Origin of the sequence: Streptomyces sp. NPDC059897 (genome assembly GCF_042730865.1) — a bacterium.
In the GTDB taxonomy this organism is placed as follows: Bacteria; Actinomycetota; Actinomycetes; order Streptomycetales; family Streptomycetaceae; genus Streptomyces.
This window is the reverse complement of the sequence record NZ_JBHWKQ010000011.1, coordinates 171,032-225,727: the sequence shown is the minus strand read 5'-3', so window position 1 is coordinate 225,727 and position 54,696 is coordinate 171,032. Positions and strand designations below refer to the sequence as shown.

The window sequence follows — 54,696 nt, the reverse complement described above, 5'->3', positions numbered from 1 at the left end:
CCCGGGCGGGCCGGGTCGCCCCCCCCCGCCGGCCCGTGGGGCCTTAGCCAAATGTGGGGGGCCCCCCCGGACGATTCCGGGCGGCCCCACTCACGTACGGGTCGAGCGGCGGCTAGCCGAGCGCCTTGCCAGGCAGCTCGACCTTCGCGCCCAGCTCGACGAGCTTCTCCATGAAGTTCTCGTAGCCGCGGTTGATCAGGTCGATGCCGTGGACCCGGGACGTCCCCTGGGCCGCCAGCGCCGCGATCAGGTACGAGAAGCCGCCACGCAGGTCGGGGATGACCAGGTCGGCGCCCTCGAGCTTCGTCGGGCCCGACACGACCGCCGAGTGCAGGAAGTTGCGCTGCCCGAAGCGGCAGTCGGAACCGCCGAGGCACTCGCGGTAGAGCTGGATGTGCGCGCCCATCTGGTTCAGCGCGGACGTGAAGCCGAGGCGGGACTCGTAGACCGTCTCGTGGACGATCGAGAGGCCCGTGGCCTGCGTCAGGGCCACGACGAGCGGCTGCTGCCAGTCCGTCTGGAAACCGGGGTGGACGTCCGTCTCCAGCGCGATCGACTTCAGCTGGCCGCCGGGGTGCCAGAAGCGGATGCCGTCGTCGTCGATCTCGAAGGCGCCGCCGACCTTCCGGTACGTGTTGAGGAACGTCATCATCGAGCGCTGCTGCGCGCCGCGGACGTAGATGTCGCCGTGCGTGGCGAGCGCCGCGGACGCCCAGGAGGCCGCCTCCAGGCGGTCCGAGAGGGCGCGGTGCGTGTAGCCGCCGAGCTTGTCGACGCCGGTGACGCGGATGGTGCGGTCGGTGTCCATCGCGATGATCGCGCCCATTTTCTGCAGGACGCAGATCAGGTCCTCGATCTCCGGCTCCACCGCCGCGTTCGAGAGCTCCGTGACGCCCTCGGCGAGGACGGCCGTGAGCAGTACCTGCTCGGTGGCGCCCACGGAGGGGTAGGGGAGGCGGATCTTCGTGCCGCGCAGGCGCTGCGGGGCCTCCAGGTACTGGCCGTCCGCGCGCTTCTCGATGGTCGCGCCGAACTGGCGGAGCACCTCGAAGTGGAAGTCGACGGGCCGGCCGCCGATGTCGCAGCCGCCGAGACCGGGGATGAAGGCGTGGCCGATGCGGTGCAGCAGCGGGCCGCACAGCAGGATCGGGATGCGGGAGGAGCCCGCGTGCGCGTCGATGTCGGCCACGTTCGCCGACTCCACGTGCGAGGGGTCCATCACCAGCTCGCCCGGCTCCTCGCCGGGGCCGACGGTCACGCCGTGCAGCTGCAGCAGGCCGCGTACGACGCGCACGTCGCGGATGTCGGGGACATTGCGCAGCCGGCTCGGCGCACTGCCGAGGATCGCGGCGACCATGGCCTTGGGCACGAGGTTCTTCGCGCCGCGGACACGGATCTCGCCCTCGAGCGGGGTTCCGCCGTGGACAAGGAGGACATCGTCGGTGACGGTCATGAATCTCGCGTTCCGAAGAGAAGGGCAGGGCCAGGCTCAAGGGTAAGGGGGGTACGGCCCTTATTCGTATGCCTGTGGGTGCCGGAGAGCGTCATGAGTTCGCTACAACACGAAGCGCGCCGGGTGGAGCACAAAGCGTGACGGTTTTGTGAAGCGCGCATCTTCCGCTTCCCCGCGTCCTGAGCTGCGTTCACGCGGTTGTTGCGCTTGGCGCCCCCGAGGGCGGCCGGATGCGGGATCATGTCATGCATGACCGAGGTGTCCTCGCTCACAGGGCGGTTGCTCGTGGCCACACCCGCCCTCGCGGACCCGAATTTCGACCGGGCGGTCGTGCTGCTCCTCGACCACGACGAGGAGGGCTCGCTCGGCGTCGTGCTGAACCGGCCGACGCCGGTGGACGTCGGGGACATCCTGGAGGGCTGGGCCGATCTGGCCGGCGAGCCCGGGGTCGTCTTCCAGGGCGGCCCGGTCTCTCTCGACTCGGCGCTCGGCGTCGCGGTCATCCCGGGGGACGACGAGCGGGAGACGCCCCTCGGCTGGCGCCGGGTGCACGGGGCGATCGGGCTCGTCGACCTGGAGGCCCCGCCTGAGCTGCTCGCGGCGGCGCTCGGCTCCCTGCGGATCTTCGCGGGCTACTCGGGCTGGGGCCCGGGCCAGCTGGAGGACGAACTGACCGACGGCGCCTGGTACGTCGTCGAGTCGGAGCCCGGCGACGTCTCCGCCACCCGCCCCGAGGGCCTGTGGCGCGCGGTCCTGCGGCGCCAGCGCGGCGAACTGGCGATGGTGGCCACATATCCGGACGACCCGTCGCTCAACTGACCTCGTTCCGGGACCGGGCGGGCTTAAGTACCCTTGGCGGTTATGAGCACTCTTGAGCCCGAGCGCGGGACAGGTACGGGGACCCTCGTAGAGCCGACGCCACAGACGTCGAGTGGCGACGGCGATCACGAGCGCTACGCCCACTATGTCCAGAAGGACAAGATCATGGCGAGCGCCCTCGACGGGACGCCCGTCGTCGCGCTCTGCGGCAAGGTGTGGGTGCCCGGCCGTGACCCGAAGAAGTACCCCGTGTGTCCCATGTGCAAGGAGATCTACGAGTCCATGGGCGCCGGCGGCGACAAGGACAAGGGCGGCAAGGACGGCGGCGGCAAGGGCAAGTAACCGGCCCCTGCCCGCCCTTCCCGGCGGCCCTTCCCGGTGAACCCCGGGTGTGCGGTGACGCATGCCCGGGGTTTCGCGTGTCCGGGGCGTCGCACCATTGCGGGAATTGGTCCAGTCCTCTTAGCCTCCCGTCATGGATCTCATCCCCGCACCCCGTCGGCAGGCGCACGCGGGCGACGGCCGCTGCGTGTTCGGCGACCGCACCGGCATCGCGGCGGGGGAGGGGACCCAGGGCACCGCGCGCTGGCTGCGCGCGACGCTCGGCGCGGCGACCGGTTGTGCCCTGCCGCCCAAGGGCGTGGACGAGGGGGATGCCGTCGTCCTGCGCATCGACCCCGCCCTCGAAACGGAGGGCTACCGGCTGCGCGCGACGGACGCGGGCGTCACGATCGAGGGCGGATCGGCGGCGGGCGTCTTCTGGGGCGCCCAGACGCTGCGTCAGCTCCTCGGCCCCGACGCGTACCGCAGGGCCCCGCTCCCCGGGCGCACCTGGAGCGTCCCGCACGTCACCGTCGACGACGCGCCCCGCTTCCGCTGGCGCGGCATGATGCTCGACGTCGCCCGGCACTTCACGCCGAAGTCCGGGGTGCTGCGCCAACTCGACCTGATGGCCGCCCACAAGCTCAACGTCCTGCACTTCCACCTCACCGACGACCAGGGCTGGCGCGTCGAGATCAAGCGGCATCCGAAGCTGACGGAGGCCGCCTCCTGGCGGTCACGGACGAAATTCGGCCACCGCGACTCGGAGTTGTGGGAGGACAGGCCGCACGGCGGCTTCTACACCCAGGACGACATCCGCGAAATCGTCGCGTACGCCGACGCGCTGCACATCGCGGTCGTCCCCGAGATCGACATCCCGGGCCACTCGCAGGCGGCCATCCACGCGTATCCGGAACTCGGCAACCGCGACGTCGTCGACACGTCCTCCCTCCCCGTCTGGGACACCTGGGGCGTCAATCCGAACGTACTCGCCCCCACTGACACCACCCTCCGCTTCTACGAGGGCGTCTTCGAGGAACTCCTCGACCTGTTCCCGTCCACCTTCATCCACGTGGGCGGCGACGAGTGCCCCAAGGACCAGTGGCGGCAGTCGCCCACGGCCCAGGCGCGCATCAAGGAACTGGGGTTGGCCGACGAGGACGAGCTCCAGTCCTGGTTCATCCGGCACTTCGACACCTGGCTCGGCGCGCGCGGCCGGCGCCTCATCGGCTGGGACGAGATCCTCGAGGGCGGCCTCGCGCCCGGCGCCACGGTCTCCTCCTGGCGGGGCTACGAGGGCGGCATCATCGCGGCGCGGGCGGGCCACGACGTCGTCATGTGCCCCGAGCAGCAGGTCTACTTGAACTACCGCCAGGCCCCCGGCGAAGAGGAGCCGGTTCCCATCGGCTACGTGCGCACCCTAGAGGACGTCTACCGCTTCGAGCCGGTCCCCCCGCAGCTGAGCGAGGAGGAGGCGCGGCACGTCCTCGGCACGCAGGCCAACATGTGGACCGAGGTGACGGAGAACGAACAGCGCCTCGACTACCAGCTGTACCCGCGGCTCTCCGCCTTCAGCGAGGTCGCGTGGAGCGAACTGCCCGCACCCGGCGCCCGCGACTTCGCGGACTTCGAGCGCCGAATGACCGCGCACTACGGGCGACTTGACGCGCTGGGGGTCGGTTACCGGCCGCCCGGCGGCCCGTTGCCCTGGCAGCGGCGCCCAGGTGTGCTCGGACGCCCCTTCGAAGGGGAACCCCCGAACGTGTGAGCTTGCGCGCGACGAGGATCACGCCTCGTCGCACACCTCACCTCATACAGAGGCGCGGAGTGCCAATTCGTGCCCACAGGTGATCTGGTGCGATATCGGTCATCTGTGAGGCGGAAGGGGCGAATGCCTCCTACCGGACCCCCTCTCCGGGCCGGACGGAAGATGTGCCAGAGTTGCCACGTCCGGCCTGTCAGCACGTACCGTACGGCGGAACAGGCGTAACGGCGGGAACGGCGGTCACGCGCGGACCACGCGGGGACCGGCGCCGTCGCCAGGCACGCGGCCGGACATCGGGAAGGGGCAGCCGGTTTGACCACGCACGCACCGCAGGCGACGACACAGGCCGCGGTACTTCCGGGTTCGCTGGACGAGGCAGTCGCGGCGCTCGCCGCCATGCCCGCCGCCGTACCGGTGGCCGGGGGCACGGACCTGATGGCCCAGGTCAACGCGGGTGGACTGCGCCCGGCCGCCCTCGTCGGGCTCGGCCGGATCAGCGAGATCCGCGGCTGGCAGTACCAGGACGGGAACGCGCTGCTCGGCGCGGGCCTCACGCACGCGCGCATCGGCCGCCCCGACTTCGCCGCGCTCATCCCCGGCCTCGCCGCCGCCGCGCGGGCCGCGGGCCCGCCCCAGATCCGCAACGCGGCGACGCTCGGCGGCAACATCGCCTCCGGCGCCCCCGCCAACGACACGCTGCCCGTACTCGCCGCGCTGGAAGCCACGTTGATCATCGCGGGGCAGGGCGGCGCGAGACGCGAAGTGCCGGTCTCGCACCTGCTGGCCGGCATGGAGATGCTCGCTCCGGGCGAGTTGATCGGGTTCGTACGGGTTCCGCTGCTGCACGCGCCGCAGGTCTTCCTGAAGGCGACCGGGCGTACGGGCCCCGGGCGCGCGATGGCGTCCGTCGCGCTCGTCCTCGACCCGGCGCGGCGCGGGGTGCGCTGCGCCGTCGGGGCCATCGCGCCGATGCCGCTGCGGCCCCTTGAGGCCGAGCAGTGGGTGGCCTCGCTCATCGACTGGGACGGCGAGCGCGGCGCGCTCGTGCCGGAAGCCGTGCACGCCTTCGGCGAATACGTCGCCGCGGCCTGCGTCCCCGACCCGGAACCGGCGCCGGACGGCACGCAGCAGCAGTTGCCGCCCGCCGTACTGCATCTGCGGCGCACCGTCGCCGTGCTGGCCCGACGTGCACTTGGGAGGGCGCTGTCGTGACGAACGAGTACCCCGGACCCGACGGCTGGGAGCCGGTGCCCCAGGGCGAGTACGACTCCGACGCCACGGCCTTCGTGCAGCTGCCCCCCGAGGGCTTCCCGGACGCGGCGCCGCTGGAGGCGCCGGGCCACGGCTATGTGCCGCCGCAGATAACGGTGAGCCCGGCCACGGGTGCGGCCGCGACGGATCCCGCGGCGACCGGGGTGTGGGTGCTGCCGGAGAACCTGGTCGGTCCCGCCGACGTGCCCGCTGCCGCGGAGCCGCCTGCCCCCGTGGAGCCCGCGCCCCACCAGGGGCAGACGGGGCAGTGGTCGATTCCGCTGGCCGAGGGGGAACTGCCGGACGAGTCCGGTGAGTTCACGGCGTCCGTGAGGGCGGCTCCGCCGTGGGGCGGGCAGGAGCCTCCGGCGACGTTGCCGGGGGGTGCGCCTGCGCCGTGGGCCCCGCAGCCGGCCCCGGAGCGGTCGGACGATCCTGCGTCACGGGGCTCTGCCCCGGACCCCGCGCCTCAATCGCCGGCGGGGCTTGATGTGCCGACCTCTGCGCCGGAGGCCCCTGAGCAGCCGACCGAGCCTGGGTTGCGGGGCTCTGCCCCGGACCCCGCGCCTCAAACGCCGGCGGGGCTTGAAATGGCCGATGTGCCCGAGGCCGTCGACGTAGCGGCTCCCGAAGCCGAGGTTGAAGCCGAAGCCGAAGCCGATGTCGAGGACGAAGCTCCCGCCCGGCCCCCGCTCCACGACGATCACCCCCTGGCCAGCTACGTTCTGCGGGTCAATGGTGCGGATCGGCCCGTTACGGACGCCTGGATCGGGGAGTCGCTGCTGTACGTGCTGCGCGAGCGCCTCGGTCTCGCGGGGGCCAAGGACGGCTGTTCGCAGGGCGAGTGCGGTGCGTGCAACGTGCAGGTGGACGGCCGCCTCGTGGCCTCCTGCCTGGTGCCCGCGGCGACCACCGCCGGCAGCGAGGTCCGTACGGTCGAGGGCCTCGCCGCCGACGGCCGGCCCTCCGACGTGCAGCGGGCGCTGGCCGCGTGCGGTTCGGTGCAGTGCGGTTTCTGCGTTCCCGGTATGGCGATGACGGCGCACGACCTCCTTGAGGGCAACCCGAACCCGACCGCTCTGGAGACCCGCCAGGCGCTGTGCGGCAACCTGTGCCGCTGCTCCGGCTACCGGGGTGTCGTGGACGCCGTGCGCCAGGTTGCCGAGGAGCGGCGGGCCGCGGCGGACGCCGCGAACGAGGAGCCGGCGGCCGAGGACGCCGCGGAAGAGCCGATGATCCCGCGCCAGGCGGGCCCGTTGGCGACCGAGGACCTCCAGGGCGACGCGCACCCGCAGGACTTCCCGAACCCGCAGCACCCGCAGGACTTCCAGGACTTCCCGGACGGAGGCCAGGCATGACGAACGAGACGGCCACGCCCTCCGCGGCCCCCACGACCCCGGAGGCGGAGAGCTTCCCGCACGGCCTCGGCACGTCGCTCCCCTCGCAGGAGGCCCCCGCCAAGGCGGACGGCACGTTCCCGTACGCCGCCGATCTGTGGGCCGAGGGCCTGCTCTGGGCGTCGATCCTGCGCTCCCCGCACGCGCACGCGCGCGTGGTGAGCATCGACACCAGCCACGCGCGCGAGATGCCCGGCGTCCTCGCGGTCGTCACGCACGAGGACGTCCCCGGCGGCTCGTTGCCCGGACACCGCGCGTCGGACCGCCCGATGTTCGCCTCCGAAATCGTGCGCCACCACGGAGAGGCGCTCGCCGCCGTGGCGGCCGACCACCCGGACACGGCGCGGATGGCCGCGGCCGCGATCATCGTCGAGTACGAGGTCCTGGACCCGGTCACGGACCCCGAGCAGTCGTTCGCGGCGGAGCCCCTGCACCCCGACGGCAACCTGATCCGCCACATCCCGCTCCAGCACGGCGACGCCGGGGCGACGGGCGAGGTCGTCGTCGAGGGCCTCTACCGCATCGGCCGCCAGGACCCGGCGCCGGTCGGCGCGGAGGCGGGCCTCGCGGTGCCGCGCCCCGACGGCGGCGTCGAGCTGTACATCGCCTCCACCGACCCGCACGGCGACCGCGACCTGGCGGCGGCCCGCTACGGCCTGGAGCGCGAGCGCGTGAAGGTCGTCGTCACCGGCGTGCCCGGCGCGACGGCCGACCGGGAGGACCCGAGCTTCCACCTCCCGCTCGGCCTGCTCGCCCTGCACACCGGCTGCCCGGTCAAGCTCGCCGCGTCCCGCGAGGAGTCCTTCCTCGGCCACCCGCACCGCCATCCGACCCTCCTGCGCTACCGCCACCACGCGGACGCGGACGGCCGGCTGGTCAAGGTGGAGGCCCAGATCCTGCTGGACGCGGGCGCGTACGCGGACACGTCGTCCGACGCGCTCGCCGCCGCGGTCTCCTTCGCCTGCGGCCCCTACGTCGTGCCGCACGCCTCCATCGAGGGCTGGGCGGTCCGCACGAACAACCCGCCGTCCGGGCACGTACGGGGCGAGGGCGCGCTCCAGGTCTGTGCCGCGTACGAGGCACAGATGGACAAGCTCGCGAAGAAGCTGGGCGTCGACCCGGCCGAAATCCGCCTGCGCAACGTCCTGGCGACCGGCGACGTCCTCCCGACGGGGCAGACGGTGACGTGCCCGGCGCCCGTGGCCGAACTGCTCACCTCCGTGCGGGACTTCCCGCTGCCGCCGCTGCCCAAGGACACCCCGGAGGAGGACTGGCTGCTCCCCGGCGGGCCCGAGGGCGTCGGGGAACCGGCCGCGATCCGCCGCGGCGTCGGCTACGGCGTCGGCATGGTGCACATGCTGGGCGCGGAGGGCGCGGACGAGGTCTCCACGGCCACGGTGAAGGTCCAGGGCGGCGTCGCGACGGTCATCTGCGCCGCCGTGGAGACCGGCCAGGGCTTCGCCACGCTCGCCCGCCAGATCGTCCAGGAGACGCTCGGCATCGAAGAGGTGCACGTCGCGCCGGTCGACACCGACCAGCCGCCGGCCGGTCCCGGCTGCCGCGGCCGCCACACGTGGGTGTCCGGCGGGGCGGTCGAGCGGGCGGCCAAGATGGTCCGCACCCAGCTCCTCCAGCCGCTGGCCCACAAGTTCGGCATGTCCACGGAGCTGCTGCAGATCGCGGACGGCAAGATCACGTCGTACGACGGCGTGCTGTCGACGACCGTCGAAGAGGCCATGGACGGCAAGGAGCTGTGGGCCACGGCGCAGTGCCGCCCGCACCCCACGGAGCCGCTCGACGCCTCGGGCCAGGGCGACGCGTTCGTCGGCATGGCCTTCTGCGCGATCCGCGCGGTGGTGGACGTCGACGTGGAGCTCGGCTCGGTGCGCGTGGTCGAACTCGCGGTCGCCCAGGACGTCGGCCGCATCCTCAACCCCGCCCAGCTCGCGGCCCGTATCGAAGCGGGCGTCACCCAGGGCGTCGGCGCGGCCCTCACGGAGAACCTCCGCACCCCGAAGGGCATCGTCCGCCGCCCCGACCTGACCGGCTACGCCCTGCCCACCTCGCTCGACGCCCCCGACATCCACATCGTCAACCTCGTCGAGGAGCGCGACGTGGTCGCCCCCTTCGGCGCGAAGTCGGCGAGCGCGGCCCCGGTGGTCGCGTCCCCTGCGGCCGTCGCCTCGGCGGTCCGCGCGGCGACGGGCCGCCCGGTCAACCGCCTGCCGATCAGGCCGCAGGCGGCGGTGGTCACGGAGACCGCGGCGCCGGGAGCGGCCGTGGCGGAGACGGCCGGCTGAGGACCGCATCCCGAGCGCGCACGACGAAGGGGCGCCCCCGCTTCTCGCGGGGGCGCCCCTTCGTGTGTGGAGGCCGTGACCGGAATCGAACCGGCGTGCTTCGCTTTGCAGGCGAATCCCTCAGCCACTCGGGCACACGGCCAAGCGCTGCCCAAGCTACGGGCCTGATCAGCCGCCCCTCAAGGGCCCCGGGCACCCCGCAACACGACTGCCATGCGCCGTTCATGAAGCGCCGGGGCCTACGACCAAGGGACCAGCTCCCGACCGCCTCAAGACAGGGGTCAGAGAGCCGTACGACCCTTACTCTGAACCGCATGGCCGCCCTCGAAGACGTCACCGACGACGCCCCAGTCCGCCCCGTCCTCACCGAGACCGAAGGTGTCCTCGGCCGCACCTATCGCGCGCTCAGCGGCGGCATCGTCACGGTCGTGCTGCTCATCGCCTTCGAGGCGACCGCCGTGGGCACCGCGATGCCGGTCGCCGCGCGGGAGTTGGACGGGGTGTCGCTGTACGCGTTCGCGTTCTCCGGCTTCTTCACGACCAGCCTGTTCGGGATGGTGCTCGCCGGGCAGTGGGCCGACCGGAGCGGTCCGCTCGGACCCGTCACGGCCGGGATCGGCTCCTTCGCCGCGGGGCTGCTGCTCGCCGGGACCGCGGGCACCATGTGGATGTTCATCGCCGGGCGTGCCGTGCAGGGGCTCGGCGGCGGCCTGGTGATCGTCGGGCTCTACGTCGTGGTCAGCCGGGCCTACCCGGAGCGGCTGCGGCCCGCGATCATGGCGGCGTTCGCGGCGAGCTGGGTCGTGCCGTCGATCGTGGGGCCGCTCGCGGCGGGCGCCGTGACGGAGCACATCGGCTGGCGGTGGGTCTTCCTCGGCATCCCGATCCTGGTCGTCCTGCCGCTCGCGCTCGCGCTTCCCGAGGTCCGGCGGCGAGCCTCCGGCGCACCCGAGGGCGCCGCCCCCGCCGCCTTCGACCGGCGCCGCATCCGCCTCGCCCTGGGCATCTCGCTCGGCGCGGGACTCATCCAGTACGCCGCCCAGGACCTGCGCCCGCTGTCCCTGCTGCCCGCCGCCGTCGGCACCGCCCTCCTCGTGCCGTCCGTGCTCGGGCTGCTGCCCCGCGGCACCTACCGGGCCGCGCGGGGGCTGCCGTCCGTGGTGCTGCTGCGCGGCATCGCGGCCGGGTCGTTCATCGCGGCCGAGTCCTTCGTGCCGCTGATGCTGGTGACGCAGCGCGGGCTCAGCCCCACGCTCGCCGGGTTCTCGCTCGCCGCGGGCGGCGGCACCTGGGCGCTCGGCTCGTGGCTCCAGTCCCGGCCGCGCGTCGAGCCGTACCGGGAGCGGCTCGTCGCCGCCGGGATGGTGCTGGTCGCGCTCGCCATCGTCGCTGCGCCGAGCGTGCTGATCCCGGCCGTGCCCGTGTGGACCGTGGCCGTCGCCTGGGCCTTCGGCTGCCTGGGCATGGGGCTCGTGATCTCCTCCACGTCGGTGCTGCTGCTCCAGCTGTCCGCGCCCGAGGAGGCCGGGTCGAACTCCGCCGCCCTGCAGATCTCCGACGGGCTCTCCAACGCGCTGCTGCTCGCCGCGGGCGGCGCCGCCTTCGCCGCGCTCGGCGGGGGAGCGGTGGGTGCGGCCGGGCACGCGGCCGCACAGGGAGCAGGGGGCTCGCACCCGGCCGCGTTCGCCGCCGTGTTCCTGCCGATGGCGGCCGTCGCGCTGGTCGGAGTGTGGGTGGCGGCGCGGCTGCGCGCTCCGGTGACCTCGCCCTGACTGCCCGTACAGGTCGGCCAGTTGATCTGTGACGCGCGTCCCAACCGGGCCCCGTCCGGCCTCGCCGGGCGCGCCCGTCAACCGCGTCACCGGTAGGGTGGCCCGGTTGTCATACGTAGCCGTGCCGTCCAGCTTTGAGTAACCGGAGACCGTGACTACTACATCCGCCACTCCTTCCGCCTCGTCCGCCCACCTGTCACCCGCCTTCCCCGGCCGCGCCCCCTGGGGCACCGCCAACAAGCTGCGTGCGTGGCAGCAGGGTGCGATGGACAGGTACATCCAGGAGCAGCCCCGCGACTTCCTCGCGGTCGCCACCCCGGGCGCCGGAAAGACCACGTTCGCGCTCACCCTCGCGTCGTGGATGCTGCACCACCACGTCGTGCAGCAGGTGACCGTGGTCGCCCCGACCGAGCACCTGAAGAAGCAGTGGGCCGAGGCCGCCGCCCGGATAGGCATCAAGCTGGACCCCGAGTACAGCGCAGGGCCGCTCAGCAAGGAGTACCAGGGCGTCGCCGTCACGTACGCGGGTGTGGGCGTGCGGCCGATGCTGCACCGCAACCGCAGCGAGCAGCGCAAGACCCTCGTGATCCTCGACGAGATCCACCACGCCGGTGACTCGAAGTCGTGGGGCGAGGCCTGCCTGGAGGCCTTCGAGCCGGCCACCCGCCGCCTCGCGCTGACCGGTACGCCGTTCCGCTCCGACACCAACCCGATCCCCTTCGTCCAGTACGAGGAGGGCCGGGACGGCATCCGGCGCTCGGCCGCCGACTACACGTACGGCTACGGCAACGCGCTCGCCGACAACGTCGTGCGCCCGGTGATCTTCCTCAGCTACAGCGGCAACATGCGCTGGCGCACGAAGGCCGGAGACGAGATCGCGGCCCGGCTCGGCGAGCCGATGACCAAGGACGCCATCAGCCAGGCCTGGCGCACCGCCCTCGACCCGCGCGGCGAGTGGATGCCGAGCGTGCTGCGCGCCGCCGACGCCCGCCTCACCGAGGTCAGGAAGGGCATCCCGGACGCGGGCGGCCTCGTCATCGCCACCGACCAGGACTCGGCCCGCGCGTACGCGAAGCTGATCCGCGAGATCACCGGTACCAAGGCCACCGTCGTGCTCTCCGACGACACCGGCGCCTCGAAGCGGATCGACGACTTCGCGGCGAGCGAGGACCGCTGGATGGTCGCGGTCCGCATGGTGTCGGAGGGCGTCGACGTCCCGCGCCTCGCGGTCGGCGTCTACGCCACGACGATCTCCACCCCGCTCTTCTTCGCGCAGGCCGTCGGCCGCTTCGTGCGTTCGCGGCGCCGCGGCGAGACGGCCTCCGTCTTCCTGCCCACCGTCCCCGACCTGCTCGGCTTCGCCAACGAGATGGAGGTCGAGCGCGACCACGTCCTCGACAAGCCGAAGAAGGACCAGGAGGAGGACCCCTACGCCGAGTCCGAGAAGGAGATGGACGAGGCGAACAAGGAGCAGGACGAGGACACCGGCGAGCAGGAGCAGTTCTCCTTCGAGGCCCTGGAGTCCGAGGCCACCTTCGACCGCGTCATGTACAACGGCGCCGAGTTCGGCATGCAGGCGCACCCCGGCAGCGAGGAGGAGCAGGACTACCTCGGCATCCCGGGCCTGCTCGAACCCGACCAGGTGCAGATGCTGCTCCAGAAGCGGCAGGCGCGGCAGATCTCGCACAGCAAGAAGAAGCCGGACAGCGAGGCCGACCTCCTGGAGCTGCCGGCCGACCGCCGCCCCGTCGTCTCCCACAAGGAGCTGATGGAGCTGCGCAAGAAGCTGAACACGATCGTCGGCGCGTACGTGCATCAGAGCGGCAAGCCGCACGGTGTCATCCACACCGAACTGCGCCGGGTGTGCGGCGGCCCGCCGAGCGCGGAGGCGACCGGCGGACAGCTGCGCCAGCGCATCGCCAAGGTGCAGGAATGGGCCACCCGCATGAAGTGACATGGGGATCAAGTGCGGGCATTCGCGCACATCTGGGGCCGTTGGCTGACCGGATTCTGGACGGAGTCTTCCGCTCAGCGGGACGACCTCGCTACATTCCGGGCAACGCACACGCCCCGTGGCAGAGCCGCCGCGGAGCGCAGCCGGTGCGTCAACTGACAGCCGTAAGCAGCCCAGCGCCTGATCACCGACCGGCGGCCTCTCACGCGCGTCGCCCACGGGACAGGTGACGCGACCCCCGCGCAGGAGGCCGTCGTCCCTCACCACTAAGGAGTGGGCGTCGTGACCGCGGAGACCTCCCAGACGCTCGACAGGGGACTGCGCGTCCTCAAACTGCTCGCCGACACCGACCACGGCCTGACCGTCACCGAGCTCTCCAACAAGCTCGGCGTCAATCGGACCGTCGTCTACCGTCTGCTCGCCACCCTGGAGCAGCACGCCCTGGTCCGCCGCGACCTGGGCGGCCGCGCCCGCGTCGGGCTCGGCGTGCTCCGGCTCGGCCGGCAGGTCCACCCCCTGGTGCGCGAGGCCGCGCTCCCGGCCCTGCGCGCACTCGCCGAGGACATCGGGGCGACGGCGCACCTGACGCTGGTGGACGGCACGGAGGCCCTCGCCGTGGCCGTCGTCGAGCCGACCTGGACCGACTACCACGTGGCGTACCGCACGGGCTTCCGCCACCCGCTCGACCGGGGCGCCGCGGGCCGCGCCATCCTCGGCGCCCGCCAGGGCGTGCTCCCCGAGACGGGCTACACCCTCACGCACGGCGAACTGGAGGCCGGGGCGAGCGGGGCGGCGGCGCCGCTGCTCGGGGTGACCGGTCTGGAGGGCAGCGTGGGAGTGGTCATGCTCTCGGACTCCGTCCCGGAACGGGTGGGCACGAGGGTCCTCGACGCGGCACGAGAGGTGGCGGACGCGCTCAGGTAGCGACCGCACCCCCGTTGCCGCCACACCCGTCACGTTAGAGTCAACCCGTGCTCAATCGCCTCAGCCGTCCCGCCGCCCTGGCCCTCTGCGCCGTCCCGGTCGTCGCCCTCCTGGCGATCGCGGGCTTCGCCCCGCTGCCGTTCTCCGTGGCCCAGCCGGGTCCCACGACGAACGTCCTCGGGAAGTCGGACGGCAAACCCGTCATCGACATCAGCGGCGCCCCCACCCGCCCCACGGAGGGCAAGCTGCGCGCGGTGACCATCGTGGCGACGGGCCCCGACGCCTCCGTGCACCTCGGTGACGTGCTCGACGGCTGGTTCGCCGAGAACCGGGCGGTCATGCCGCGCGACGCGGTGTACCCGTCGGGCGACTCGACGAAGGAGGTCGAGCAGCACAACAAGAAGGAGATGAAGGGTTCGCAGGACGCCGCCACCGAGGCCGCCCTCTCCTACCTCGGCAAGTCCTCGAAGGACATCGAGGTCGACCTCCAGCTCGGCGACGTCGGCGGACCGAGCGCGGGCCTGCTCTTCTCCCTCGGCATCGTCGACATGCTGGACGGCGACGGCAGCGGCGGCGACGTCACCGGCGGGAAGTCCATCGCGGGCACCGGCACCATCGACGCCGAGGGCAAGGTCGGCCCGGTCGGCGGTGTGTCGCTGAAGGTGCAGGCCGCGGACCGCGACGGCGCCACGGTCTTCCTCGTACCGAAGGCGGAGTGCTCGGACGCGAAGGCCTCCGCGCCGGACTCGATGAAGCTGATCTCGGTGAGCACGCTCAAGGGCACGATGACCGCGCTGACGAACCTGGAGAAGGGCTCGGGCGCGGTCCCGGAGTGCTGACCGGGGGAGTCCGGGCCCTCACTCCTTGACGAAGCCCTCCTTCACCAGCCACTCCTTCGCCACGTCGTGCGGGTCCTGCCCGTCGACGTCCACCTTCGCGTTGAGGTCCTGGGCGACCTTGTTGTTGAGCTTCTTCGTGATCGGCTCCAGGATGTCCGCCATCGCCGGGTACTTCTTGAGCGCCTTGCTGTTGATCGACGGCGCCGCGTTGTAGTTGGGGAAGAACTTCTTGTCGTCCTCCATGACGTTCAGGTTCATCGCCTTGATCCGGCCGTCGGTCGTGTAGACCTCGCCGAAGGTGCAACTGCCCTTGGACGCCTGGGTGTAGATGATGCCGCTGTCCATCTGCGTGATGTTGGCGGGCGGCACCTTCATCCCGTACGCCTTCTGCATGCCGGGCAGGCCGTCGGCCCGGTTGGCGAACTCGCTCTCCACGCAGAGCGTGACGGCCTTCGGGTCCTTCTTGGCGAGCGCGGCGACGTCGGAGAGCGTCTTGGTGCCGTACTTCTTGAAGTTGGCGTTGTTCATGGCGAGCGCGTAGGTGTTGTTGAGCTCGGCCTGCGGCAGCCATGTGATGCCGTTCTTCTTGTCGGCCTTGGCCACGGCCTCGTACTGCTTCTGCGGGTCGGTGATCGGGTCCGAGTTGCCGAGGTACGTGATCCAGGCCGTGCCCGTGTACTCGTACATGGCGTCGGCGTCACCGGACTTGATGGCCTCGCGGGCGCCGATGGAGCCCTGGATGCCGGTCCGGTCGAGGACGTCCGCGCCGGACGCCTTGAACGCGATGCCCATGATCGCGCCGAGCAGCAGCTGCTCGGTGAACTCCTTGGACGTCACGGTGATGTCCGCGCCTTCGAGCGGCTTGTCCTTGCCGATGGATCCCGGCTGTACGTCGTCGACCAGCGGGCTGCCACTGGTCAGTCCGCAGCCGCTCGCGAGGAGCGCGATCCCGCAGCTCGCCGCGACGGCCACCCGCACGCGGTGCCTGCGGCGCATGGGGTACTTCATGAGCGCACCTCCAACCCGCGCGGGCGCAGCAGCAGTTCGGCCAGCGAGGCCAGCCAGTCGACGAGCAGGGCGAGCGCGATGGTGAGGATCGAGCCGAGCATCAGGACCGGCATGCGCTGGTTGGTGATGCCGGTGGTGATGAGGACGCCGAGGCCGCCGCCACCGCCGAAGGTGGCGAGGGTCGCCGTGCCGACGTTGAGGACGAGCGCCGTGCGCACGCCCGCGAGGATCAGCGGGACGGCGAGCGGCAGTTCGACCTTGCGCAGCACCCCCATCGGCGACATCCCGATGCCCTTCGCCGCTTCGAGGAGCGTCGGATCGTTGGCCTTCAGGCCCGCGATGGTGTTGGAGAGCACCGGCAGGATCGCGTAGATGATGATGCCGATCAGGGCCGACTTCTCGCCGATGCCCAGCCAGATGACGAGCAGGGCGAGCAGGCCGATGGCCGGGGTGGCCTGGCCCATGTTGGCGATCGCCAGGGCGAACGGGGTCGCCTTGCGGAACATCTTGCGGGTCAGCACGATGCCCAGCGGGATCGCGATGATCAGCACGAAGAAGGTGGAGATCACCGTCAGGCTGATGTGCTGGCGCAGCGCCTTGCCGACCTTGCCGCCCGAGATGGCGTTCTCGGAGATCGTGTCGAGGTCGGCGTTGCGGAACCAGAGCCAGGTGATCAGCAGGACGAGGATCAGGAACACCGGAAGGAACGTCAGTTTCTTCCAGGTGATCCGGGACGGTTCCTTCTGGACCGGCGAGCGGGACTCCTGCTCGGCCTCGCCCTCGTCGCGGAACGCGAGGCCCTTGACCTCGTGCTCGCCCTCGGGGCGCGCGCCCTTCGGGGGCGCTTTGCGGGACGGTGTGCTCACGCCTTCGCCTCCCCGCCGGCGCCCTGGGAGCCCTCCTGCTCCAGGTGCGTCTGCTCGGCGCGCTTCTCCTCCAGCTCGTGCTGGTGCTCGACCGCTTCGAGCCGGTCGGCCTCCAGGAGTTCGTGCACGGAGTTCATCAGCGTCTCCATGTCGACGACGCCCTCGTACTGGCCGCGCCGCCCGGTGACCGCGACCCGGCCCGCGTTGTCGGTGAGGACCGCTTCGAGGGCGTCGCGCAGGGTGGCGTCCCAGGTGACGGTGTCGTGGACGAGGGTGCCCGCGCGGGCGAGGGAGCCCTTGGCGCGCATCATGTCGCCGCGGCGCAGCCACTTGTAGGGACGGCGGCGCTTGTCGAGGAGCAGCAGCTCGTTCGTGCCGGCCGCCCGCAGCTTGTTGAAGATGTCCTGCAGCGGGTCGTCGACGCCCACCGTCGGATAGTCGGTGACCTCCACGTCGCGTACGCGGGTGAGGTTGAGGCGCTTGAGCGCCGCGCCCGCGCCGACGAAACCGGAGACGAAGTCGTCCGCCGGGTTGGTGAGGATCGCCTCCGGGGTGTCGAACTGGGCGATGTGCGACTTCTCGCGCAGCACCGCGATCCGGTCGCCGAGCTTGATGGCCTCGTCGAAGTCGTGGGTGACGAAGACGATCGTCTTGTGCAGCTCGTGCTGGAGCCGGATCAGCTCGTCCTGGAGGTGGTCGCGGGTGATCGGGTCGACGGCGCCGAACGGCTCGTCCATCAGCAGGACGGGCGGGTCGGCCGCGAGCGCGCGGGCCACGCCGACGCGTTGCTGCTGGCCGCCGGAGAGCTGGCGCGGATAGCGGCCGTGGTACTCGCCGGGGTCGAGGCCGACGAGGTCGAGCATCTCCTCGACCCGCGACTTGATCCTGGACTTGGACCAGCCGATCATCTTCGGCACCAGCGCGATGTTCTGGGCGACCGTCATGTGCGGGAAGAGCCCGGAGGACTGGATCGCGTAGCCGACCTTGCGGCGCAGCTTCACCGGGTCCATGTCGGTGACGTCCTCGCCGCCGATCCGGATGCGCCCGGCGGTCGGCTCGATGAGGCGGTTGATCATCTTCAGCGTCGTGGACTTCCCGCAGCCGGACGGGCCGACGAAGATGATCAGCTCGCCCGCCTTGATCTCCATGTTGACGCTGTCCACGGCGGGGTCGCTGGAGCCCGGATAGCGCTTGGTGAGGTTCTCCAGCTCGATGCTGGCCCCGGACGCCTCGGGGGTCCCGGACGGCTCGGCCGGCCCGGTCGTCGCGGTCGTCGTGGTCTCAGGCACGGATCCCCCTCGGGATGGTCAGCCGTCCGATGAGGACGTACGCGGCGTCGAAGAGCAGGGCGAGGATGATGATGCCGAGCGTGCCCGCGAGCACCTGGTTGAGCGCGTTGGCGCTGCCCAGGGAGGCGATGCCGCGGAAGATCTCGTTGCCGAGCCCGGGGCCCGAGGCGAACGCGGCGATGGCGGCGATGCCCATCAGCATCTGCGTGGAGACCCGGATGCCGGTGAGGATGGGCGGCCAGGCGAGCGGCAGCTCCACCTTGAACAGGCGGGCGGCCCGGGACATCCCGATGCCCTTCGCCGCGTCGATCAGCGCGGGGTCGACGCCGCGCAGGCCCACGATCGCGTTCCGCACGATCGGCAGCAGCCCGTACAGGGTGAGCGCGATGACGGTCGGCGCGACGCCGAGGCCCACGATCGGGATCAGCAGACCGATCATGGCGAGCGAGGGGATGGTCAGAATCGTCGAGGTGGCGGTCGTCGCCAGGTTCCCGGCCCATTCGCTGCGGTACGAGACGATGCCGATGACGATGCCGATCAAGGTCGCGAGGACCATGCACTGGAAGACGGCGCTCGCGTGCTGATAGGCGTCGGCGAGCAGTTGCTGATGCCGGGTGCCCAGGTAGTCCCAGAAGTTCATCGCACCTCACTCCCGGGCGGTGCTCGGATAGCCGTCAGGAATCTCCTGACGCCTGCTCCACGAGCGGGATGATCCGCAGCGGAACAGGATTTTCCATGACGATCGCCGTGGAAGCCCGGACGATGCCATCAAAACCGACAACCCGGTCGATCACACGTTGAAGGTCCGCGTTCGAGCGGGCCACGAGGCGGCACAGCATGTCGCCGCTGCCGGTCGTCGTGTGCAGCTCCAGGACCTCGGGGACGCCGTCCAAATGGGTCCTGACGTCGGCTCCTTGACCCTGTCTGATCTGCAGCGTCGCGAACGCGGTGACCGGGTAGCCGAGCGCCGCCGGGTCCACCTGGGGGCCGAAGCCGCGGATGACTCCGTTCGAGGTAAGCCGGTCGAGGCGGGCCTGCACGGTGCCGCGCGCGACGCCGAGCCGCCGCGACATCTCGAGCACCCCGATCCGCGGTTCGCGCGCGAGCAGCACGATGAGCCGCCCGTCCAGATCGTCGATCGCCATGTACGCCTCCGTAGCCGTCCCGCCGCCGTCCCGGCCCCGGGTGGTCACCCTGTACAAGCAGCCCGCAGAAACGGGCCCCGCACTGGTCAGATTGCCCAGCAAAAACGCAAGCTATTGCGCACCTTGCGGAGCGGCGGGAACCTCACCGTATGACGCAGACCACACAGCACACCCCCGACACCGCACGGCAGGCCGACCCCTTCCCGGTCAAGGGGATGGACGCGGTCGTCTTCGCCGTGGGCAACGCCAAGCAGGCCGCGCACTACTACTCGACCGCCTTCGGCATGAAGCTCGTCGCCTACTCCGGACCGGAGAACGGCAGCCGCGAGACGGCGTCCTACGTCCTCACGAACGGCTCGGCCCGCTTCGTCTTCACCTCCGTCATCAAGGCCTCCACCGAGTGGGGCACCTTCCTCCAGGACCACGTCGCGGCGCACGGCGACGGCGTCGTCGACCTCGCCATCGAGGTCCCGGACGCCCGCGCCGCCTACGCGTACGCCGTCGAGCACGGCGCCCGCGGCCTCCAGGAGCCGTACGAGACGAAGGACGAGCACGGCACCGTCGTGCGCGCCGCCATCGCCACGTACGGCAGGACCCGCCACACGCTGGTCGAGCGCACCGGCTACGACGGCCCCTACCTGCCCGGCTTCGCCGCCGCAGAGCCGATCGTCGAGCCCCCGGCCAAGCGCACCTTCCAGGCCATCGACCACTGCGTCGGCAACGTCGAACTCGGCAAGATGAACGAGTGGGTGGCGTTCTACAACAAGGTCATGGGCTTCACGAACATGAAGGAGTTCGTGGGCGACGACATCGCGACCGAGTACAGCGCGCTGATGTCGAAGGTCGTCGCGGACGGCACCCTCAAGGTGAAGTTCCCGATCAACGAGCCGGCCGTCGCCAAGAAGAAGTCGCAGATCGACGAGTACCTGGAGTTCTACGGCGGCGCGGGCGTCCAGCACATCGCGCTCGCCACGAACGACATCGTCGCCTCGGTGAAGGCCATGCGCGCGGCGGGAGTTCAGTTCCTCGACACCCCCGACTCGTACTACGACACCCTCGGCGAGTGGGCCGGCGAGACCCGGGTACCGGTCGAGACGCTGCGCGAGCTGAAGATCCTCGTCGACCGCGACGAGGACGGCTACCTGCTGCAGATCTTCACGAAGCCGGTCCAGGACAAGCCGACCGTCTTCTTCGAGATGATCGAGCGGCACGGCTCCATGGGCTTCGGCAAGGGCAACTTCAAGGCCCTCTTCGAGGCGATCGAGCGCGAGCAGGAGAAGCGCGGAAATCTCTGACGCGGGCTCCTAAGCTGGCCGCATGGCCAGGATGAACGACGTAGGCGGAACGACGGGGTTCGGCGCCATCGACACCAGCGATGACGCCGAACCCTTCCACGCGGACTGGGAGGCGCGGGTCTTCGCGCTCCAGCGCGCGCTGCTCGTCCGACACGTCTTCAACCTCGACGAGTTCCGGGACGCCATCGAGACGATGCCGCCCCAGGAGTACCTCGCGGCCTCGTACTACGAGCGCTGGTTCCACGCGATCCGGACGCTCCTCGAACGCAAGGGCGTCATCGAGGAGGGGGCCCTCGACCATGTCTGAGCCAGGCGTCTTCTCGCCCGGCGACCGGGTCCGCACCTACCGCCACGACCCGCCGCACCACACCCGCCTGCCGCGCTACGCCCGTGGCAAGCTCGGCGTCGTCGTCGAGCCGGAGGGCCGGGCGCCGCTCGCCGACGTGCGCGCGCAGGGGCGGGACGACGCGCCCGTCGAGATGATCTACGCGGTGCGGTTCGCGGCGCGCGAGCTGTGGGGCGAGGGCGGGCACGACGTCGTCCTCGACCTGTCCGAGAGCTATCTGGAGCCCTTCGAGGAGGCCGACGCCGATGTCAGGTGACCACGACGACGCGGTGATCTCCCGCCAAGTACGGCTCCTGGAAAGCCTGTTGGAGGAGAAGGGCATCGTCGGCGGCGAGACGGTCGACGAGGTCATCGACGGCTTCCTCGCGGGCGCCTCGCCGGTCAACGGCGCGAAGGTGGCGGCCCGCGCCTGGGCCGACCCGGCGTTCAAGGAGCGGCTGCTCGCGGACGGTTCGGCGGCCGTGGCCGAACTGGGCTTCTCCAGCGGGGGAGTTCAGTTCCAGCGGCTGCGGGTCGCCGAGAACACGGAGGACGTGCACAACATGATCGTGTGCACACTCTGCTCCTGCTACCCGCTGCGGCTCCTCGGCCCCTCGCCCGGCTGGTACAAGAGCGAGGCGTACCGCTCCCGCGTGGTGCGCGAACCGCGGTCCGTACTGGGCGAGTTCGGGGTCACGCTGCCGCCCGACGTAAAGATCACCGTCTGGGACTCCAGCGCGGAGACCCGCTACATGGTCCTGCCGCGGCGCCCCGCGGGTACGGAGGGCCTCGACGAGGCGGCTCTGGCGTCCCTGATCACCCGCAACGGCCTGATCGGCACGGCTCTGGTGTAGCCATATCAAGCCCGCCTTTCGTACGAGAGGCAGCGGGGTCCGGGGCAGAGCCCCGGGGTGCAGGCAGGGGGTTCACACGGCCCCAACGGAGTGCAAAGGTGTGATCATGAGCCGCACCCTCATGGAAGAGCTCCGCACGGGCCTGCCCGCGGAAGCGATCATCGTCGACGCCGACATCACCGCCTCCTACGCCCACGACATGGCGAGCTTCTGCGACGCCGGCACCCCCGCCGTCGTCGTCCTGCCGCGCACCGTCGAAGAGGTCCAGCACGTGATGCGCACGGCGACCGCGCTGCGCGTCCCGGTCGTCCCGCAGGGCGCCCGCACGGGCCTGTCGGGCGCGGCCAACGCGAGCGAGGGCTGCATCGTCCTCTCGCTCGTCAAGATGGACCGCGTCCTGGAGATCAACCCGGTCGACCGGATCGCCGTCGTCGAACCGGGCGTCATCAACGCCACGCTCTCCCGCGCGGTCAACGAGCACGGGCTCTACTACCCGCCGGACCCTTCCAGCTGGGAGATGTGCACCATCGGCGGCAACATCGGCACGGCCTCGGGCGGCCTGTGCTGTGTGAAGTACGGAGTGACGGCGGAGTACGTGCTCGGGCTCGACGTCGTCCTCGCCGACGGCCGGCTGCTGCAGACCGGCAGGCGCACCGCGAAGGGCGTCGCGGGCTACGACCTGACGCGGCTCTTCGTCGGCTCCGAGGGCAGCCTCGGGATCGTCGTGAAGGCGACGCTCGCGCTGAAGCCGCAGCCGCCCCAACAACTGGTGCTGGCAGCCGAGTTCGCGTCGGCGGAGGCCGCCTGCGACGCGGTCTGCCGGATCATGGAGGGCGGGCACGTCCCGTCCCTGCTCGAACTCATGGACCGTACGACGGTGAAGGCCGTCAACGCCATGGCGAACATGGGCCTGCCGGAGACCACGGAGGCGCTGCTCCTCGCCGCCTTCGACACCCCGGACCCCACCGCGGACCTCGCGGCCGTCGGCGCGCTGTGCGAGGCCGCGGGCGCCACCCAGGTCGTGCCCGCCGAGGACGCCGCCGAGTCCGAGATGCTGCTCCAGGCGCGGCGCCTGTCCCTCACCGCCCTCGAAGCGGTCAAGGGCACCACGATGATCGACGACGTGTGCGTGCCCCGCTCCAAGCTGGGCGAGCTGCTCGAAGGCGTCGAGCGAATCGCGGAGAAGTACGACCTCACCATCGGGGTGTGCGCGCACGCGGGCGACGGCAACACGCACCCCACCGTCTGCTTCGACGCGCAGGACGCCGACGAGGGGCGCCGGGCCCGCGAGTCCTTCGACGAGATCATGGCGCTCGGCCTCGAACTCGGCGGCACCATCACCGGCGAACACGGCGTCGGCGTGCTCAAGAAGGAGTGGCTCGCCCGCGAGCTCGGGCCGGTCGGCGTCGAGATGCAGCAGGCGGTGAAGGCGGCCTTCGACCCGCTGGGCCTGCTCAACCCCGGCAAGCTGTTCTGACCGCGGGCGGCGCCGCCCGGGGCGTCGCAGGGCGTGCCGCCCCGGTTACGTAACGTCCATATAAAGGACGAAAGCCTCATGTGGCCGGGTGTCGTCCGGCGGCACCCTGAAGGGGTCGCACGGCCGGCCGTCAGGGCGCCGGCCGGCACCCCGCAGCCCGAAGAGGTCCCGCCGATGAGCGCCAGCACCGCAGACCGCAACCACGACAAGTCCGCCCGCCGTCGCAGGACGACCGCCGCCGTACTGGTCGGCGCCCTCGCGCTGTCCTCCGTCGGACTCGCGGTCGGCACCGCGGTCGCGGACCCGGGCCCCGCCCCCGCGGGCGCCACGCTCACCGGCACCCTGGACCCGGGCGCGCCCTCCGAGTGATCCGGCCCCCGTGCCGGTCCCCTCACAGGTCCTCGGAGGACGACTCGTCCCCCGGCCACGGGTCGCACAGGTACAGGTCGTCGGCGGCCGGGGTCGGCGTGAGCAGCTCGGCCAGGGCCTCGTCGATGCCGAGCTGATCGGCCTCCGTGCCCGGCGGGACCGCCCGCAGCGTCCGCTCCAGCCAGGCCGAGACCTGCGCGGCCGGCGCCTCCAGGAGCGCGTCCCCGTCCGGCGAGCTCAGCGCCACCAGGACCACGCTGCGCCCGTCCACCTTCGTCGGCCACACCCGCACGTCCCCGTGCCCGCACGGCCGGAACACGCCCTCCACGAGCAGCTCGCGGGCGAACGTCCAATTGACGGGGTGGTGCGAGCCGATGTGGAACGTGATGTGGACGGCGTACGGGTCGGCGGTTCGGTAGGTCAGTCGGGCCGGGACGGGGATGCTCCGCTCCGGCGAGAGCACGAGCTTCAGTTCCAGTTCGCGTTCCACCACGGTGTGCATGTCGTGCGTTTCCTCTCCGTCGTACGGGTCCGGAGCGGGCCCGTTGGAAGGTGAGAGCACGATGTGCCGGGAGCATTACGCGAGTTCGGCGAAGTATTTTTCCGGCGTCCCGGCGAGGGGCCGAGGTTCCCCGGAAAGTGGTCCGTAACGGCGGAGCGGCACGGGCGGGCGCGGCGGTCTGATAGATGTGGACCCCACAACAAGACCCCCGAGCAGATACGGGACGACGGACATGAGTGCCCCAACCCCGGCCCCCGGCGACGACAGGCCCCGCGAAGGCTACTACCCCGATCCGTCCATTCCCGGATATGTCCGGTACTGGAACGGGGCCGCGTGGGTGCCGGGCACCAGTCGCCCCGCGCCCTCCGACGGACAGTCCCTTCCGGCCCCGCCCGGAGCGGGCGCCGCCCCCGCCCCCACGTCGGCCTCCGAACCGCCTCCCGCGGAGGAGACCGGACCCGTCTTCCTCGACGAGGAGCCCTCCGTGCGTACGGAGATGGGTCCCCCGGAGCACGCCGCGCCCGCGGCGCCCGAGCCCGCGTCCGCCTGGGGGGCCAACACCGCCCGGCAGGCGGGCTTCGGCGCCGAGCAGGCCAACCGGGTGTCCTGGGGCGCGGACCCGAACGCGCAGACGCCCGAGCAGTCCGCCCCGGAGGCGTCCGCGCCGCCGGAGCGCACGGACGGCACGGTCAAGCTCCGCGCCATGCAGCAGCCGGGAGCCGGGAAGCCGGCCCCCGCCGACGGCACGATGGCGTTCAGGGCGCTGCCGAAGCAGGACGGTCAGGGCGGGCCCGCGACGCCGGGCCAGGCCCAGGCGCAGTCCCGCGCGGGCCTCAACCCGCAGCCGGCCCCGCAGGCCCAGGCCCCGCAGGCCCCGGCCGCCCCCGCCCAGCGGAACGTCCCGCAACAGCAGCCGCAGCAGCAACAGCCCCAGCAGCCGCAACAGCAGCAGCCGCCCCAGGCGCAGGCGCACCTGCAGAGCCCCATGACGCAGGGGCCCGGCGGCGGCTCCCCGTCCTGGCCGCAGCAGGTGCACCAACTGGCGGGGCAGGGGCCGGGGCAGGCCCAGGCGCCCGCACCCGCGGCGGAGCCGAACGGTCCGGTGACGCCGTTCAAGCCGGTCTCCACCGACCCGTTCCTCGCCGCGGCGCAGGCCGCCGCGGCGGCCCGCCCGGCAAGCCTCGGCAAGCGGTTCGCGGCCCGGCTCATCGACTCGGTCGTCGTCGGCGCGGTCACCGCGACCGTCGCCGTGCCGCTCGGCACGAAGGCCGTCGACCACATCAACGGCAAGATCGACGAGGCGAAGGCCTCGGGGCGCCAGGTCACGGTCTGGCTGCTCGACGGCACGACCGGCACGTACCTGGGCATCATCCTCGCGGTGCTGCTCGTGGTCGGCACGCTCTACGAGGCGCTGCCGACGTCGAAGTGGGGTCACACCCTCGGCAAGAAGCTGTTCGGCCTGACGGTCCGTGACATGGAGGAGCACGACGCCCCGACGTTCGTCTCGGCCCTCAAGCGCTGGATCGCGTACAGCGTGCCCGGCGTCCTCGTGGTGGGCGTCCTCGGCGTCCTGTGGGGCGCCTTCGACCGCCCGTGGCGCCAGTGCCTGCACGACAAGGCGGCGCGCACGTTCGTGGCGGCCGACTGACGGAAGCGTCATCCGGACGGCGGCCCGCCACGTGCAGGGCGGCGGGGTTCGCGTTCCACTCGGGCCATGAGCACCGAACCGCCGCCCGCCGGGTCCGGCCAGCCGCCGGACGACGACCCGTTCCGCAAGCCGCCGCCCAACGACCAGGGCGGCGGCTCCCCGTACGACAACCCCCAGAACCCCTATGGCTCGGCGCCTCCGCCGCCGCCACCGCCCCCGTACGGCGGTGACCCCTACGGGGGCGGCTACGGCGCGGCCGACCCGCTCGCCGGGATGCCGCCGCTGGCCGACAGCGGCAAGCGCGTCCTCGCGCGGATCATCGACATCATCCTCATCACGATCGTCGTGGGCCTGCTGTCGTGGGCCTTCGGGGTCGGCCAGTACGACATCGACACCGACGAGATGAACGCCGGCAAGCGGCTCGCGCAGTCGCTGATCGGAGCCATTCTCTACGTCGGCTACGACACGATCATGACGGCGAAGACCGGGCAGACGCTCGGCAAGAAGTGGCTGAAGCTGCGCGTCGCGAACCTGAGCGACGGCGCGACGCCCGGCATGCAGAGCAACCTGCTGCGAGCGGTCGTCCTGTGGGTGCCCGCCGTGTTCTGCTGCGCCTGCATCTGGACGGCGATCTGCGGCGGCTGGAGCTTCTTCGACAAGCCCTACAAGCAGGGTCTGCACGACAAGGCGGCGAAGACCGTGGTGGTCAGCACCGCCTGAGGAAACCGGTCAGCGAAACACCGGCGGGTCCGTGTCTCACGGGCCCGCCGGTTCGCGTGCGCGCGAGGGCGCGGACGGGGCCGAGGGGGAGGGCAGCGTGGTGCTCAGGCGCTGGGCCGGCACCCGCTCCTGCGCGGTGGCAGTGCCCGCGGCGGGCTCCCGCTTGCGGGCCGGCACCGACATCGCCACGAACAGGCCCAGGATGAGCGCCGAGACGGCGATCACCGGGACGCCGGGACCCGAACTCGTCTGGGACAGCAGAACCATGGCGATGGTGGAGCAGACGACGGTGGCCGATCCGTAGGCGAGCTGAGCGACAGTCGGGCGAGGCATGGTGAGATCCGTCCTCGTGACATCGGGGGACTATTCGGACCTGTGCCCGAGCAGGGCACCCGGTAAGCATGCCCTAAGCAATACCGCCGGAGCATGGGGGGCGCACGGAGTCACCGGGTCCACCAAGTGGACGGAATGACGCGCCCGTTGCTCGTGGGGAAGCGGCCGACGATGCGTCCGCATTCCGAACCGGGCGCTCTGCATAGTGCAATGTGAATGTCTCAGTCAAGGTCTGTTATTTCTCCTCTACTTCCGGTCAAATGACGTCACTTGTGACGCGTGGCGCTCATGCCACGGAGGAGGGGACCACTCAAGTGACCACCAAGAGACGGGCGTTGAGATCCGTCGCCGTCATCGCGACGCTCGCCGCCACCGCGGCCACGGGCTCGCTCGCGGCGACCACCGCCCAGGCCGACACCCCGGCCGCGACGAGCGCCACCGCCGACGGAAAGACGTACGGGGGCAAGGGCCACGTCTTCGACGGCCCGTTCAGCAAGCAGCAGGAGAAGCAGCGGCAGGCCGCGCTTCAGCAGGTCCTCCAGGGCACGTCGAAGGTCCAGGAGAAGCACGGCTCCAAGGTCGTGGAGCTGTCCAAGGGCAAGTACGTCGAGCTGGGCCGCGAGCGCACGGACAAGATCTTCACGATCCTGGCCGAGTTCGGCGACAAGGTCGACAACACCACCCTCGTGGACCGCGCGGACGACGACACGGACGAGCTGAAGCCCAAGTACGGCGGCACGCCCGGACCGCTGCACAACCAGATAGCCGAGCCGGACCGTGCGAAGGACAACAGCACGGCCTGGCAGAAGGACTACAACTCCCAGCACTACAAGGACCTCTACTTCGGCGACGGCAAGACCGCCTCGGGCAAGGGCTCCGAATCCCTCAAGACCTATTACGAGAAGACCTCCTCGGGCCGCTACTCGGTCGAGGGCGAGGTCTCCGACTGGGTCAAGGTCGAGTGGAACGAGGCCCGTTACGGCTCCAACTACTGCGGCGCCGACAACTGCCCGAACGTCGAGGACCTGGTCCGCGACGGCGTCAACGCCTGGGTCGCGCAGCAGAAGGCGGCCGGCAAGTCGGACGCCGACATCAAGGCCGACATGGCCCAGTACGACCAGTGGGACCGCACGGACCACGACAACGACGGCGACTTCAACGAGCCGGACGGCTACATCGACCACTTCCAGATCGTGCACGCGGGCGAGGACGGCTCGGCGGGCGGCGGCGCGCAGGGCGGCGACTCCCTGTGGGCGCACCGCGGTTACGCCTTCTCCCGCGACGACGGCGACACGGGCCCGTCCGGCTTCAAGGCGGGCGGCACCCCGATCGGCGACACCGGCATCTGGGTCGGCGACTACACGATGCAGCCGGAGAACGGCGGCCTCGGCGTCTTCGCCCACGAGTACGGCCACGACCTGGGCCTGCCGGACCTGTACGACACGACGTACAGCGGCGAGAACTCGGTCGGCTTCTGGTCGCTGATGTCGGCGGGCTCCTGGCTCGGCACCGGCAAGGAGTCCATCGGCGACATGCCGGGCGACATGACGGCCTGGGACAAGCTCCAGCTCGGCTGGCTGAACTACGACACGGCGAAGGCCGCCACCAAGTCGACGCACAAGCTGGGTGTCGCGGAGTACAACACCAAGCTCAAGCAGGCGCTCGTCGTCGAACTGCCGAAGAAGAACGTCACCACGGACATCGTGAAGCCCGCCGAGGGCACGAAGCAGTGGTGGTCGGACTACGGCGACGACCTCGAAAACACGCTCAGCCGGACCGTGGACCTGACCGGCAAGACGTCGGCCGCCCTCGAACTCGACGGCTGGTACGACATCGAGAAGGACTACGACTACCTGTACACGCAGGTGTCCACCGACGGCGGCGCGAGCTGGAAGACCGTCGACGGCACCGCCGACGGTCAGCCGATCCCGCGCGACGGCGGCGACAAACCGGCGCTCACCGGCACCAACGGCACGTTCCAGAAGCTGAGTTACCCGCTGAACGACTACGCCGGACAGAAGATCGACGTCCGTTTCCGCTACAAGACCGACGGCGGCGTCGCCCAAATGGGCTTCGCCTTCGACAACTTCACGGTCAAGGCGGACGGCGCGGCGCTCTTCACCGACAACGCCGAGACGGAGCAGGCCGGTTGGACCACGCGCGGCTTCTCCCGCATCGGCGCGTCCATCTCCGGTGACTTCCCGCAGTTCTACATCGCGGAGAACCGCCAGTACGTGTCGTACGACAAGACCCTCGAGGTCGGCCCGTACAACTTCGGCTGGCGCGACGGCGGGGCCAAGCAGAACTGGGTCGAGCACTACGCGTACCGCCCCGGCCTCATGATCTGGCAGTGGGACACCTCGCAGCGCAACAACAACGTCGGCCAGCACCCCGGCAAGGGCCTGATCCTCCCGGTCGACGCGCACGCGAAGCCGCTGAAGTGGTCCGACGGCAAGCTGATCACCAACAAGATCACGCCGTACGACGCCGCCTTCGGTCACTACCGGGTCCCCGGCATGACGCTCCACAAGCTGGGCGTCGAAACCAAGATCCCGGCCCAGGCCGGCGTGCCCGTCTTCGACGATCACAAGGGCACGTACTGGTACGCCGAGAACCCCACGGGAAGCGTGCGCACAACTGACACCAACACCAAGATCAGCATCGTGAAGCAGCCGCGCGACGGCTCCTCGATGACGATCAAGGTCGGCCCCTCGGCCAAGAAGTAAGGCAAAACCGCAGGTCAGAAGCGGATCGGCCGCGACCCTCTAGCGGGGTCGCGGCCGGTCGTGCTTAGGTGCGTCCTGTGAGTTCCTTATTGACACTACGTCTCACGGGGGTGTGACAGTCATGTCCGCAGGAGGGTTCTGCAAGCTGCCGGGAGGCACCGTGGTCGTCGCCCTGACCCTGCCCGCGCCCGGCTCCGCCGACGGCGCCGTACGGGTCCTGGTGCACGCCGCGAACCGCCCGCGCGCCCTGACCCGCCTGCGCAACCTGGGCCTGCGCGCGGTCTACCTCCGGGGCAACGCCCAGCCGCCGACCCCGGACGAGATAACCGCGGTCCTCCACCACCCGGACGGCCTCATCTGGCGCACGGCCCCGGACGCGAGGTCGGGCGAACTGTGGCACCCGATACGGGCACTCCTGCCGGGCAGCGTGAGCGCGGCCGGCGCCTGACATCCACAAGCGCGGGCGGGCAAATCAAGCCCGTGCGGCGGATGAGCAAATCAAGCCCCGCCGGCGATTGAGGCGCGGGGCCCGGGGCAGAGCCCCGCGACGTCAAGCCACGACGGGCTTCCCGCTGAGTTCCACCCCAGCCGAGCGCAGCTCGTCCAGCGCCGCCTCCGTGGAGGCAGCCGCAACCCCGGCCGTCAGGTCAAGCAGCACCTTGGTCCGGAACCCGTTCCGCACCGCATCCAACCCGGTGGCGCGAACGCAGTGATCCGTGGCGATCCCGACCACATCCACCTCGGACACCTCCCGCGCCCGCAGCCACTCCGCCAGCGGCACCCCGTTCTCGTCCGTCCCCTCGAACCCGCTGTAGGCGGCCGAGTACGCCCCCTTGTCGAACACCGCGTCGATCGCGCCGGAGGCGACCGCGGGGGCGAAGTTCGGATGGAACCCCACCCCCTCGGTCCCCGCGACACAGTGCCGCGGCCAGCTGCGCACGAAGTCCGGCGCCTCCGAGAAGTGCTCACCGGGGTCGACGTGATGGTCACGCGTGGCGACGACGTGCTGGTAGCACCCACCGCCGGCCTGCCCGACGAGATCGGTGATCGCGGCAGCGACATCGGCACCCCCCGCCACCGCGAGGCTGCCGCCCTCGCAGAAGTCGTTCTGCACATCCACGACGATCAGGGCGCGACGCATGATTGCTGTCCTTCTGCTTGGAGACTACGAGCGTAGAAGCTTCAAGTGCGTTGCGGGAGAGGGCATGGGGCGCAACGGAGGGATGACGGACCTCAGACGTACTCGGTCGGGATGACCGGCTCGCCCCTGGACAGCTGGGTGGCCGACAGCGGCAGCCCGTCGCGGGCCGCGATGTGCCGCTCGCGCACCGCGTCGAGCGGCTCACGGGCCACCACCTCGCCGCCCTTGACCAGCTCGACGAGGAGCTGCCGGTCGGCGAGGTCCGCCGGGACGTCGCCCGTGCCGACGACCTCGGCCTCCGCGACCCCGTCCGCGTCCGGCCGGCGCGCGGCCCACTTGCGGCCGCCGATGGAGGTCTTCCCGCCCGCCGACTTCTTCGCCACGGGCACCAGCGGCGCCTTCGGGTCGGCGGACTCGGCGCGCGCGACCAGCTTGTAGACCATGGAGCAGGTGGGGTGCCCGGACCCGGTCACCAGCTGCGTACCCACCCCGTACGCGTCCACGGGAGAGGCGGCGAGCGAGGCGATGGCGTACTCGTCGAGGTCGGAGGTGACGACGATCTTGGTGTTCGTGGCGCCCAGCTCGTCCAGCTGCTGCCGCACCCGGTGCGCGACGAGCAGCAGGTCGCCGGAGTCGATCCGGACGGCGCCCAGCTCGGGCCCCGCGATCTCGACGGCCGTCGCGACCGCCTCCTGCACGTCGTACGTGTCGACCAGCAGCGTCGTCCCCTTGCCCAGGGAGTCGACCTGGGCCCGGAAGGCGTCCCGCTCGGTGTCGTGGATCAGCGTGAAGGCGTGCGCGCTGGTGCCGACGGTCGGAATCCCGTACCGGAATCCGGCCGCGAGGTCCGAGGTCGTCGCGAACCCGCCCACGTACGCGGCGCGCGAGGCGGCGACGGCGGCCAGCTCGTGCGTGCGGCGCGCGCCCATCTCGATCAGCGGCCGGTCCCCGGCGGCCGAGGACATCCGGGACGCGGCGGCGGCGATCGCCGAGTCGTGGTTGAGGATCGAGAGGATCACCGTCTCCAGGAGCACGCACTCGGCGAAGGAGCCCTCGACGCGCAGCACGGGGGAGCCGGGGAAGTAGACCTCGCCCTCGGGGTAGCCCCAGATGTCGCCGGAGAACCGGTAGTCCGCGAGCCACTGGAGGGTCGGCTCGTCGACGACATCGCGCTCGCGCAGGAAGTCGAGCACCTGTGCGTCGAAGCGGAAGTTCTCGACGGCGTCCAGGACGCGCCCGGTGCCCGCGACGACGCCGTAGCGGCGGCCCTCGGGCAGCCGGCGGGTGAAGACCTCGAAGACCGAGTGCCGGTCGGCGGTGCCCCCGCGCAGGGCGGCCTGCAGCATCGTCAGCTCATAGTGGTCGGTGAAGAGCGCTGTCGACGGAACGTCCACCGGCAGGCCAAGGTCCGCTGTGTTCATACGAAGGATGCTACCCCCGATTAACGTCAGGGTGACGATTTCTGCGTCCGTTTGTGCGTGGGGCGGGTGGTGGTGGCAGCATGGGCCCTGTGACGGCTCCAGCACCCATTGAGATCGAAAGGCCCGAGACGACGGAGGACGCGTCCGTCGTCCCCGAGCCGGACGTCCCCTGGATCACGCTCGTCCACAATGATCCGGTGAACCTCATGAGTTACGTGACGTACGTCTTCCAGTCGTACTTCGGGTACTCCAAGGACAAGGCCACCAAACTCATGATGGACGTGCACCACAAGGGCCGGGCCGTCGTCTCCACCGGCTCCCGCGAGGAGATGGAACGCGACGTGCAGGCGATGCACGGGTACGGCCTGTGGGCCACGCTTCAACAGGATCGGAAGTAGCAGCATCCCGATGCCAGGACATTTCGAACCGATCCCCGGCGGCGGTGCGGCCGTCGCCCTCGACGACGTCGAGATCTCCATCATCCGCTCGCTGGCGGTCCAGCTCCTGGAGCTGATCGGGCCGGGCCCGGGCGGCGAGGAGAGCGACGACCCGCTGGCGGAGCTGTTCGCCGAGGGGCCGAGCGAACCGCCCTCCGACGCGGTGCTGCGCCGCCTCTTCCCCGACGCGTACGGCGGTCCGGGCGGGGAGGGCGAGAGCGTCGAGGACACCGACGAGCTGCGCGCCCACTCCTCGGAGTTCCGCCGCTTCACCGAGAACGACCTGCGGGCCGGCAAGCGCGAGGACGCCCTCGCGGTGATCCGCTCGCTCGACACGCTCAGCCCGGCGGGCGACGGCGGCGCGGTCCTCAAGCTGCAGCAGGGCGAATCGGTCCAGTGGATGCGCGCGCTCAACGACCTGCGCCTCGCGATCGGCACCCGCCTCGACATCACCGACGAGGAGGACACGGACCTCCTGTACCGGCTCCCGGACGACGACGCGCGCAAGCCGATGGTGATGGCGTATCTGTGGCTCGGCGGGCTCCAGGAGACCCTCGTGGAGACTCTGACGGCCTGACCTCCGGTCAGGTTGGCCTGTTCGCTCAGCGGGTCCTCAAATCCGTATAACGATCCCGTCACCGCGTCCACCCACCTTGTGGCGCGGTGATTGTTTTGTCCTGTTTTTCTGGTGGCATGCGCCACACGCGCCTCGGCCAACCCCGATGAACGCCGTGATAAATCTTCACGACCACCCGAGGGACGCCACCCCTGTCCTGTCGGGGGGCGCCCCGACCGGCCGACCGCCGGTAGGCACCAGCTCCATCCATCCAGGGGCCCAGACCCCAAAGGATCGTCACAGTCGATCCGAGCCGCGCACGGCACGGATCGGCATGGAGAAAGGCGCACACCATGACCTCAGTGCAGGTCGACGAGCAGCACGACGGCAATGAGGCCGCGCAGGCCGAGACCGACGAGGGTTACCAGCGGGGACTCGGGGCCCGGCAGATCCAGATGATCGCCATCGGCGGCGCCATCGGGACCGGCCTCTTTCTCGGCGCGGGCAAGGGCATCTCCAAGGCGGGGCCCAGCCTGATCCTGGCGTACGCGGTCGCCGGCGTGGTCATCTTCTGCATCATGCGGGCGCTCGGCGAGCTCCTCATGTACCGACCCGTGTCCGGCTCCTTCTCGGAGTACGCGCGCGAGTTCATCGGCCCCTTCGCGGGCTTCGCGACCGGCTGGACGTACTGGCTGTTCTGGGTCATCACCGGAATGACCGAGGTCACCGCGGCGGCCACCTATATGACCTTCTGGTGGGACATCCCGCAATGGGTGTCCGCACTCGTCTTCACCGTCATCCTCTACGGCGCCAACCTGATCTCCGTGAAGCTCTTCGGTGAGCTGGAGTTCTGGTTCTCCACCGTCAAGGTCACCGCCATCATCGGCATGATCCTGATCTGCGCCGGCATCCTCACCATCGGCTTCTCCGACGCCGGTGACACGGCCTCCCTCACGCACCTGTGGGACGTCGGCGGCTTCTTCGCCGGCGAGAACGGCATCGGCTCGACGCTGATGACCCTCCAGATGGTGATGTTCGCGTTCCTCGCGGTCGAGCTCGTCGGCGTCACCGCGGGCGAGGCCAAGGACGCCAAGAAGGTCCTGCCGAAGGCCATCAACACCGTGCCGTGGCGCATCGCCGTCTTCTACGTCGGCGCCCTGATCATGATCCTCTCCGTCGTGCCGTGGACCTCCTTCAAGGCCGGCGAGAGCCCGTTCGTGCACGCCTTCGACAAGATGGGCCTCGGTGTCGGCGCCGCCATCGTCAACTTCGTCGTGCTGACCGCCGCCCTGTCCTCCTGCAACTCGGGCATGTACTCCACCGGCCGCATGCTGCGCGACCTCGCGCAGAACAGCCAGGGCCCGAGCTTCTTCACCAAGCTGAGCAAGAACGGCCTGCCGGTCATCGGCACCACGTTCTCCGCCGCGATGATGCTGGTCGGCGTCTGGATCAACTACCAGTGGCCGGGCGAGGCGTTCAACTACGTCGTCTCCTTCGCCACCATCTCCGGCATGTGGGCCTGGATCATCATCCTGATCTGCCAGATCCGCTACCGCCTCAAGTCCGACCGCGGTGAGCTCCCGAAGTCCGAGTTCCGCGCCCCGTGGGGCGTCTGGGTCAGCGTCCTCGCGCTCGCGTTCATCTTCATGGTCATCGTCCTGATGGGCATCGACCCGGACGCGCGCGTCTCCCTGTACGCCGCCCCCGTCTGGGCCGCGATCCTGGGTGTCTCCTACTTCTTCCTGAAGAAGCGCAACCCGGAGGCCGCCGCCTTCTCGAAGCGCAGCTGAGGCGCCGCATCTCAACAGGTGGGCCCCCTCGTACCGCACTCCGGTACGAGGGGGCCCACTTGCTTATGCTGGCCGCATGTTGAAGATTTCCCAGACCCTGGTCGACCAGATCGTCGAGCACGCCCGCAAGGACCACCCCGACGAGGCCTGCGGCGTCATCGCGGGCCCGGTCGGCGAGGGCCGCCCCGAGCGCTTCATCCCGATGCTGAACGCCGCCCGCTCACCCACGTTCTACGAGTTCGACTCCGGTGACCTGCTGAAGCTCTACCGCGAGATGGACGACCGCGACGAGGAGCCGGTCGTCATCTACCACTCGCACACGGCCACCGAGGCGTACCCCTCGCGCACCGACGTCACGTACGCGAACGAGCCGAACGCCCACTACGTCCTGGTCTCCACCGCCGACGCCGACGACGCGGGCCCCTTCCAGTTCCGCTCGTACCGCATCGTCGAGGGCGAGATCACCGAGGAAGAGGTCGAGGTCACGGCCTGAACGGCACGGCCCCGACCTCATGGTTCTCATACACCGGACGCATTTCGACCGCATGGTGAGATCACATTCCGGGATCCGGACCGGGAATCGATACGATGAGCCCATGGTTTCCCACGACGTGAGCGAAAAGACGCCGGGCATGCTGCTCGTTGCGCGGCTGCACGTCGACCTGTGCCGCCTCGCCAGCGCCATCTGTCCGCGCTGAGCCGGACCGCCGGGCACCCGTCGAGGGCCCGCTGCTCCAGCCACCCACGCACCTGACCGGAAACGCCCGCGCCCAGGCGCGCTCACCCACACGACTTCCGACTCCCGACAGGAGCCCAGCATGGCCATCGAGGTCCGCATCCCGACCATCCTCCGCACCTACACCGACGGCGCGAAGGCCGTCGAAGGCTCCGGTGACAACCTCAGCGAGCTCTTCGCCGACCTGGACACGCGGCACGCGGGCATCGCCGACCGCATCGTGGACAACGGCCAGCTGCGCCGCTTCGTGAACGTCTACCTGAACGACGAGGACGTCCGCTTCCTCGACGGCATCGGCACCAAGCTCTCCGACGGCGACAGCATCACGATCCTGCCGGCCGTGGCCGGCGGAATGCGCTGAGCCGGCTCATGCGCTACGACAGCCCGCTGGCCGCGGTGGGCAACACCCCCCTGGTGCGCCTGCCGCGGCTCTCGCTCTCCGACGACGTGCGGATCTGGGCGAAGCTCGAGGACCGCAACCCGACCGGCTCGATCAAGGACCGCCCCGCGCTCCACATGATCGAACAGGCCGAGAAGGAAGGCCGGATCAAGGCCGGGGACACCATCCTCGAACCCACCTCCGGCAACACCGGCATCTCGCTCGCGATGGCCGCCCGCCTCAAGGGCTACAAGATCGTCTGCGTCATGCCGGAGAACACCTCGCAGGAGCGCCGGGACCTGCTCGCGATGTGGGGCGCGGAGATCATCCCGTCCCCGGCCGCGGGCGGCTCCAACACGGCGGTCCGCATCGCCAAGGAGCTGGCCGAGCAGCACCCGGACTGGGTGATGCTCTACCAGTACGGCAACCCGGACAACGCGGGCGCGCACTACGCCACGACCGGGCCGGAGATCCTCACCGACCTCCCGTCCGTCACGCACTTCGTCGCGGGCCTCGGCACCACCGGCACGCTCATGGGTGTCGGCCGCTACCTGCGCGAGCACAAGCCCGACGTCAAGATCGTCGCGGCCGAGCCGCGCTACGACGACCTGGTCTACGGCCTGCGCAATCTCGACGAGGGCTTCGTCCCCGAGCTCTACGACGCCTCCGTCCTCACCACCCGCTTCTCGGTCGGCTCGGCCGACGCGGTGACCCGCACGCGTGACCTCCTCCAGCAGGAGGGCATCTTCGCGGGCGTCTCCACGGGGGCGGCGCTGCATGCCGCGATCGGGGTCGGCAAGAAGGCGGTCAAGGCGGGGGAGTCCGCTGACATCGTGTTCGTGGTGGCCGACGGTGGGTGGAAGTACCTGTCGACGGGGGTCTACACGGCCGCGACGACGGAAGAAGCGATCGAGGTGCTGCACGGCCAGTTGTGGGCGTGACCTCACTCCGGCCCGGTTGAGCGCCGGTCCGGCAATTCAGCCCCTCCGGCGTTTGAGGAGCGGGGTCTGGGGCGGCGCCCCAGGACCGCGACGCCGGAGGGGCTGAATCGCGCGGGGCCTCAATGCCCCAGATGCCGCACCTGATCCCACAGCCCCGGATCGATCACCCCGGCCCGCCGCCGGAATTCCCCGAGCGGGACCTCCCGCAGCTCGTCCGTCTCCAGGAAGCTCGCCCGCCCCCGCGCATCGCCCACCGACCCCGGCGGCAGCGCGATCACGCCCGGCCGCTCGTCGTGGTACCGGCTGGTGATCTTGGCGACCGTGGCGACGCCCCGCCGCACCGACAGGACCAGGCACGGCCGGTCCTTGCCGCCGGGCCCGTCCTCGTAGGGCACCATCGCCCACCAGATGTCACCCGGCTCGGGCCCACGGGCGTGCCCGCCGCGCGGCACATGCCGGTCCCGGCGGCGATGACGCGTGCCGCGCCCCCATCCGTCGACCAGCGTCGCGACGAGCGCGAGCAGTACGACGGCAGCGAGCGCGAGCCACCAGGACGTGTCCATAGGCATGACGGTACCGGTGGGACGCGCGGGGTGCTTCCGCGGCCCGAACCCCTCCGAACCGGTGACAGCGCAGGTGAGTTCGCCCACAACAGCCCGTGACGGAGGAGCCACCCGCCCTTTTGCGCCTTACGCTCGACTGACCCCCTTGGCACACTCCCCGGCCCAAGGCCCTTGGCTCCACCCCGCATTTTCCGACCGCCAGCGCGGAGGTTGAAAGCTCTTATGAAGCTCACCGTCGTCGGCTGCTCGGGGTCGTTCCCGTCCGCGGATTCGGCCTGCTCGAGCTACCTCGTCGAGGCCGACGGCTACCGGCTGCTCCTCGACATGGGCAATGGTGCCCTGGGCGAGCTGCAGCGCCACAGCGGTCTCTACGACCTCGACGCGATCTTCCTTTCGCATCTGCACGCGGACCACTGCATCGACATGTGCGCGTACTTCGTCGTGCGCTACTACCGCCACGACGGCGGCCGTTGCGACCCCATGCCCGTCTACGGCCCCGAGGGCACCGAGCAGCGCCTGACCACCGCGCACGCCGACACGCCCTCGGCCTCCGCGTTCAGCGAGGTCTTCGACTTCCACACCGTGAAGCCGGGCTCGTACGAGATCGGGCCGTTCTCCGTCCGCATGGAGAAGGTCTGCCACCCGGTGGAGTCGTACGCGATCCGGGTCGAGCACGGCGGGCGTTCCCTGACGTACTCCGGGGACACCGGCCCGTGCGCCGCGCTGGACGAACTGGCCCAGGACAGCGACCTGTTCCTGTGCGAGGCCGCGTTCACGCACGGCAAGGAGAACATCCCGGCGCTGCATCTCAACGGCCGGGAGGCGGGGGAGGCGGCGCAGCGCTCCCGCACCCGCAAGCTCGTCCTCACGCACATCCCGCCGTGGACCGACCCGCAGGTCAACCTCGCGGACGCGCGCGCGGTGTACGACGGCCCGGTGGAGCTGGCCGCGCCGGGAGTGACGTACACGGTCTGAGCCCGCACCCCGTACGCGTACGGGAACGACGAGGGCCCCGGAACCTTCAGCGGTTCCGGGGCCCTCGTGCGTCACGCGGGGGAGGGGCTCACGCCTTCGTGAGGTCCTCGACCTCCTCCTCGGGTTCGCGGCCCGGGGTGGTGAGGTTGAACTTGATGATCGCGAACCGGAAGGTCACGTAGTAGATCGCCGCGAAGACCAGGCCGATCGGGATGATCATCCATGGCTTGGTGGCATGGGTCCAGTTCAGCGCGTAGTCGATGAACCCGGCCGAGAAGTTGAACCCGGCGTGCACCCCGAGGGCCCAGGTGACCGCCATCGACACGGCGGTGAGCACCGCGTGCAGCACGTACAGGACCGGCGCGATGAACATGAACGAGAACTCGATCGGCTCGGTCACACCGGTGACGAACGAGGTCAGCGCCAGCGAGACCATCATGCCCATCACGGCCTTGCGGCGCTCGGGGCGGGCGCAGTGCGCCATGGCGATCGCGGCGGCCGGCAGGCCGAACATCATGATCGGGAAGAAGCCGGACTGGAACATGCCGGCCGAGGGGTCACCGGCCAGGAAGCGCGGGATGTCGCCGTGCACGACGTCACCGGCGGCGTTGGTGAAGTCGCCGAGCTGGAACCAGGCGACGGTGTTCACGAACTGGTGCATGCCGATCGGGATCAGCGCGCGGTTCACGGCGCCGAACAGGCCCGCGCCACCGGCGCCGAGGCCCGTCATCCACTCGCCGAAGCTGGAGATGCCGTTGCCGATGGGCTCCCAGACCAGGCCGAAGAAGACACCGACGACGATGCCGACGAAGGCCATGATGATCGGGACGAGCCGGCGGCCGTTGAAGAAGCCGAGCCAGTCCACCAGCTTGGTGCGGTAGAAGCGCTGCCACAGGACGGCCGCGAGCAGACCCATGATGATGCCGCCGAGGACACCCGGGTCGTTGTACGTCGCCGCGACGTCCTCGCCCTTCTTGACCACCGCCTCGGTGACCGGGAAGGCCTCGAGGACCTTGCTGTAGACGAGGAAGCCGACGACGGCGGCGAGCGCCGTCGAGCCATCGGACTTCTTGGCGAAGCCGATGGCGACGCCTATGCAGAAGAGAAGGGGAAGGCTGCCGGTGAGGGCGCCGCCCGCGTTGTTGAAGACCGCGGCGACCTTGTCCCAGCCGAGGCCGTCCTTGCCGAAGATGTCGTCCTGGCCGAGCCGCACCATGATGCCGGCGGCAGGAAGCACCGCGATCGGCAACTGCAGGCTGCGGCCCACCTTTTGGAGGCCCTGGAAAAGGCCGGAGCCCCGCTTCTTTGCGGGGGCCGCCGTAGCGCTGGCGGTGCTCATCAACTTCCTCCATGAAAAGCAGATGGTCTACACCACTCAGTGGTGTAGACCTGTTGTAGCACGGTCAAGGCGGGATAAGGAACCCTCGATTCCCGCACCAAAGGGCCCCCGGACCGAGTGGTCCGGGGGCCCTTTGCCGCAGGCGCTCGTGGCCGAGCCGAAAGCGTTATGCCTTGGTGATGTCCTCGACCTCTTCCTCGGGCTCGCGCCCCGGAGTCTTGATGTCCCACTTCGTGATCGCGAAGCGGAAGATCACGTAATAGAGGAGAGCGAAGACGAGGCCGATCGGAATGATCATCCATGGCTTGGTGGCCAGATTCCAGTTGATCAAGTAGTCGATCAGGCCCGCGGAGAAGCTGAAGCCGTCCTTGACGCCGAGCGCCCAGGTCACCGCCATCGACACACCGGTCAGAACCGCGTGCACCGCGTACAGCGCCGGAGCGATGAACACGAAGGAGTACTCGATCGGTTCGGTGATGCCGGTGACGAACGAGGTCAGCGCCAGCGACAGCATCATGCCCGCGACCACCTTGCGCCGCTCCGGCCGCGCGCAGTGCACGATCGCCAGACAGGCCGCCGGGAGGGCGAACATCATGATCGGGAAGAAGCCCGACTGGTAGATGCCCGCGCTCGGGTCGCCGCTCAGGAACATGTTGATGTCGCCGTGCACGGTCGTGCCGTCGGGCTTCGTGTAGGAGCCGAACTGGAACCACAGCGGGACGTTGAGGAACTGGTGCAGGCCGATCACCAGCAGCGCGCGGTTGGCGACGCCGAAGATGCCGGAGCCGATGGCGCCCAGACTCTCCAGCCAGTTGGAGAAGCTCTCCAGCGCGTCACCGATCGCGGGCCAGATCCACAGGCACAGCGCCGCGAAGACGATGCCGACGAAGGCCATGATGATCGGGACGAGCCGGCGGCCGTTGAAGAAGCCGAGCCAGGAGACCAGCTTGGTGCGGTGGTAGCGGACCCAGAAGAACGAGGCCAGGAACCCCATGATGATGCCGCCGAACACGCCGGGGTTCTGATACGTCGCGGCGGTCACGGCCCCGTCCGCCAGACAGCCCGTCGCCACCTCCTTCGACCCGGACGGGCAGTCGATCGGGAACTGGTGGAGGACGCCCCGGTAGACGAGGAAGCCCGCCACCGCCGCGAGAGCCGTCGAACCGTCCGCCTTCTTGGCCATGCCGATCGCGACACCGATGCAGAACAGCAGCGGCAGCCCGAGGTCGGCGTCGAGCAGCGCGCCACCCGCGCCCGAGAACACCTTGGCGACATTCGTCCAGCCGAGGCCGTCGTCGCCGAAGACGTCGGGCTGGCCGAGACGGTTGACGATGCCCGCCGCCGGCAGCACGGCGATGGGCAGTTGAAGGCTGCGCCCCATCTTCTGGAGCCCCTGGAAGAAGTTGCTCCAGGGGCTCGGTCGTGGTGCGGCGGCAGCGTTGGAGCTCATGAGCGTCCTCCCGGAACAAGCCACGCTTGGCGGTCGTTGGATACTGGTGTAGACCAGTTGCGGGGACGGGTCGGTCCGTGCTCGTCATCTTTCGTCACGGGTGGGTTCACCGCCCGCGAAGATGGGCCAACCGTGGGTTACCGTGACAAAGCGGCCCACAGGCGGGCCCGGAGAACACAGGGAGAACGAAATGGCCACGAAGGCTGAGAAGATCGTCGCCGGCCTCGGCGGGCTCGACAACATCGAAGAGGTCGAGGGCTGCATCACCCGCCTTCGTACCGAGGTCTCCGACCCGAGCCTGGTCGACGAGGCCGCGCTCAAGGCCGCCGGCGCCCACGGCGTCGTCAAGATGGGCACCGCGATCCAGGTCGTCATCGGCACCGACGCGGACCCCATCGCCGCCGACATCGAAGACATGATGTGAGCCGCTGAGGCCACGCGCGCGAAGGCCCCGCCCTCCTACGCGGAGGGCGGGGCCTTCGGCCATGCGGAAGGTCGGGGCCTTCCGCGCACCCGATACGCTCGTCCCTATGTCTCGCATCGACGGCCGCACCCCCGAACAGCTCCGCCCGATCACCATCGAACGCGGCTGGAGCAAGCACGCCGAAGGCTCCGTCCTCGTCTCCTTCGGAGACACCAAGGTCTTCTGCACCGCCTCCTTCACCGAAGGCGTCCCGCGCTGGCGCAAGGGCAGCGGAGAGGGCTGGGTCACCGCCGAGTACTCGATGCTCCCGCGCTCCACGAACACCCGCGGCGACCGCGAGGCCGTGCGCGGAAAGATCGGCGGCCGCACGCACGAGATCAGCCGCCTGATCGGCCGCTCGCTGCGCGCCGTCATCGACTACAAGGCCCTCGGCGAGAACACCATCGTCCTTGACTGCGACGTCCTCCAGGCCGACGGCGGCACCCGCACGGCCGCCATCACCGGCGCGTACGTGGCGCTCGCGGACGCGGTCGCGTGGGCCCAGGGCAAGAAGATCATCAAGGCCGGCCGCAAGCCGCTGACCGGTTCGGTGAGCGCCGTCTCCGTCGGCATCATCGACGGCGTCCCGATGCTCGACCTCCCCTACGAGGAGGACGTGCGCGCCGACACCGACATGAACGTCGTGTGCACCGGCGACGGCCGCTTCGTCGAGATCCAGGGCACCGCCGAGGCCGAGCCGTTCGCCCGCGACGAGCTCAACTCCCTGCTCGACCTGGCCGTCGCGGGCTGCGACGAGCTCGCCGCGATCCAGCGCAAGGCGCTGGAGGAGACGCTCGGATAGGTCCCTCAACTCCTTGCGGAGGTAAAGAACTCCCCAAGTAGGGTGGCCGGGCACAGCAACCGCACAGCCACCGACTGCGTCACTACGGGTGGGCGGACGGCGCACGACACCAACTGCCGTCCCCCGTCCGTACTTCAGGGGAGGACCCTTCCATGCCCGCGCGCCACCGCCGTCTCGCCGTACTGGCCGCCACCGCGGCACTCGTCGCGATCCCGGCCACCGTCGGCTGCTCGGCCGTCGACAAGGCACTCGACTGTGCCCGCACCGCCGAATCCGTCGCCGACAGCGTCGCCGAGCTCCAGCAGGCCGTGGAGAGCGCGTCCAACGACCCGACGCAGGCCGACGAGTCCCTCGACAAGATCGACAAGAACCTCGACGACATCGGCGGCAAGACCGACAACGCCGATGTCTCCAAGGCCGTCGACGACCTCAACAAGGCCGTGGACAACGTCCGTACGTCGATCAAGAACGGTGACGAGACGCCGGACGTCTCCCCGGTCACCGACTCCGCGGGCGAGCTGACGAAGGTCTGCACGTCGTCGTAGCGGTACGCCTGGAACACTGGGTGGCATGACCCGCCTCATCCTCGCCACCCGTAACAACGGCAAGATCGTCGAACTCCGCTCCATCCTCGCCGACGCCGGCCTGCCCCACGAGCTGGTCGGCGCCGACGCGTATCCCGAGGTCCCGGACGTCCGCGAGACCGGCGTGACGTTCGCCGAGAACGCGCTCCTCAAGGCCCACGCCCTCGCCCGGGCGACCGGGCTGCCCGCCGTCGCCGACGACTCCGGCCTCTGCGTCGACGTCCTCGGCGGCGCGCCCGGCATCTTCTCCGCCCGCTGGGCCGGCAAGCACGGCGACGACAAGGCAAACCTCGACCTGCTGCTCGCCCAGCTCGGCGACATCGACGACGACGTCCACCGTGGGGCGCACTTCGCGTGTGCGGCGGCGCTCGCGCTGCCGGACGGGACGGAGCGGGTGGTCGAGGGGCAGTTGCGCGGTGTGCTGCGGCACGCGCCCGCGGGGTCGGGTGGGTTCGGGTACGACCCGATCCTGCAGGTCGAGGGGGACGGTCGTACGGCGGCGGAGCTGTCGGCGGACGAGAAGAACGCGATTTCCCACCGGGGGAAGGCGTTTCGGGCGTTGGTGCCGGTGGTGCGGGAGCTCTTGGGCTGACGGTCCCGGGGGCCTCGGGGCTGATTCTGGGGCACCGGCGTTACGGCCTCGGGGCTCTGCCCCGGACCCCGCGCCTCAATCGCCGGCGGGGCTGGATTTGGCCCGCCCACCCGCAGGTGAGGGCCCTGGCCCCGCCCATCTCCCACCCTCCCGCCCCCTCCGGGGGCTCGGCCCCGTGGGTGACGGGCCGCGCTGAGGCGGTGCGCTTGGTTGCGGCGGCCCGGCGCCAAGGTCCTTCGCCGTGCGGGGCTCGACGCCGCGGGTTCCGTCTGCCGGCGCCAGCCCTGCGGGCCCCGCCCATCTCCCACCCTCCCGCCCCCTCCGGGGGCTACGGCCCCGCGTGGGCAGGGGCCGCGCGGCGGGCGAGCGCTTCATGGGTCGCCGCGAGGGGCGGGCAACGTCAAGCCCCTGCGGGTGGGCGGGCACAATCCAGCCCCGCCGGCGGACGAGAGCCAGCGGAGCCCCGATCTTTTGAAGCCCCGCCGGCGATTGAGGCGCGGGGTCCGGGGCAGCGCCCCGTGGCGTAGGAACGGTCGACCGCAACGGCTGCGGAACCCCGCGGGGCCGAAGCCCCCGGAGGGGGCGGGCGGGTGGGAGATGGGCGGCGCCCGGGAGACGCACACCCCGCCCGCGGCGCGACAGGCGCCGACCCCGCCTCAGCAACCCCGCCCCGCCTCGGCCATGTCTCAGCTCACCCTGCCCCCGGCACACCTAGCCCCACCCCGCCCCCGGCGGACCCCAGCCGCACCGCGTCTCCGCTAGACCTAGACCCACCCCGCCCCAGCTAGACCTAGCCCCACCTCACCCCGGCAGACCTAGCCCACCCCGCCCCAGCTAGACCTAGCCCCACCTCACCCCGGCAGACCTAGCCCACCCCGCCTCCCACACACCCCCGGTCGACTCCACCCCCACCCCCCCGGTCCACCCCACCCTCACCCGTCCCCCCGCTCCAAACGCCCCCGCTTCCGCTCCTCCTTCAGGCGGCGCTTTTCCGCCCGCGTCATCTTGCGTTCCACGCCGACCCCGCCCCAGAACGCGAACCCGGTGATCACCACCCGTGGCGCGCCCGCGTCGCCCGGTACCCCCTCCTCGCTGTGGTCGAAGCCGCCCATGATGCCGATGCCGCGCACCACGACCGCCACGCCCGGCGGCACGATCACGTTCATCCCACCCATGAGCGCCACGCAGTTGATCACGACCTCGCGCGCCTCGAAGTCCGCCTCGCGCAGGTCGATCTCGCCGCCGCCCCAGAACGCGAAACAGTTGAACCGCCGCGGCGCCGTCCACCGCCCCTTGCGCTGGAACCCGGACATGATCCCGACGCCCCACGTCGAAGTCGCCTCGCCCCGGATCCGCGACGGCCAGTCGACCGCCCCCTCGGGCAGCGGCTCCTTCACGAAGCTCACCGGCCCCGGCGCGCCGCCCGCCCCGACCGGCAGGTCCTTCGTCAGCGGCGCCAACTCCCCGTACGTACGCGCCTGATACGCCGCGTCGAGCCGCTCGCCGAACTCCTCCATGTCGAGCCGCCCCTCCGCGAGCGCGTCCCGCAGCCGCTCGGCGACCAGTTCTCGGTCGGCGTCGGACGCGCGCAGTTCGGGCTGGGAGCCGGTGGAGGGCCTCGGGAGGCCGGATTCGTCCGTCATGGGTGTCAGCGTACGAAGGTCGGCGTCAAGGCGCTACGGACGTGTCCCGCGCGTACATCCGCGCGATCACCGCCTCGATGTCCGGCTCGCGCACCGACAGGTCGACCAGCGGATACCGTTCCGCGATCCGTGCCACGAGCGGCGCCGCCGACTGCCCGGCGGGGAACGCCAGCCACTGCCGCGCCCCCTCCACCTTCACCACCCGCGCGAACTCCACGCCCAGCGGCGGCAGTTCGCGCTCCAGGTCCACGACGAGCGTGCGCTCCGCCGCCGCGCCGCCCGTCGCGTGCAGGCCCTCCAGTTCGCCGTCGTACATGAGTTTCCCGTGGTCGATGACCATCACGCGGCGGCACAGCTGCTCGATGTCGGTCAGGTCGTGCGTCGTGAGGAGGACCGTCGTGCCGCGGTCCGCGTTCAAGTCCCGCAGGAATCCCCGCACTTTGACCTTCGATACGACGTCCAGGCCGATCGTCGGCTCGTCGAGGTACAGCACCTCCGGGTCGTGCAGGAGCGCCGCCGCGATGTCCCCGCGCATCCGCTGCCCGAGCGACAGCTGCCGTACCGGCACGTCCAACAGGTCGCCCAGTTCCAGGAGTTCGACGCAGCGGGCCAGGTTCTCCTCGTAGGTCCGGTCCTCGATGCGGTACATGCGGCGCATCAGGCGGTACGAGTCGATCAGCGGCAGGTCCCACCACAGCGTCGTCCGCTGCCCGAAGACCACACCCATGCGCTGAGCCAGGCGCCCCCGCTCGCGCGACGGATCGATCCCGGCGACCCGGACCCGGCCCCCGCTCGGCGTCAGGATCCCCGTCAGCATCTTGATCGTCGTCGACTTGCCCGCACCGTTCGGCCCGATGTAGCCGACCATCTCGCCGCGCCGCACACTGAAGCTCAGCGAGTCCACGGCCCGCACCTCGCGCCGCTCCCGCCGCATGAAGCCCGTCTTGCGCCGTACGTCGAAGACCTTCTCGACCTCGTCGAGCCGAATGAACTCATCACCCGTCGATGCCACGTCAACTCCCCGTGCTGCGATACGTACGAAGCGCCGCCCGCCAGGCGAACAGCGCGAGGGCCAGACATGCGGCCGCCACCAGCGGCGGCGCGAACGCCACCCACCGCGGCAGGTCGAGCGGAAAGGGGCGGCCCAGGATGTAGAGGCCGGGCAGCCAGTTCACGAAGGCGAGCGGGAGGACGAAGGTGACGCCCCGCAGCAGCGAGTCGCCGAACACCGTCGGCGGATAGCTGAGCATCGCGTTGCCGCCGAACGTCGCCGCGTTCTGCACCTCGGAGGCGTCCTGCGCCACGATCTGGAAGGCCGCGCCCGCGATGAACACGGCCGTGAAGATGGCGCCGCCGCTGACCACCAGGGCCGGCACGAGCAGCACCTTCAGCGGCGTCCACGCCACGTCGATCGCCGTGACGCCGTAGCCGAGCACCACCACGCCCTGCGTCACCCGCCCCAGCCTGCGCAGCGCGAACCGGTCCGCCGCGACCTGCGCGAGCACCGGCGCGGGCCGCACCAGGAACGTGTCGAGCGTGCCGTCCCGCACCCGCTGCCCGAGCCGCCCCACCGAACCGAACGCCAGGTCGGCGAGCCCGAACGACGTGCCCGCCGCCCCGTACAGGAACGCGATCTCGTGCAGCCCGTACCCGCCCAGCCGGTCCACCTGCGAGAACATCAGCAGGATCCCGACGAACTCCAGGCCGGTCACCGCGAAGTTCCCGAAGACCGTCATCAGGAACGACGCCCGGTACGTCATCGTCGACCGGATCCACATCCCGCCCACCAGGCGGTACGTCCGCGCCGCCTCGCCCACCACCGTGCCCCGCTCAGCCACCCTGAAGCACCACCCTCCGTGTCGCCGCGGACTGCAGCAGCCGCCCCGCGCCGAGCAGCACCACCGCCCACGCCCCCTGGAACAGCAGCGCACCCGCCACGCCCCGCTCGCCCAGCAGCACATCCGCGGGCACCTGCAGCAGCGCCGACCACGGCAGCGCGCGGGCGAACTCGCCGAAGGCGCCCGGGAACACGTTCAGCGGCAGCAGCATCCCCGAAAGGAACGTCGACACGAGCCCCGACATCTGCACCACCCCGCTGCCGTCGAGCAGCCAGAACGCGGACAGCGCCACCAGATACCGGATCGCGAAGCTCACCGCCGCCCCCGCGAGCAGCGTCAGCAGGAACGCCAGCCATCTCAACGGGTCCGTGGGCAGCGCCAGTCGGAAGATCAGCGACCCCACCGCCATCGGCACGAGCCCGCGCCCCAGGAACTGGAACGCGGCCCGGCCCAGGTCCTGCGCCAGCCACCAGAACTGCAGATCCACCGGCCGGTACAGGTCGACGGCGATGTCCCCGCTGCGGATCCGCTCCATCAGATCGGTCTCGAAACCGCCGCCGATCTGCAGCACCATCACCGCGAACATCGCCTGCCCGACCCACACGAACGTCAGTGCCTGCGACTGGTCGTACCCGCCGAGGTGCGGCCGCTCGTCCCACAGCGCGATATAGGTGCAGGCGATGATCAGGCCGAACACGGTGTTCGTGAAGACCCCGGCGAGCGTCGCCCCGCGATAGGTGGCGTATCTGCGGAAACCTCCGGCCGCGACGGTCGCGTACAGCCGCACTGCTCCCACCAGTCCAGTCCCCCTCGCGAAATGGGCCGAAGCGCAGGAGCCTAGTTGGAGGGCGCGTCGCCTGCCACGGATTTTCCGCGCGATGTAGGAGTCTTAGAGGTCTTATGTGCCATACGAGGCGTACGTGACGTACGAGGCGGATCAGGAGTTCCACAGGACATGAGCAGCGACGAGCCGGAGCAGCCCCAGCAGCCCGACCAGCCTGACCAGCCTGCGCAGCCCGACCAGCCTGAGCAGCCGACGGAGCCCCGGGACCCGGCGACGCACGACGCGGCCGGCGCCACACCCGTCGCCACCGGCAAGGCCAAACGCCCCAAGCGCACCGGCTGGCGACGCCTGATCCCCACCTGGCGGATGGTGCTCGGCGGCATCATCGGCTTCGTCCTGCTGTGCATCGGCCTGTTCGCACTCGGCTACGCCCTCGTGGACATCCCCGCCGCCAACTCCGCGGCGACCGCCCAGAGCAACGTCTACCTGTACGCCGACGGCAGCCAGATCGCCCGCGACGGCGAGGTCAACCGGGAGAACGTGAGCCTCACTCAGATCCCCAAACCGGTGCAGCACGCCGTGCTCGCCGCCGAGGACCGCGACTTCTACTCCGAGTCCGCCGTCGACCCGCAGGCCATGCTGCGCGCCGCCTGGTACACGCTCACCGGCAAGGGCAAACAGTCCGGCTCCACCATCACCCAGCAGTACGTGAAGAACTACTACCTCGGCCAGGAGCAGACCGTCACCCGGAAGGTGAAGGAGTTCTTCATCTCCATCAAGCTGGACCGCGAGAAGTCCAAGGACGACATCCTCGAGGGCTACCTCAACACCAGCTACTTCGGGCGCAACGCGTACGGCATCCAGGCCGCCGCCCAGGCCTACTACGGCGAGGACGTCCAGGACCTGTCGGCCGCCCAGGGCGCCTACCTCGCCGCCCTCGTCAACGCCCCCAGCGCGTACGACGTCGCCGCCCACCCCGAGAACAAGGACGCCGCCACCGCCCGCTGGAACTACGTGCTCGACGGCATGGTCAAGGAGGGCTGGCTCGACGCCTCCGACCGCGAGAACATGAAGTTCCCCGCCCCCGACCAGGCGAAGGCACCCTCCGGCCTCTCCGGACAGCGCGGCTACCTCGTCCAGGCCGTGAAGGACTACATCACCGACAACAAGATCCTCGACGAGGACACCCTCGCCGGCGGCGGCTACCGCATCACCACCACGCTCCAGAAGAAGAAGCAGGACGCCTTCCAGAAGGCCGTAGACGACCAGCTGATGTCGAAGCTCGACAAGGACGCCCGCGACATCGACAAGAACGTCCGCGCGGGCGGCGCCGCCATCGACCCCTCCAACGGCAAGGTCCGCGCCATGTACGGCGGCGTCGACTACACCAAGCAGTACGTCAACAACGCCACCCGCCGCGACTACCAGGTCGGCTCCACGTTCAAGCCGTTCGTGTTCACGTCCGCCGTCGAGAACGCCTCGACCACCCAGGACGGCCGCCGCATCACCCCCAGCACCATCTACGACGGCACCAACAAGCGCCCCGTACAGGGCTGGGACGGCGGCCACTACGCCCCCGCCAACGAGGACGACCGCTCCTACGGCAACATCACCGTCAGCGAGGCCACCGACAAGTCCGTCAACGCGGTGTACGCGCAGATGGCCGTCGACGTCGGCTCCGACAAGGTCAAGCAGACCGCCCTCGACCTCGGCATCCCCTCGGACACCCCGGACCTCACCGCCTCCCCGTCGATCGCCCTCGGCCCGTCCACCGCGTCCGTCCTCGACATGACCGAGGCCTACGCGACGCTCGCCAACCACGGGGAACACGGCAGGTACACGCTGCTCGACTCGATCACCAAGAACGGGGAGGGCATCACGCTCCCCAAGAAGGAGACCCGGCAGGCCGTTCCCCGCCAGGCCGCCGACACCACCACGACGATCCTCAAGTCGGTCGTCGACGGCGGCACCGGCACCGCCGCCAAGGCCGCGGGCCGCCCCGCCGCCGGCAAGACCGGCACCGCGGAGGAGGACAAGGCCGCCTGGTTCGCCGGCTACACCCCCGACCTCGCCACCGTCGTCTCCGTGATGGGCCAGGACCCGGTCTCCGGCGCACAGACCCCGCTGTACGGGGCGACCGGCCTGCCGCGAATCAACGGCGGCGGGTACCCGGCACAGATCTGGGCCCAGTTCACCCAGGCCGCCCTCTCCGGCACCCCGGCGAACGACTTCGACCTGGACCTCCAGAGCGGCGCCGAAGAGGAACCGCTGCCCTCGACCCCGGAATCCACCTCGGAAACGGCGACCGAATCCCCCTCGGACACCGCCTCCGCGACACCCTCGGACGAGGAGACCCCCTCCGACGAACCGTCGAGCGAGACGCCGCCCTCCGAAGAACCGACGGACAGCGAAGAACCCACCGACTCACCCAGCCCCGGCGACACGGCCGTGAACCCCCTGGGCGCCCTGAGATCCCCGTGAGGCCGGACAACTGAAAAAGGCTGGTGACCACGGTCACCAGCCCTTACGTGCACAGACGGTCGGCTACAGGTACAGGCCCGTCGAATCCTCGGAACCCTCGAACCGGTCGGCCGCCACCGCGTGCAGATCCCGCTCGCGCATCAGCACGTACGCGACACCCCGCACCTCGACCTCCGCCCGGTCCTCCGGATCGAACAGCACCCGGTCACCCGGCTCCACCGCCCGCACGTTCTGCCCGACCGCGACAACCTCGGCCCAGGCAAGACGCTTACCGACCGCAGCCGTCGCGGGAATCAGAATGCCGCCGCCACTGCGCCGCTCGCCCTCCGAGGAGTCCTGCCGCACGAGCACACGGTCGTGCAGCATCCGGATGGGCAGTTTGTCGTCATGGCGGGTGCTGTGCTTATCGGGATTGGCGCTCACGCCGACGAACTTACCTGCCCCACGCGCACTTGTACGCCGCCGGGTCGCCCCTTCGTACGCCGCCGGCACACCACCGGGGCCGCCCCACGCTCAGCGCTTGCGGCGCCGCGAACCCACCACGAGGAGCCCGGTCACCCCGACCACGACGAGCGCGATTGGCACGATCCGCTCCAGACGCGGCGCGCCCTCCTCCGAAACCAGCTGCCCCTTCACCTCGGAGACCAGCCGGTTCGCCCCGACGTACGCCCGCCCGAGAGTGTGGTCGACCTGCGAGGCGACCTTGGCCTTCGCATCGCCGACGATCGTCTTCGGGTGCACCCGGATCCCGATCTCGTCGAGCGTCTCGGCCAGGGTGTCGCGGCGGCGCTTGATGTCCGCCTCGATCTGAGCCGGGGTTCGCGTATCCGGGGTATCCGGCGTGCTGGACATGTGCGACACCGCGCTGCCTCCAAGGTCGCTGCTCTCACTGCGTATGAGTAATGGACAGTCTGTCAGCTCGCCGCCCGACCCACCCCCCGGCACCCCCATGCTGCTCTCATCCGGGGGACAACCCCCGTACCCCCAGCCGGACAAACCAGCTCAAGACGAGCACTCGGCGCCCCGGACGGCAAGGTCAGTACGCTCAACCGAGTCCACTTGCCACGACCACTTGTCACGACGCCCCAGGAGGCCCCCATGAGCGAGCGACTGCAGCCCGGCGACACCGCGCCCGCCTTCACCCTGCCCGACGCCGACGGCAACGAGGTCTCCCTCGCCGACCACAAGGGCCGCAAGACGATCGTCTACTTCTACCCCGCCGCCCTTACCCCCGGCTGCACCAAGCAGGCCTGCGACTTCACCGACAACCTCGACGTCCTCGCCGAGGCCGGCTACGACGTCATCGGCGTCTCCCCCGACAAGCCCGAGAAGCTCGCCAAGTTCCGCGAGAAGGAAAGCCTCAAGGTCACCCTGGTGGGCGACCCCGAGAAGAAGGTCCTCGAGGCCTACGGCGCATTCGGCGAGAAGAAGCTCTACGGGAAGGTCGTCACCGGAGTGATCCGCTCAACGGTGGTCGTCGACGAGGAAGGAAAGGTCGAGCGCGCCCTCTACAACGTCAAGGCGACCGGCCACGTAGCGAAGATCATCAAGGATCTCGGCATCTGAGAAATCCCGCACCTTCCGGACCCGCTCCACATGCGGAAGTCCGGTCATTGGCGGAGGTTGGGGACGAAAGGTTGTGACGAAAGTCCCGATCGCTTGGGACTTTCGTTTGCAACCAACGACCGTGAGCAGGTGGAACCTGGAAACGCTTTGCAGTCAGAGAAGGGATCCACCCCATGACCACCGACACCGAGGAAGGGCTGGTGCCCGACCCGGAGGCGGTCAAGCGTCACCGCGCCTTGTTCCGCGCCGTCAAGCGGCGCAAGAACCCGCCGCTGCGCCGCACCGACATCACCGTCACCGACGACACCGCGGTGAAGCGCGCGGTGAAGGCGGCCTCGCTCGGTAATGCCATGGAGTGGTTCGACTTCGGCATCTACTCCTACCTCGCCGTCACCATCGGCCACGTCTTCTTCCCGTCCGGGAACGACACCGTCCAGCTGATCTCGTCGTTCGCGACCTTCGCGGTCTCGTTCCTCGTACGCCCGATCGGCGGCATGGTCTTCGGCCCCATGGGTGACAAGGTCGGCCGCAAGAAGGTCCTCGCACTGACGATGATCCTCATGGCCATCGGCACCTTCGCGATCGGCCTGATCCCGTCCTACGCGACGATCGGCTTCTGGGCCCCGGTCCTGCTGATCTTCTTCCGGCTCGTCCAGGGCTTCTCCACCGGCGGTGAGTACGGCGGCGCCTCCACCTTCATCGCCGAGTACGCCCCCGACAAGAAGCGCGGATTCTTCGGCAGCTTCCTGGAGTTCGGCACGCTCGCCGGCTACGTCGGCGCGGCGGGCCTGGTCACGATCCTGACGGCGTGGCTCGGCAGCGACGGCATGGAGTCCTGGGGCTGGCGCATCCCGTTCCTCGTCGCGGGCCCCATCGGCCTGGTCGGCCTCTACCTGCGGCTCCGCCTCGACGAGACCCCCGCCTTCCAGAAGCTGGAGGACGAGTCCTCGCACCGCGCGACCGACGCCGCATCCTCCGTGGAGGCCACGGCCAAGGGCGACCTGGCCAAGATCTTCCGTGACTACTGGCCGAGCCTGATCCTCTGCATCTGCCTCGTCGGCGCGTACAACATCACCGACTACATGCTCCTCTCGTACATGCCGACCTACCTGTCGGACGAGATGGGCTACTCGGAGACGCACGGCCTGCTGATCCTCATCGTCACGATGATCGTCCTGATGTGCATCATCAACCAGGTCGGCAAGCTCTCCGACCGCTTCGGCCGCAAGCCGCTCCTCATGGCCGGCATGATCGGCTTCTTCGTCCTCTCGGTCCCGTCCTTCCTCCTGGTCAAGAACGGCGCCCTGTGGGCGGTCTCCCTCGGCATGCTCCTCCTGGGCCTCTCCCTGGTCTGCCTCCTCGGCACCATGTCGGCGGCCCTCCCGGCCCTCTTCCCGACCCAGGTCCGCTACGGCTCCCTCTCGGTCGGCTACAACCTCTCGGCCTCGATCTTCGGCGGCACGACCCCCCTGGTCATCACCGCCCTGATCGGCCTCACCGGCTCCGACATGATGCCCGCGTACTACTCGATGGCCGCGGCCCTCGTCGGCATCATCGCGGTCGCCTGCATGAAGGAAACCGCCAAGCAGCCCCTGGCCGGCTCCCCGCCCTCGGTGGCGACGGACGAGGAGGCCGCCGAGATGGTCGAATCCCAGGCACCTACGCCGAAGTTCTGACACCCCTCCCTTGCTCCTTGTGGGGGCGGGCCACACCCCCCCCGTATGTGGCCCGCCCCCACAGTTCGGACCGTTCCGCATTCCGTGCGTGACGGTCCGATTTTCATTTCGTTGCCCTGTACGAGACCGCGAACGCGCGGCCGAAAAGGGGAGGGCACACATGACGGGGCAGCGATACACCCGGAACCTGCTGGAGGCAGCGGCCCGGAACGCGGGGACGTGGGACGAGGCGGTTCGGTACTGCGGGGGTGAGCCGACGAGGTACAGCAAGCGGTACCTCCACCAGAAGATGACCGAGGCCGGCATCGACACCTCGCACTTCCAACACGGGGCGGTACGGCACACGGAGGAGGCGCTGCGGGCGGCGGTCGCGGAGTCGTGCTCCGTCAGGGACGTGGTGCTGCGCCTGGGGATCGCCAACGTCGGCGGTAACTGCACCCACATCAGTCGCCGAATCACGGCTCTGGGGATCGACACCTCACACTTCGCGCCCCCAGAACAGAGGACAAGGCGAGCGGTCGCGGACTCGCTGATCCTGGGCTCTCCAAGCGACGGGCGGATCCACGGCGTCCGTCTCCGCCGGGAACTGGTTCGGCTCGGAGTTCCGGAGCAGTGCTCGATGTGTGGGCGCTCGGAATGGCGAGGACAGGCAATTCCACTTGAGGTGGATCACCTCAACGGCGAATGGTGGGACAACCGCCCGGGGAATCTGCGTCTCGTTTGCCCCAACTGTCATTCGGTGACGGACACCTACCGCGGCCGGAAGCGGAGGTCCGCGTGAGTAAGTACCCGCGAGCGCTCTTGGAGGAGACCGCAGCGGCCTCCTCCAGTCTGGTCGACCTCATGCGCCGAGTTGGATCTCCAATCGGCAGTGGTCCCCGTCACTACTTGAGCAGTCGACTCGTCCACTACGGGATCGACACGTCTCACTTCCGGGACGAACCGTTGCCCGAACGACCGAAGCGGTCGTACTCCAAGGAGGCCCTGGCCGAAGCGGCGGCCTGCTCCATCAGCATCCGCGAGATGTTCGTGCACATGGGCATTCCCCCGGAGGACGGGCCGTACGGACTGGTGAAGAGAAAGCTGGAGAGGTTCGGTATCGACACCAGCCACTTCACCTCGCGCCGCGGGACGGCGGGTCAAAGCCTCTTCCCGGAAGCGGAATTCACACAAGCTGTCGCCGAGGC

The 54,696-nt window shown here is 70.3% G+C and carries 56 protein-coding genes and 1 tRNA gene (1 of these 57 running past the window's edge); 37 read left to right on the top strand and 20 right to left on the bottom strand.

Annotated features, from left to right (window positions below; translation table 11 throughout):
* Window positions 1-112 precede the first annotated feature (112 nt).
* Window positions 113-1,453, bottom strand: a complete 1,341-nt coding sequence (gene murA / locus ACFV9W_RS15635) for a UDP-N-acetylglucosamine 1-carboxyvinyltransferase (protein WP_266710853.1) — start codon at window positions 1,451-1,453, stop codon at window positions 113-115.
* 249 nt (window positions 1,454-1,702) lie between these two features.
* On the opposite strand from murA, the gene ACFV9W_RS15630 reads away from it, so the two are divergent.
* From ACFV9W_RS15630 to ACFV9W_RS15605, 6 genes are all read left to right on the top strand, one after another.
* Window positions 1,703-2,272: a YqgE/AlgH family protein gene (locus tag ACFV9W_RS15630; protein WP_385760378.1), complete on the top strand. Its 570-nt coding sequence runs from the start codon at window positions 1,703-1,705 to the stop codon at window positions 2,270-2,272.
* 42 nt (window positions 2,273-2,314) lie between these two features.
* Window positions 2,315-2,614, top strand: a complete 300-nt coding sequence (locus ACFV9W_RS15625; RefSeq protein WP_385760375.1) for a DUF3039 domain-containing protein — start codon at window positions 2,315-2,317, stop codon at window positions 2,612-2,614.
* Window positions 2,615-2,747: 133 nt separating this feature from the next.
* Entirely contained in the window at window positions 2,748-4,361 is a 1,614-nt protein-coding gene (locus tag ACFV9W_RS15620) for a beta-N-acetylhexosaminidase (RefSeq protein WP_385760372.1), read from the top strand.
* A gap of 309 nt (window positions 4,362-4,670) precedes the next feature.
* Window positions 4,671-5,570, top strand: coding sequence for an FAD binding domain-containing protein (locus ACFV9W_RS15615; protein ID WP_385760370.1), 900 nt, complete (start codon window positions 4,671-4,673; stop codon window positions 5,568-5,570).
* Window positions 5,567-6,967, top strand: a complete 1,401-nt coding sequence (locus ACFV9W_RS15610) for a 2Fe-2S iron-sulfur cluster-binding protein (protein ID WP_385760367.1) — start codon at window positions 5,567-5,569, stop codon at window positions 6,965-6,967. The genes ACFV9W_RS15615 and ACFV9W_RS15610 overlap by 4 nt, the downstream gene beginning before the upstream one ends.
* Window positions 6,964-9,306: a xanthine dehydrogenase family protein molybdopterin-binding subunit gene (locus ACFV9W_RS15605; RefSeq protein ID WP_385760366.1), complete on the top strand. Its 2,343-nt coding sequence runs from the start codon at window positions 6,964-6,966 to the stop codon at window positions 9,304-9,306. Before ACFV9W_RS15610 ends, ACFV9W_RS15605 begins: the two co-directional genes overlap by 4 nt.
* A gap of 67 nt (window positions 9,307-9,373) precedes the next feature.
* Here the strand turns inward: ACFV9W_RS15605 and ACFV9W_RS15600 are convergent.
* Window positions 9,374-9,448: transfer RNA gene (locus ACFV9W_RS15600), tRNA-Cys, on the bottom strand.
* A 172-nt stretch (window positions 9,449-9,620) separates the two neighbouring features.
* Between ACFV9W_RS15600 and ACFV9W_RS15595 the strand changes: the two genes are divergently transcribed.
* The 4 genes from ACFV9W_RS15595 (at window position 9,621) to ACFV9W_RS15580 (ending at window position 14,795) form a co-directional block, all read left to right on the top strand.
* Complete coding sequence (locus ACFV9W_RS15595; RefSeq protein WP_385760364.1) at window positions 9,621-11,078, top strand: MFS transporter; 1,458 nt, start codon at window positions 9,621-9,623, stop codon at window positions 11,076-11,078.
* A 151-nt stretch (window positions 11,079-11,229) separates the two neighbouring features.
* Entirely contained in the window at window positions 11,230-13,032 is a 1,803-nt protein-coding gene (locus ACFV9W_RS15590) for a DEAD/DEAH box helicase (protein ID WP_385760362.1), read from the top strand.
* Window positions 13,033-13,314: 282 nt separating this feature from the next.
* Window positions 13,315-13,956 carry a helix-turn-helix domain-containing protein gene (locus tag ACFV9W_RS15585; RefSeq protein WP_351338215.1) on the top strand — a complete coding sequence of 214 codons (642 nt, stop codon included), beginning with the start codon at window positions 13,315-13,317 and terminating at the stop codon, window positions 13,954-13,956.
* Between the two features lie 47 nt (window positions 13,957-14,003).
* Window positions 14,004-14,795, top strand: coding sequence for a S16 family serine protease (locus tag ACFV9W_RS15580; RefSeq protein WP_385760359.1), 792 nt, complete (start codon window positions 14,004-14,006; stop codon window positions 14,793-14,795).
* A gap of 18 nt (window positions 14,796-14,813) precedes the next feature.
* Here ACFV9W_RS15580 and ACFV9W_RS15575 read toward each other — a convergent pair whose 3' ends face one another.
* Genes ACFV9W_RS15575 through ACFV9W_RS15555 form a run of 5 tightly spaced genes read right to left on the bottom strand, consistent with a single transcriptional unit; the run spans window position 14,814 to window position 19,103 of the window.
* Window positions 14,814-15,803 carry a glycine betaine ABC transporter substrate-binding protein gene (locus ACFV9W_RS15575; protein WP_385760357.1) on the bottom strand — a complete coding sequence of 330 codons (990 nt, stop codon included), beginning with the start codon at window positions 15,801-15,803 and terminating at the stop codon, window positions 14,814-14,816.
* A complete protein-coding gene (locus tag ACFV9W_RS15570; protein WP_385760355.1) occupies window positions 15,800-16,669 on the bottom strand; it encodes an ABC transporter permease in 870 nt (289 codons plus the stop codon). Before ACFV9W_RS15570 ends, ACFV9W_RS15575 begins: the two co-directional genes overlap by 4 nt.
* Window positions 16,666-17,958 carry a betaine/proline/choline family ABC transporter ATP-binding protein gene (locus ACFV9W_RS15565; RefSeq protein ID WP_385760353.1) on the bottom strand — a complete coding sequence of 431 codons (1,293 nt, stop codon included), beginning with the start codon at window positions 17,956-17,958 and terminating at the stop codon, window positions 16,666-16,668. Before ACFV9W_RS15565 ends, ACFV9W_RS15570 begins: the two co-directional genes overlap by 4 nt.
* Entirely contained in the window at window positions 17,951-18,598 is a 648-nt protein-coding gene (locus ACFV9W_RS15560) for an ABC transporter permease (protein WP_385760350.1), read from the bottom strand. The genes ACFV9W_RS15565 and ACFV9W_RS15560 overlap by 8 nt, the downstream gene beginning before the upstream one ends.
* A 34-nt stretch (window positions 18,599-18,632) precedes the next feature.
* On the bottom strand, window positions 18,633-19,103 hold the full coding sequence (locus ACFV9W_RS15555; RefSeq protein WP_266710827.1) for an Lrp/AsnC family transcriptional regulator: 471 nt from the start codon (window positions 19,101-19,103) through the stop codon (window positions 18,633-18,635).
* A gap of 149 nt (window positions 19,104-19,252) precedes the next feature.
* Between ACFV9W_RS15555 and hppD the strand changes: the two genes are divergently transcribed.
* The 6 genes from hppD (at window position 19,253) to ACFV9W_RS15525 (ending at window position 23,423) form a co-directional block, all read left to right on the top strand.
* Entirely contained in the window at window positions 19,253-20,398 is a 1,146-nt protein-coding gene (hppD, locus tag ACFV9W_RS15550) for a 4-hydroxyphenylpyruvate dioxygenase (RefSeq protein WP_385760345.1), read from the top strand.
* A 22-nt stretch (window positions 20,399-20,420) separates the two neighbouring features.
* Window positions 20,421-20,705, top strand: a complete 285-nt coding sequence (locus ACFV9W_RS15545; protein WP_385760342.1) for a hypothetical protein — start codon at window positions 20,421-20,423, stop codon at window positions 20,703-20,705.
* Window positions 20,698-21,000: an SH3-like domain-containing protein gene (locus tag ACFV9W_RS15540; protein WP_385760339.1), complete on the top strand. Its 303-nt coding sequence runs from the start codon at window positions 20,698-20,700 to the stop codon at window positions 20,998-21,000. The genes ACFV9W_RS15545 and ACFV9W_RS15540 overlap by 8 nt, the downstream gene beginning before the upstream one ends.
* Window positions 20,990-21,577: a nitrile hydratase subunit alpha gene (gene nthA, locus ACFV9W_RS15535; protein WP_385760336.1), complete on the top strand. Its 588-nt coding sequence runs from the start codon at window positions 20,990-20,992 to the stop codon at window positions 21,575-21,577. Before ACFV9W_RS15540 ends, nthA begins: the two co-directional genes overlap by 11 nt.
* A gap of 106 nt (window positions 21,578-21,683) precedes the next feature.
* On the top strand, window positions 21,684-23,054 hold the full coding sequence (locus ACFV9W_RS15530; RefSeq protein ID WP_385760333.1) for an FAD-binding oxidoreductase: 1,371 nt from the start codon (window positions 21,684-21,686) through the stop codon (window positions 23,052-23,054).
* Between the two features lie 174 nt (window positions 23,055-23,228).
* Window positions 23,229-23,423, top strand: a complete 195-nt coding sequence (locus tag ACFV9W_RS15525) for a hypothetical protein (RefSeq protein ID WP_385760330.1) — start codon at window positions 23,229-23,231, stop codon at window positions 23,421-23,423.
* Window positions 23,424-23,445: 22 nt separating this feature from the next.
* On the opposite strand, the gene ACFV9W_RS15520 is transcribed toward ACFV9W_RS15525, so the two are convergent.
* Window positions 23,446-23,925 carry an SsgA family sporulation/cell division regulator gene (locus ACFV9W_RS15520; RefSeq protein WP_385760328.1) on the bottom strand — a complete coding sequence of 160 codons (480 nt, stop codon included), beginning with the start codon at window positions 23,923-23,925 and terminating at the stop codon, window positions 23,446-23,448.
* Window positions 23,926-24,157: 232 nt separating this feature from the next.
* Between ACFV9W_RS15520 and ACFV9W_RS15515 the strand changes: the two genes are divergently transcribed.
* On the top strand, window positions 24,158-25,573 hold the full coding sequence (locus ACFV9W_RS15515; protein ID WP_385760325.1) for an RDD family protein: 1,416 nt from the start codon (window positions 24,158-24,160) through the stop codon (window positions 25,571-25,573).
* Window positions 25,574-25,639: 66 nt separating this feature from the next.
* The gene (locus tag ACFV9W_RS15510) at window positions 25,640-26,293 is read left to right on the top strand and encodes an RDD family protein (RefSeq protein ID WP_385760323.1); all 654 of its coding nucleotides are present in this window, start codon (window positions 25,640-25,642) and stop codon (window positions 26,291-26,293) included.
* A gap of 36 nt (window positions 26,294-26,329) precedes the next feature.
* On the opposite strand, the gene ACFV9W_RS15505 is transcribed toward ACFV9W_RS15510, so the two are convergent.
* Window positions 26,330-26,626 carry a hypothetical protein gene (locus ACFV9W_RS15505; protein ID WP_385760320.1) on the bottom strand — a complete coding sequence of 99 codons (297 nt, stop codon included), beginning with the start codon at window positions 26,624-26,626 and terminating at the stop codon, window positions 26,330-26,332.
* A gap of 314 nt (window positions 26,627-26,940) precedes the next feature.
* Here ACFV9W_RS15505 and ACFV9W_RS15500 point away from each other — a divergent pair, with 314 nt between their 5' ends.
* A complete protein-coding gene (locus ACFV9W_RS15500; protein ID WP_385760317.1) occupies window positions 26,941-29,352 on the top strand; it encodes an immune inhibitor A domain-containing protein in 2,412 nt (803 codons plus the stop codon).
* Between the two features lie 121 nt (window positions 29,353-29,473).
* Window positions 29,474-29,800, top strand: a complete 327-nt coding sequence (locus tag ACFV9W_RS15495; RefSeq protein ID WP_385760313.1) for a hypothetical protein — start codon at window positions 29,474-29,476, stop codon at window positions 29,798-29,800.
* 102 nt (window positions 29,801-29,902) lie between these two features.
* Here the strand turns inward: ACFV9W_RS15495 and ACFV9W_RS15490 are convergent, their stop codons facing one another.
* Complete coding sequence (locus tag ACFV9W_RS15490; RefSeq protein WP_385760310.1) at window positions 29,903-30,493, bottom strand: isochorismatase family protein; 591 nt, start codon at window positions 30,491-30,493, stop codon at window positions 29,903-29,905.
* A 92-nt stretch (window positions 30,494-30,585) separates the two neighbouring features.
* On the bottom strand, window positions 30,586-31,914 hold the full coding sequence (locus ACFV9W_RS15485) for a nicotinate phosphoribosyltransferase (RefSeq protein WP_385760307.1): 1,329 nt from the start codon (window positions 31,912-31,914) through the stop codon (window positions 30,586-30,588).
* A gap of 80 nt (window positions 31,915-31,994) precedes the next feature.
* Between ACFV9W_RS15485 and clpS the strand changes: the two genes are divergently transcribed.
* From clpS to ACFV9W_RS15450, 7 genes are all read left to right on the top strand, one after another.
* Entirely contained in the window at window positions 31,995-32,312 is a 318-nt protein-coding gene (clpS, locus tag ACFV9W_RS15480) for an ATP-dependent Clp protease adapter ClpS (protein ID WP_385760304.1), read from the top strand.
* Between the two features lie 10 nt (window positions 32,313-32,322).
* The gene (locus tag ACFV9W_RS15475) at window positions 32,323-32,928 is read left to right on the top strand and encodes a DUF2017 domain-containing protein (protein ID WP_385760301.1); all 606 of its coding nucleotides are present in this window, start codon (window positions 32,323-32,325) and stop codon (window positions 32,926-32,928) included.
* Window positions 32,929-33,260: 332 nt separating this feature from the next.
* The gene (locus ACFV9W_RS15470; protein WP_385760298.1) at window positions 33,261-34,697 is read left to right on the top strand and encodes an amino acid permease; all 1,437 of its coding nucleotides are present in this window, start codon (window positions 33,261-33,263) and stop codon (window positions 34,695-34,697) included.
* A gap of 76 nt (window positions 34,698-34,773) precedes the next feature.
* Entirely contained in the window at window positions 34,774-35,190 is a 417-nt protein-coding gene (locus tag ACFV9W_RS15465; RefSeq protein WP_385760295.1) for a Mov34/MPN/PAD-1 family protein, read from the top strand.
* A 103-nt stretch (window positions 35,191-35,293) separates the two neighbouring features.
* On the top strand, window positions 35,294-35,395 hold the full coding sequence (locus ACFV9W_RS15460) for a putative leader peptide (RefSeq protein ID WP_323179532.1): 102 nt from the start codon (window positions 35,294-35,296) through the stop codon (window positions 35,393-35,395).
* A 120-nt stretch (window positions 35,396-35,515) separates the two neighbouring features.
* Window positions 35,516-35,794, top strand: a complete 279-nt coding sequence (locus tag ACFV9W_RS15455) for a MoaD/ThiS family protein (protein ID WP_385760292.1) — start codon at window positions 35,516-35,518, stop codon at window positions 35,792-35,794.
* An 8-nt stretch (window positions 35,795-35,802) separates the two neighbouring features.
* A complete protein-coding gene (locus ACFV9W_RS15450; protein ID WP_385760289.1) occupies window positions 35,803-36,753 on the top strand; it encodes a PLP-dependent cysteine synthase family protein in 951 nt (316 codons plus the stop codon).
* A 119-nt stretch (window positions 36,754-36,872) separates the two neighbouring features.
* Here the strand turns inward: ACFV9W_RS15450 and ACFV9W_RS15445 are convergent, their stop codons facing one another.
* Window positions 36,873-37,316 (bottom strand): type II toxin-antitoxin system PemK/MazF family toxin, encoded by a 444-nt coding sequence (locus tag ACFV9W_RS15445; protein WP_385760286.1) that lies wholly within the window; start codon window positions 37,314-37,316, stop codon window positions 36,873-36,875.
* Between the two features lie 222 nt (window positions 37,317-37,538).
* Here ACFV9W_RS15445 and ACFV9W_RS15440 point away from each other — a divergent pair, with 222 nt between their 5' ends.
* Window positions 37,539-38,291: an MBL fold metallo-hydrolase gene (locus ACFV9W_RS15440; RefSeq protein ID WP_385760283.1), complete on the top strand. Its 753-nt coding sequence runs from the start codon at window positions 37,539-37,541 to the stop codon at window positions 38,289-38,291.
* An 88-nt stretch (window positions 38,292-38,379) separates the two neighbouring features.
* Here the strand turns inward: ACFV9W_RS15440 and ACFV9W_RS15435 are convergent, their stop codons facing one another.
* Both ACFV9W_RS15435 and ACFV9W_RS15430 read right to left on the bottom strand, forming a co-directional pair.
* The gene (locus tag ACFV9W_RS15435; RefSeq protein WP_385760281.1) at window positions 38,380-39,630 is read right to left on the bottom strand and encodes a PTS transporter subunit EIIC; all 1,251 of its coding nucleotides are present in this window, start codon (window positions 39,628-39,630) and stop codon (window positions 38,380-38,382) included.
* 166 nt (window positions 39,631-39,796) lie between these two features.
* The gene (locus ACFV9W_RS15430; protein WP_385760278.1) at window positions 39,797-41,080 is read right to left on the bottom strand and encodes a PTS transporter subunit EIIC; all 1,284 of its coding nucleotides are present in this window, start codon (window positions 41,078-41,080) and stop codon (window positions 39,797-39,799) included.
* A gap of 190 nt (window positions 41,081-41,270) precedes the next feature.
* On the opposite strand from ACFV9W_RS15430, the gene ACFV9W_RS15425 reads away from it, so the two are divergent.
* The 4 genes from ACFV9W_RS15425 (at window position 41,271) to rdgB (ending at window position 43,521) form a co-directional block, all read left to right on the top strand.
* Complete coding sequence (locus ACFV9W_RS15425; protein ID WP_306322340.1) at window positions 41,271-41,504, top strand: PTS glucose/sucrose transporter subunit IIB; 234 nt, start codon at window positions 41,271-41,273, stop codon at window positions 41,502-41,504.
* Between the two features lie 106 nt (window positions 41,505-41,610).
* Entirely contained in the window at window positions 41,611-42,345 is a 735-nt protein-coding gene (gene rph / locus ACFV9W_RS15420; protein WP_356376303.1) for a ribonuclease PH, read from the top strand.
* A 152-nt stretch (window positions 42,346-42,497) separates the two neighbouring features.
* Entirely contained in the window at window positions 42,498-42,890 is a 393-nt protein-coding gene (locus tag ACFV9W_RS15415) for a hypothetical protein (RefSeq protein WP_385760274.1), read from the top strand.
* A gap of 25 nt (window positions 42,891-42,915) precedes the next feature.
* Window positions 42,916-43,521: an RdgB/HAM1 family non-canonical purine NTP pyrophosphatase gene (gene rdgB, locus ACFV9W_RS15410; RefSeq protein ID WP_385760272.1), complete on the top strand. Its 606-nt coding sequence runs from the start codon at window positions 42,916-42,918 to the stop codon at window positions 43,519-43,521.
* A gap of 932 nt (window positions 43,522-44,453) precedes the next feature.
* Here rdgB and ACFV9W_RS15405 read toward each other — a convergent pair.
* Genes ACFV9W_RS15405 through ACFV9W_RS15390 form a run of 4 tightly spaced genes read right to left on the bottom strand, consistent with a single transcriptional unit; the run spans window position 44,454 to window position 47,789 of the window.
* A complete protein-coding gene (locus tag ACFV9W_RS15405) occupies window positions 44,454-45,164 on the bottom strand; it encodes a DUF1707 domain-containing protein (RefSeq protein ID WP_385760269.1) in 711 nt (236 codons plus the stop codon).
* A gap of 25 nt (window positions 45,165-45,189) precedes the next feature.
* Window positions 45,190-46,176: an ATP-binding cassette domain-containing protein gene (locus tag ACFV9W_RS15400; protein WP_385760267.1), complete on the bottom strand. Its 987-nt coding sequence runs from the start codon at window positions 46,174-46,176 to the stop codon at window positions 45,190-45,192.
* Between the two features lies 1 nt (window position 46,177).
* On the bottom strand, window positions 46,178-46,942 hold the full coding sequence (locus tag ACFV9W_RS15395) for an ABC transporter permease (RefSeq protein ID WP_385760405.1): 765 nt from the start codon (window positions 46,940-46,942) through the stop codon (window positions 46,178-46,180).
* A gap of 52 nt (window positions 46,943-46,994) precedes the next feature.
* Window positions 46,995-47,789, bottom strand: a complete 795-nt coding sequence (locus ACFV9W_RS15390) for an ABC transporter permease (protein ID WP_385760402.1) — start codon at window positions 47,787-47,789, stop codon at window positions 46,995-46,997.
* A gap of 168 nt (window positions 47,790-47,957) precedes the next feature.
* Between ACFV9W_RS15390 and ACFV9W_RS15385 the strand changes: the two genes are divergently transcribed.
* Window positions 47,958-50,267: a transglycosylase domain-containing protein gene (locus ACFV9W_RS15385; RefSeq protein ID WP_385760264.1), complete on the top strand. Its 2,310-nt coding sequence runs from the start codon at window positions 47,958-47,960 to the stop codon at window positions 50,265-50,267.
* Between the two features lie 63 nt (window positions 50,268-50,330).
* On the opposite strand, the gene ACFV9W_RS15380 is transcribed toward ACFV9W_RS15385, so the two are convergent.
* Both ACFV9W_RS15380 and ACFV9W_RS15375 read right to left on the bottom strand, forming a co-directional pair.
* Window positions 50,331-50,633 (bottom strand): co-chaperone GroES, encoded by a 303-nt coding sequence (locus tag ACFV9W_RS15380; protein WP_266718636.1) that lies wholly within the window; start codon window positions 50,631-50,633, stop codon window positions 50,331-50,333.
* A 147-nt stretch (window positions 50,634-50,780) separates the two neighbouring features.
* Window positions 50,781-51,119 carry a DUF3618 domain-containing protein gene (locus tag ACFV9W_RS15375; RefSeq protein WP_385760261.1) on the bottom strand — a complete coding sequence of 113 codons (339 nt, stop codon included), beginning with the start codon at window positions 51,117-51,119 and terminating at the stop codon, window positions 50,781-50,783.
* A gap of 246 nt (window positions 51,120-51,365) precedes the next feature.
* Here ACFV9W_RS15375 and bcp point away from each other — a divergent pair, with 246 nt between their 5' ends.
* The 4 genes from bcp to ACFV9W_RS15355 all read left to right on the top strand — a co-directional run.
* Entirely contained in the window at window positions 51,366-51,833 is a 468-nt protein-coding gene (bcp, locus tag ACFV9W_RS15370) for a thioredoxin-dependent thiol peroxidase (RefSeq protein ID WP_385760260.1), read from the top strand.
* A gap of 173 nt (window positions 51,834-52,006) precedes the next feature.
* Window positions 52,007-53,509, top strand: coding sequence for a glycine betaine/L-proline transporter ProP (gene proP / locus ACFV9W_RS15365; RefSeq protein WP_385760257.1), 1,503 nt, complete (start codon window positions 52,007-52,009; stop codon window positions 53,507-53,509).
* A gap of 160 nt (window positions 53,510-53,669) precedes the next feature.
* Window positions 53,670-54,290: an HNH endonuclease gene (locus tag ACFV9W_RS15360; RefSeq protein ID WP_385760256.1), complete on the top strand. Its 621-nt coding sequence runs from the start codon at window positions 53,670-53,672 to the stop codon at window positions 54,288-54,290.
* Window positions 54,291-54,397: 107 nt separating this feature from the next.
* Window positions 54,398-54,696, top strand: the start of a protein-coding gene (locus ACFV9W_RS15355; RefSeq protein WP_385760253.1) for an HNH endonuclease signature motif containing protein. Its footprint extends 451 nt past the window's final position; 299 of the gene's 750 nt are visible here — the first part of the coding sequence; the start codon lies at window positions 54,398-54,400; its stop codon lies off the right edge, out of view.

Coding starts and splice junctions, on each gene's coding strand:
- murA (WP_266710853.1), bottom strand. CDS start 1,453: ATGACCGTCACCGACGATGTCCTCCTTGTCCACGGCGGAACCCCGCTC.
- ACFV9W_RS15630 (WP_385760378.1), top strand. CDS start 1,703: ATGACCGAGGTGTCCTCGCTCACAGGGCGGTTGCTCGTGGCCACACCC.
- ACFV9W_RS15625 (WP_385760375.1), top strand. CDS start 2,315: ATGAGCACTCTTGAGCCCGAGCGCGGGACAGGTACGGGGACCCTCGTA.
- ACFV9W_RS15620 (WP_385760372.1), top strand. CDS start 2,748: ATGGATCTCATCCCCGCACCCCGTCGGCAGGCGCACGCGGGCGACGGC.
- ACFV9W_RS15605 (WP_385760366.1), top strand. CDS start 6,964: ATGACGAACGAGACGGCCACGCCCTCCGCGGCCCCCACGACCCCGGAG.
- ACFV9W_RS15595 (WP_385760364.1), top strand. CDS start 9,621: ATGGCCGCCCTCGAAGACGTCACCGACGACGCCCCAGTCCGCCCCGTC.
- ACFV9W_RS15575 (WP_385760357.1), bottom strand. CDS start 15,803: ATGAAGTACCCCATGCGCCGCAGGCACCGCGTGCGGGTGGCCGTCGCG.
- ACFV9W_RS15560 (WP_385760350.1), bottom strand. CDS start 18,598: ATGAACTTCTGGGACTACCTGGGCACCCGGCATCAGCAACTGCTCGCC.
- ACFV9W_RS15555 (WP_266710827.1), bottom strand. CDS start 19,103: ATGGCGATCGACGATCTGGACGGGCGGCTCATCGTGCTGCTCGCGCGC.
- hppD (WP_385760345.1), top strand. CDS start 19,253: ATGACGCAGACCACACAGCACACCCCCGACACCGCACGGCAGGCCGAC.
- ACFV9W_RS15545 (WP_385760342.1), top strand. CDS start 20,421: ATGGCCAGGATGAACGACGTAGGCGGAACGACGGGGTTCGGCGCCATC.
- ACFV9W_RS15540 (WP_385760339.1), top strand. CDS start 20,698: ATGTCTGAGCCAGGCGTCTTCTCGCCCGGCGACCGGGTCCGCACCTAC.
- nthA (WP_385760336.1), top strand. CDS start 20,990: ATGTCAGGTGACCACGACGACGCGGTGATCTCCCGCCAAGTACGGCTC.
- ACFV9W_RS15530 (WP_385760333.1), top strand. CDS start 21,684: ATGAGCCGCACCCTCATGGAAGAGCTCCGCACGGGCCTGCCCGCGGAA.
- ACFV9W_RS15525 (WP_385760330.1), top strand. CDS start 23,229: ATGAGCGCCAGCACCGCAGACCGCAACCACGACAAGTCCGCCCGCCGT.
- ACFV9W_RS15520 (WP_385760328.1), bottom strand. CDS start 23,925: ATGCACACCGTGGTGGAACGCGAACTGGAACTGAAGCTCGTGCTCTCG.
- ACFV9W_RS15515 (WP_385760325.1), top strand. CDS start 24,158: ATGAGTGCCCCAACCCCGGCCCCCGGCGACGACAGGCCCCGCGAAGGC.
- ACFV9W_RS15510 (WP_385760323.1), top strand. CDS start 25,640: ATGAGCACCGAACCGCCGCCCGCCGGGTCCGGCCAGCCGCCGGACGAC.
- ACFV9W_RS15505 (WP_385760320.1), bottom strand. CDS start 26,626: ATGCCTCGCCCGACTGTCGCTCAGCTCGCCTACGGATCGGCCACCGTC.
- ACFV9W_RS15495 (WP_385760313.1), top strand. CDS start 29,474: ATGTCCGCAGGAGGGTTCTGCAAGCTGCCGGGAGGCACCGTGGTCGTC.
- ACFV9W_RS15490 (WP_385760310.1), bottom strand. CDS start 30,493: ATGCGTCGCGCCCTGATCGTCGTGGATGTGCAGAACGACTTCTGCGAG.
- ACFV9W_RS15485 (WP_385760307.1), bottom strand. CDS start 31,914: ATGAACACAGCGGACCTTGGCCTGCCGGTGGACGTTCCGTCGACAGCG.
- clpS (WP_385760304.1), top strand. CDS start 31,995: ATGGGCCCTGTGACGGCTCCAGCACCCATTGAGATCGAAAGGCCCGAG.
- ACFV9W_RS15475 (WP_385760301.1), top strand. CDS start 32,323: ATGCCAGGACATTTCGAACCGATCCCCGGCGGCGGTGCGGCCGTCGCC.
- ACFV9W_RS15470 (WP_385760298.1), top strand. CDS start 33,261: ATGACCTCAGTGCAGGTCGACGAGCAGCACGACGGCAATGAGGCCGCG.
- ACFV9W_RS15465 (WP_385760295.1), top strand. CDS start 34,774: ATGTTGAAGATTTCCCAGACCCTGGTCGACCAGATCGTCGAGCACGCC.
- ACFV9W_RS15460 (WP_323179532.1), top strand. CDS start 35,294: ATGGTTTCCCACGACGTGAGCGAAAAGACGCCGGGCATGCTGCTCGTT.
- ACFV9W_RS15455 (WP_385760292.1), top strand. CDS start 35,516: ATGGCCATCGAGGTCCGCATCCCGACCATCCTCCGCACCTACACCGAC.
- ACFV9W_RS15450 (WP_385760289.1), top strand. CDS start 35,803: ATGCGCTACGACAGCCCGCTGGCCGCGGTGGGCAACACCCCCCTGGTG.
- ACFV9W_RS15445 (WP_385760286.1), bottom strand. CDS start 37,316: ATGGACACGTCCTGGTGGCTCGCGCTCGCTGCCGTCGTACTGCTCGCG.
- ACFV9W_RS15440 (WP_385760283.1), top strand. CDS start 37,539: ATGAAGCTCACCGTCGTCGGCTGCTCGGGGTCGTTCCCGTCCGCGGAT.
- ACFV9W_RS15435 (WP_385760281.1), bottom strand. CDS start 39,630: ATGAGCACCGCCAGCGCTACGGCGGCCCCCGCAAAGAAGCGGGGCTCC.
- ACFV9W_RS15430 (WP_385760278.1), bottom strand. CDS start 41,080: ATGAGCTCCAACGCTGCCGCCGCACCACGACCGAGCCCCTGGAGCAAC.
- ACFV9W_RS15425 (WP_306322340.1), top strand. CDS start 41,271: ATGGCCACGAAGGCTGAGAAGATCGTCGCCGGCCTCGGCGGGCTCGAC.
- rph (WP_356376303.1), top strand. CDS start 41,611: ATGTCTCGCATCGACGGCCGCACCCCCGAACAGCTCCGCCCGATCACC.
- ACFV9W_RS15415 (WP_385760274.1), top strand. CDS start 42,498: ATGCCCGCGCGCCACCGCCGTCTCGCCGTACTGGCCGCCACCGCGGCA.
- rdgB (WP_385760272.1), top strand. CDS start 42,916: ATGACCCGCCTCATCCTCGCCACCCGTAACAACGGCAAGATCGTCGAA.
- ACFV9W_RS15405 (WP_385760269.1), bottom strand. CDS start 45,164: ATGACGGACGAATCCGGCCTCCCGAGGCCCTCCACCGGCTCCCAGCCC.
- ACFV9W_RS15395 (WP_385760405.1), bottom strand. CDS start 46,942: ATGTGGATCCGGTCGACGATGACGTACCGGGCGTCGTTCCTGATGACG.
- ACFV9W_RS15385 (WP_385760264.1), top strand. CDS start 47,958: ATGAGCAGCGACGAGCCGGAGCAGCCCCAGCAGCCCGACCAGCCTGAC.
- ACFV9W_RS15380 (WP_266718636.1), bottom strand. CDS start 50,633: ATGCTGCACGACCGTGTGCTCGTGCGGCAGGACTCCTCGGAGGGCGAG.
- ACFV9W_RS15375 (WP_385760261.1), bottom strand. CDS start 51,119: ATGTCCAGCACGCCGGATACCCCGGATACGCGAACCCCGGCTCAGATC.
- bcp (WP_385760260.1), top strand. CDS start 51,366: ATGAGCGAGCGACTGCAGCCCGGCGACACCGCGCCCGCCTTCACCCTG.
- proP (WP_385760257.1), top strand. CDS start 52,007: ATGACCACCGACACCGAGGAAGGGCTGGTGCCCGACCCGGAGGCGGTC.
- ACFV9W_RS15360 (WP_385760256.1), top strand. CDS start 53,670: ATGACGGGGCAGCGATACACCCGGAACCTGCTGGAGGCAGCGGCCCGG.